This is a genomic window from Streptomyces sp. NPDC085524 (assembly GCF_044541755.1).
Classification (GTDB): Bacteria; Actinomycetota; Actinomycetes; order Streptomycetales; family Streptomycetaceae; genus Streptomyces.
Genome location: NZ_JBITTH010000029.1, coordinates 1 through 57,671 on the forward strand (window position 1 = coordinate 1; position 57,671 = coordinate 57,671).

Annotated in this window: 44 protein-coding genes and 6 pseudogenes (1 of these 50 running past the window's edge); 21 read left to right on the plus strand and 29 right to left on the minus strand. The window is 68.0% G+C overall.

All coding sequences use genetic code 11. The features are described from left to right. Positions 1–201: 201 nt before the first annotated feature. The 3 genes and pseudogenes from ltrA to ACIGFK_RS33880 all read left to right on the plus strand — a co-directional run. Positions 202–1,185: pseudogene (gene ltrA, locus ACIGFK_RS33870) on the plus strand (group II intron reverse transcriptase/maturase); the annotation flags it as partial. 100 nt (positions 1,186–1,285) lie between these two features. Beyond that, positions 1,286–1,654, plus strand: coding sequence for a group II intron maturase-specific domain-containing protein (locus tag ACIGFK_RS33875; RefSeq protein ID WP_400055000.1), 369 nt, complete (start codon positions 1,286–1,288; stop codon positions 1,652–1,654). A gap of 115 nt (positions 1,655–1,769) precedes the next feature. Then, positions 1,770–1,904, plus strand: a pseudogene (locus ACIGFK_RS33880) (ATP-binding protein); the annotation flags it as partial. A gap of 457 nt (positions 1,905–2,361) precedes the next feature. Here the strand turns inward: ACIGFK_RS33880 and ACIGFK_RS33885 are convergent. The 4 genes from ACIGFK_RS33885 to ACIGFK_RS33900 form a co-directional block, all read right to left on the minus strand. Beyond that, positions 2,362–2,661 carry a hypothetical protein gene (locus ACIGFK_RS33885; RefSeq protein WP_400054882.1) on the minus strand — a complete coding sequence of 100 codons (300 nt, stop codon included), beginning with the start codon at positions 2,659–2,661 and terminating at the stop codon, positions 2,362–2,364. 332 nt (positions 2,662–2,993) lie between these two features. Then, the gene (locus ACIGFK_RS33890) at positions 2,994–3,173 is read right to left on the minus strand and encodes a hypothetical protein (RefSeq protein WP_400054884.1); all 180 of its coding nucleotides are present in this window, start codon (positions 3,171–3,173) and stop codon (positions 2,994–2,996) included. 376 nt (positions 3,174–3,549) lie between these two features. Then, complete coding sequence (locus ACIGFK_RS33895; protein ID WP_400054886.1) at positions 3,550–4,431, minus strand: carbon-nitrogen hydrolase family protein; 882 nt, start codon at positions 4,429–4,431, stop codon at positions 3,550–3,552. 8 nt (positions 4,432–4,439) lie between these two features. Then, positions 4,440–5,942 carry an APC family permease gene (locus ACIGFK_RS33900; RefSeq protein ID WP_400054887.1) on the minus strand — a complete coding sequence of 501 codons (1,503 nt, stop codon included), beginning with the start codon at positions 5,940–5,942 and terminating at the stop codon, positions 4,440–4,442. 121 nt (positions 5,943–6,063) lie between these two features. Between ACIGFK_RS33900 and ACIGFK_RS33905 the strand changes: the two genes are divergently transcribed. Continuing rightward, positions 6,064–6,672 (plus strand): TetR/AcrR family transcriptional regulator, encoded by a 609-nt coding sequence (locus ACIGFK_RS33905; protein ID WP_400054889.1) that lies wholly within the window; start codon positions 6,064–6,066, stop codon positions 6,670–6,672. 336 nt (positions 6,673–7,008) lie between these two features. Here the strand turns inward: ACIGFK_RS33905 and ACIGFK_RS33910 are convergent, their stop codons facing one another. From ACIGFK_RS33910 to ACIGFK_RS33920, 3 genes and pseudogenes are all read right to left on the minus strand, one after another. Next, complete coding sequence (locus ACIGFK_RS33910) at positions 7,009–7,818, minus strand: terpene synthase family protein (RefSeq protein WP_400054891.1); 810 nt, start codon at positions 7,816–7,818, stop codon at positions 7,009–7,011. 17 nt (positions 7,819–7,835) lie between these two features. Then, positions 7,836–8,570, minus strand: a pseudogene (locus ACIGFK_RS33915) (SDR family oxidoreductase); the annotation flags it as partial. A gap of 605 nt (positions 8,571–9,175) precedes the next feature. Continuing rightward, positions 9,176–9,355: a hypothetical protein gene (locus ACIGFK_RS33920; protein WP_400054892.1), complete on the minus strand. Its 180-nt coding sequence runs from the start codon at positions 9,353–9,355 to the stop codon at positions 9,176–9,178. A gap of 186 nt (positions 9,356–9,541) precedes the next feature. Between ACIGFK_RS33920 and ACIGFK_RS33925 the strand changes: the two are divergent. The 4 genes and pseudogenes from ACIGFK_RS33925 to ACIGFK_RS33940 all read left to right on the plus strand — a co-directional run. Next, positions 9,542–9,841, plus strand: a pseudogene (locus ACIGFK_RS33925) (integrase core domain-containing protein); the annotation flags it as partial. A 576-nt stretch (positions 9,842–10,417) separates the two neighbouring features. Beyond that, the gene (locus ACIGFK_RS33930) at positions 10,418–10,720 is read left to right on the plus strand and encodes a CU044_2847 family protein (RefSeq protein ID WP_400054894.1); all 303 of its coding nucleotides are present in this window, start codon (positions 10,418–10,420) and stop codon (positions 10,718–10,720) included. 4 nt (positions 10,721–10,724) lie between these two features. After that, the gene (locus tag ACIGFK_RS33935; protein ID WP_400054895.1) at positions 10,725–14,900 is read left to right on the plus strand and encodes a trypsin-like peptidase domain-containing protein; all 4,176 of its coding nucleotides are present in this window, start codon (positions 10,725–10,727) and stop codon (positions 14,898–14,900) included. Between the two features lie 823 nt (positions 14,901–15,723). Next, a complete protein-coding gene (locus ACIGFK_RS33940; RefSeq protein WP_400054896.1) occupies positions 15,724–16,038 on the plus strand; it encodes a hypothetical protein in 315 nt (104 codons plus the stop codon). 465 nt (positions 16,039–16,503) lie between these two features. Here the strand turns inward: ACIGFK_RS33940 and ACIGFK_RS33945 are convergent, their stop codons facing one another. The 3 genes from ACIGFK_RS33945 to ACIGFK_RS33955 form a co-directional block, all read right to left on the minus strand. After that, positions 16,504–18,063 (minus strand): ISL3 family transposase, encoded by a 1,560-nt coding sequence (locus ACIGFK_RS33945; protein ID WP_400054898.1) that lies wholly within the window; start codon positions 18,061–18,063, stop codon positions 16,504–16,506. A 191-nt stretch (positions 18,064–18,254) separates the two neighbouring features. After that, entirely contained in the window at positions 18,255–18,680 is a 426-nt protein-coding gene (locus ACIGFK_RS33950) for an IS5 family transposase (protein WP_400054899.1), read from the minus strand. Positions 18,681–18,749: 69 nt separating this feature from the next. Then, entirely contained in the window at positions 18,750–19,313 is a 564-nt protein-coding gene (locus tag ACIGFK_RS33955) for a carboxymuconolactone decarboxylase family protein (protein WP_386468372.1), read from the minus strand. 115 nt (positions 19,314–19,428) lie between these two features. Here ACIGFK_RS33955 and ACIGFK_RS33960 point away from each other — a divergent pair, with 115 nt between their 5' ends. Beyond that, complete coding sequence (locus tag ACIGFK_RS33960) at positions 19,429–19,704, plus strand: winged helix-turn-helix transcriptional regulator (protein ID WP_386468370.1); 276 nt, start codon at positions 19,429–19,431, stop codon at positions 19,702–19,704. 635 nt (positions 19,705–20,339) lie between these two features. Here ACIGFK_RS33960 and ACIGFK_RS33965 read toward each other — a convergent pair. After that, on the minus strand, positions 20,340–20,864 hold the full coding sequence (locus tag ACIGFK_RS33965; protein ID WP_400054902.1) for a DUF4352 domain-containing protein: 525 nt from the start codon (positions 20,862–20,864) through the stop codon (positions 20,340–20,342). A gap of 279 nt (positions 20,865–21,143) precedes the next feature. Continuing rightward, positions 21,144–21,947 carry a TetR/AcrR family transcriptional regulator gene (locus tag ACIGFK_RS33970; protein WP_400054904.1) on the minus strand — a complete coding sequence of 268 codons (804 nt, stop codon included), beginning with the start codon at positions 21,945–21,947 and terminating at the stop codon, positions 21,144–21,146. 89 nt (positions 21,948–22,036) lie between these two features. Here ACIGFK_RS33970 and ACIGFK_RS33975 point away from each other — a divergent pair, with 89 nt between their 5' ends. Further along, positions 22,037–22,426 carry a VOC family protein gene (locus ACIGFK_RS33975; RefSeq protein ID WP_400054905.1) on the plus strand — a complete coding sequence of 130 codons (390 nt, stop codon included), beginning with the start codon at positions 22,037–22,039 and terminating at the stop codon, positions 22,424–22,426. Between the two features lie 165 nt (positions 22,427–22,591). Here the strand turns inward: ACIGFK_RS33975 and ACIGFK_RS33980 are convergent, their stop codons facing one another. After that, complete coding sequence (locus tag ACIGFK_RS33980; RefSeq protein WP_400054907.1) at positions 22,592–23,827, minus strand: IS30 family transposase; 1,236 nt, start codon at positions 23,825–23,827, stop codon at positions 22,592–22,594. Positions 23,828–24,981: 1,154 nt separating this feature from the next. Here ACIGFK_RS33980 and ACIGFK_RS33985 point away from each other — a divergent pair. The 3 genes from ACIGFK_RS33985 to ACIGFK_RS33995 are packed head-to-tail and all read left to right on the plus strand — an operon-like array spanning position 24,982 to position 30,427. Continuing rightward, the gene (locus tag ACIGFK_RS33985; RefSeq protein WP_400054909.1) at positions 24,982–27,114 is read left to right on the plus strand and encodes a hypothetical protein; all 2,133 of its coding nucleotides are present in this window, start codon (positions 24,982–24,984) and stop codon (positions 27,112–27,114) included. Next, positions 27,111–29,600, plus strand: a complete 2,490-nt coding sequence (locus ACIGFK_RS33990; RefSeq protein ID WP_400054910.1) for a WD40 repeat domain-containing protein — start codon at positions 27,111–27,113, stop codon at positions 29,598–29,600. The genes ACIGFK_RS33985 and ACIGFK_RS33990 overlap by 4 nt, the downstream gene beginning before the upstream one ends. Further along, the gene (locus tag ACIGFK_RS33995) at positions 29,597–30,427 is read left to right on the plus strand and encodes a hypothetical protein (RefSeq protein WP_400054912.1); all 831 of its coding nucleotides are present in this window, start codon (positions 29,597–29,599) and stop codon (positions 30,425–30,427) included. Before ACIGFK_RS33990 ends, ACIGFK_RS33995 begins: the two co-directional genes overlap by 4 nt. Before the next feature lie 243 nt (positions 30,428–30,670). On the opposite strand, the gene ACIGFK_RS34000 is transcribed toward ACIGFK_RS33995, so the two are convergent. Further along, positions 30,671–31,222, minus strand: coding sequence for a YciI family protein (locus ACIGFK_RS34000; protein ID WP_376656837.1), 552 nt, complete (start codon positions 31,220–31,222; stop codon positions 30,671–30,673). Positions 31,223–31,408: 186 nt separating this feature from the next. Next, complete coding sequence (locus ACIGFK_RS34005; RefSeq protein ID WP_386468689.1) at positions 31,409–31,726, minus strand: hypothetical protein; 318 nt, start codon at positions 31,724–31,726, stop codon at positions 31,409–31,411. A gap of 178 nt (positions 31,727–31,904) precedes the next feature. Between ACIGFK_RS34005 and ACIGFK_RS34010 the strand changes: the two genes are divergently transcribed. From ACIGFK_RS34010 to ACIGFK_RS34020, 3 genes are all read left to right on the plus strand, one after another. After that, positions 31,905–33,137, plus strand: coding sequence for an IS701 family transposase (locus ACIGFK_RS34010; protein ID WP_400055002.1), 1,233 nt, complete (start codon positions 31,905–31,907; stop codon positions 33,135–33,137). A 434-nt stretch (positions 33,138–33,571) separates the two neighbouring features. Continuing rightward, positions 33,572–33,958: a hypothetical protein gene (locus tag ACIGFK_RS34015; RefSeq protein WP_400054914.1), complete on the plus strand. Its 387-nt coding sequence runs from the start codon at positions 33,572–33,574 to the stop codon at positions 33,956–33,958. Between the two features lie 254 nt (positions 33,959–34,212). Continuing rightward, positions 34,213–34,866 carry a hypothetical protein gene (locus ACIGFK_RS34020; RefSeq protein ID WP_400054916.1) on the plus strand — a complete coding sequence of 218 codons (654 nt, stop codon included), beginning with the start codon at positions 34,213–34,215 and terminating at the stop codon, positions 34,864–34,866. 46 nt (positions 34,867–34,912) lie between these two features. Here the strand turns inward: ACIGFK_RS34020 and ACIGFK_RS34025 are convergent. Further along, a pseudogene (locus tag ACIGFK_RS34025) lies at positions 34,913–35,076 on the minus strand (ATP-dependent helicase C-terminal domain-containing protein); the annotation flags it as partial. Between the two features lie 201 nt (positions 35,077–35,277). Between ACIGFK_RS34025 and ACIGFK_RS34030 the strand changes: the two are divergent. After that, entirely contained in the window at positions 35,278–36,663 is a 1,386-nt protein-coding gene (locus tag ACIGFK_RS34030; protein WP_400054917.1) for a Fic family protein, read from the plus strand. 19 nt (positions 36,664–36,682) lie between these two features. Here ACIGFK_RS34030 and ACIGFK_RS34035 read toward each other — a convergent pair. The 4 genes and pseudogenes from ACIGFK_RS34035 to ACIGFK_RS34050 all read right to left on the minus strand — a co-directional run. Beyond that, a pseudogene (locus tag ACIGFK_RS34035) lies at positions 36,683–36,916 on the minus strand (hypothetical protein); the annotation flags it as partial. A 56-nt stretch (positions 36,917–36,972) separates the two neighbouring features. Then, complete coding sequence (locus tag ACIGFK_RS34040; protein WP_376656879.1) at positions 36,973–37,437, minus strand: DUF2199 domain-containing protein; 465 nt, start codon at positions 37,435–37,437, stop codon at positions 36,973–36,975. Between the two features lie 195 nt (positions 37,438–37,632). Next, a complete protein-coding gene (locus tag ACIGFK_RS34045; RefSeq protein WP_400054918.1) occupies positions 37,633–38,163 on the minus strand; it encodes a hypothetical protein in 531 nt (176 codons plus the stop codon). A 244-nt stretch (positions 38,164–38,407) separates the two neighbouring features. Beyond that, a complete protein-coding gene (locus ACIGFK_RS34050) occupies positions 38,408–39,913 on the minus strand; it encodes a S1 RNA-binding domain-containing protein (RefSeq protein ID WP_400054920.1) in 1,506 nt (501 codons plus the stop codon). Between the two features lie 243 nt (positions 39,914–40,156). On the opposite strand from ACIGFK_RS34050, the gene ACIGFK_RS34055 reads away from it, so the two are divergent. Together ACIGFK_RS34055 and ACIGFK_RS34060 are read left to right on the plus strand one after the other, a co-directional pair. Then, positions 40,157–40,396, plus strand: a complete 240-nt coding sequence (locus tag ACIGFK_RS34055) for a hypothetical protein (protein WP_400054921.1) — start codon at positions 40,157–40,159, stop codon at positions 40,394–40,396. Next, on the plus strand, positions 40,393–40,749 hold the full coding sequence (locus ACIGFK_RS34060) for a hypothetical protein (protein ID WP_400054923.1): 357 nt from the start codon (positions 40,393–40,395) through the stop codon (positions 40,747–40,749). The genes ACIGFK_RS34055 and ACIGFK_RS34060 overlap by 4 nt, the downstream gene beginning before the upstream one ends. Positions 40,750–40,852: 103 nt before the next feature. Here ACIGFK_RS34060 and ACIGFK_RS34065 read toward each other — a convergent pair whose 3' ends face one another. The 3 genes from ACIGFK_RS34065 to ACIGFK_RS34075 form a co-directional block, all read right to left on the minus strand. Next, positions 40,853–41,230, minus strand: a complete 378-nt coding sequence (locus tag ACIGFK_RS34065; protein WP_400054925.1) for a hypothetical protein — start codon at positions 41,228–41,230, stop codon at positions 40,853–40,855. Between the two features lie 114 nt (positions 41,231–41,344). Beyond that, entirely contained in the window at positions 41,345–42,454 is a 1,110-nt protein-coding gene (locus ACIGFK_RS34070; RefSeq protein ID WP_400054927.1) for a hypothetical protein, read from the minus strand. A gap of 1 nt (position 42,455) precedes the next feature. Beyond that, positions 42,456–42,860, minus strand: coding sequence for a hypothetical protein (locus ACIGFK_RS34075; RefSeq protein WP_400054929.1), 405 nt, complete (start codon positions 42,858–42,860; stop codon positions 42,456–42,458). 623 nt (positions 42,861–43,483) lie between these two features. Between ACIGFK_RS34075 and ACIGFK_RS34080 the strand changes: the two genes are divergently transcribed. Beyond that, on the plus strand, positions 43,484–44,104 hold the full coding sequence (locus ACIGFK_RS34080; protein WP_400054931.1) for a HEAT repeat domain-containing protein: 621 nt from the start codon (positions 43,484–43,486) through the stop codon (positions 44,102–44,104). 142 nt (positions 44,105–44,246) lie between these two features. Here the strand turns inward: ACIGFK_RS34080 and ACIGFK_RS34085 are convergent, their stop codons facing one another. Both ACIGFK_RS34085 and ACIGFK_RS34090 read right to left on the minus strand, forming a co-directional pair. Then, entirely contained in the window at positions 44,247–44,972 is a 726-nt protein-coding gene (locus tag ACIGFK_RS34085) for a dienelactone hydrolase family protein (protein WP_400054932.1), read from the minus strand. 90 nt (positions 44,973–45,062) lie between these two features. After that, positions 45,063–45,578 carry a hypothetical protein gene (locus ACIGFK_RS34090; protein ID WP_400054934.1) on the minus strand — a complete coding sequence of 172 codons (516 nt, stop codon included), beginning with the start codon at positions 45,576–45,578 and terminating at the stop codon, positions 45,063–45,065. 570 nt (positions 45,579–46,148) lie between these two features. On the opposite strand from ACIGFK_RS34090, the gene ACIGFK_RS34095 reads away from it, so the two are divergent. Further along, positions 46,149–47,210 (plus strand): integrase, encoded by a 1,062-nt coding sequence (locus ACIGFK_RS34095; RefSeq protein ID WP_400054936.1) that lies wholly within the window; start codon positions 46,149–46,151, stop codon positions 47,208–47,210. Positions 47,211–48,900: 1,690 nt separating this feature from the next. Here ACIGFK_RS34095 and ACIGFK_RS34100 read toward each other — a convergent pair. From ACIGFK_RS34100 to ACIGFK_RS34115, 4 genes are all read right to left on the minus strand, one after another. Further along, entirely contained in the window at positions 48,901–49,395 is a 495-nt protein-coding gene (locus tag ACIGFK_RS34100; protein ID WP_400054938.1) for a hypothetical protein, read from the minus strand. Positions 49,396–49,845: 450 nt separating this feature from the next. Then, positions 49,846–50,076: a hypothetical protein gene (locus tag ACIGFK_RS34105; protein ID WP_400054940.1), complete on the minus strand. Its 231-nt coding sequence runs from the start codon at positions 50,074–50,076 to the stop codon at positions 49,846–49,848. A 125-nt stretch (positions 50,077–50,201) separates the two neighbouring features. After that, positions 50,202–50,684 (minus strand): hypothetical protein, encoded by a 483-nt coding sequence (locus tag ACIGFK_RS34110; protein ID WP_400054942.1) that lies wholly within the window; start codon positions 50,682–50,684, stop codon positions 50,202–50,204. Positions 50,685–50,854: 170 nt separating this feature from the next. Further along, positions 50,855–57,671, minus strand: partial view of a polymorphic toxin-type HINT domain-containing protein gene (locus ACIGFK_RS34115; RefSeq protein WP_400054944.1) — the 3' portion only. Its footprint extends 791 nt past the window's final position; the window shows 6,817 of its 7,608 coding nt (coding positions 792–7,608); its start codon lies beyond the right edge, outside the window — the gene reads right to left on this strand; it ends in the stop codon at positions 50,855–50,857.

Here is a 57,671-nt window from a genome sequence, read left to right on the forward strand (position 1 = left end):
CATCCACATGGCCACACTCCGACGCCACTACCCATGACGGAGCGTCACCGGCGCACGGTGGCACACCCCAGCTTCACGAAAATCTTGCCAGGGCCACCCAGAGGAGTACGCCGACAAAGGGCGACAGCGTGATAGCAGCAGGACTGCTGTCGGGGAGGAACGTTGTTGAACAACGACGCACCGCCGCTTTGGCCGGGCAGTATGACGGCCGAGCGACGGGTACTCGATCACCAAATCAAGCTGCACCGATGGGCAAGGAACGAGCCGGACCGCCGGTTCAATGATGTATTCAACTTGATCTGCGACCGGGCCACGCTGGTAGTGGCCTGGGAGCGGGTGTCTGGCAACCGGGGTGCCAGGACAGCAGGTGTGGACGCGGTCACCCGCTTTCACATCGAGGAACGTCGTGGAGTGATTCCGTTCCTGGAGGAGCTTCGCTCCTCCCTCAAGGACGGGTCCTTCACTGCGCTGCCGGTCAAGCAGGCGGTGATTCCCAAGAAGAACGGCAAGGTCCGTTACCTGGGTATCCCGACTCTGCGGGACCGCGTCGCACAGATGGCGCTCAAGCTGGTCCTGGAGCCGATCTTCGAGGCCGATTTCTACCCGTCGAGCTACAGGTATCGGCCCGGTCGTCGGGCTCAGGATGCCATCGCCGAGATCCACCGCTTCACCCGCAAGCCGTCGACCTACGACTGGGTCGTCGAGGGCGACATCAAAGCTTGCTTCGACAACGTCGACCATCATGTCCTGATGGACCTGGTGGCCGAGCGCATCAAAGACCGCAAGGTCCTGCGGCTGGTCAGCGCGTTTCTGCGGGCCGGAGTCGTCGAGCTGCACGGTGGATTCGCGGAGACCCTCACGGGCACTCCGCAAGGAGGAGTCGCCTCTCCGCTACTGGCCAACGTCTATCTCTCCGTTCTGGACCGGTATTTCTCGCGGATCTGGAACACCGAGATGAACCCCGGAGCACGTCGGCAAGCCCGACGGCGCAAAGGGCTGCCGAACTACCGTCTGGTGCGATACGCCGACGACTTCGTCGTGCTCGTGCACGGCACCAAGTCCGAGGCCGAGACACTCAAGGCGGAGATCGGTGAGCTGCTGGCCCGCAAGCTGAAGATGACTCTCTCGGTCGAGAAGACCCACATCACCCACATCGACGACGGCTTCGTCTTCCTGGGCTTCCACATCCAGCGAAGGCCCTTCGGCGACGGCCGTCGCGTCGTGCTCACCATCCCGTCCAAGCCCGCCCACGGGGCGAAGCACGACCTCGCTCTCGTTGGAGGAGGTGTTGCGGACGGTCAATCCGGTCCTTCGGGGCTGGGCTGCCTATTTCCGCTACGGCGCATCCAAGAGAACGTTCTCCTACCTCGGCTGGTACGCGTGGTGGAGGTTGCTTCTCTGGATTCGCCACAAGCATCCCCACCTGACCTGGAAACAGCTGCGGCGCCGCTATTACGGGACCGACCGCATCACCGAGGGCGGGATCGTCCTCTACAACCCGGCGAAGATGAAGGTCCAGCGCTACCAGTTCCGCGGAGCGCAGATCAGCACGCCATACAACATCGACGAGGTCGATCCCGACGGAGCACGCTTCCGCCGGACGAACCACGACGATGTGGCCTTCGTCGGTCAGGTCAGCGAATACCTCGCCTGACACATCGGATCACGTGGAGAGCCGGATGCTCGGCCAACGGGCACGTCCGGTTCGGCGGGCGGGGACGGGGAAACCGACACCGGAAACGGTGCACGGCGTCCCGTCCCCGACCCAACACATGGAACTCGACCGCCGCGGCGCCGAACTCCTCTTCCAGGTTCTGACCGAGCGGGAGGAAAAGAACAGCGTGGCGATCGCCTCGAACGAATCCTTCTCCAAAGCGCACACGTTCCGGCGAACCTGTGCCAGCAGCGCCGAAACTTCACGGGTTCCGGCAGGAACGCGGATGCTGCATGATCGAACGATGCTGGTCGAACTGGTGAAGGTCGCAAAGTTTCCCTGGAGCCCCTGGCTGGCCCAGGTCCGGACGCCGTTCGGCGGGACAGCAGTCCGCTGGTGCGGTGACCAAGCCGCGAAGCCTGGCACGTACCACGTTGAGTGGACGATCGATGAGGACATCGCCTGGGGGCGGAACGCGAAACCGGCTGTCGACGTCGGACCAGGAGTCCGACCTGGCGGGCACTGCGTTGTCCTGCGCGGTCGGCTGGCCCTCACGGTGGACGGCGCCGCCGTGCTGGACTTCGATGGCTCGCAGATTCTGCTGGACCTTGCCGATCCGCTGCCCGAAGGTGTTGCCGGCACGTGGGTCGAGCTCTTCATAGAGCGCGAGAAGATCGCTCTCTATCCGTACGAACTCTGACCAGAGATCAGTCGTTGGCCGCCGCCCACTCTGCCAAGCGGGTCTCATCAATGCGGTCGGACAGATAGATCATGGTGGCCTCGGGGTCCATGCCGAAGGCGGCGGCGACGAGCTTGGGGTCCATAGTGTTGACCAGGTCGAGCAGTCGAGTGCAGCGGATCATGCGCGGTGGGAAGTCGGAAGCGTCGAGGACGTGACTGACATAGGCGGTGGACGCCGGCCCCCGGCCGGACTTCGTCCGGCGGGTGACCACCACATGCGGGTTCTCCGTCTTCTGTTCTTCGCGGTGGGCCAGGCAGCGTTCCACTGCCGCCCAAGACGGCGGATCCAAAGGAACCGGATGCGGACGGTCGCCGAGCCGAGCGGTTCGGGCGCGTCGAGGTCAACGCCCTGGATCATTTTGACCTCGCGGCTTGAGGCGCCGTGCAACAGGGCGAGCATGCCCAGCAGAGCCTCGTGCGGGTGGACGGCTGGATCCGTTGTCCAGCGGCGGAACAGCAGACGTTGCTGGTCAAGCGTCAGCGTCGTGCCGGTGAAGCCACTCGGTCCTCGGGCGGTCAGACCACGGGCGGGATCGACGAGGACGATCTTCCGCGATCGCGCGAAGCGGAAGAACTGTCCGAGCACGACCAGCCGACGCTATCGGGCCTTGGGCGAGCTGGCTAGGAAAGCTTCGAGATCGTGCACGTCGGTCAGTGCCAAGTCCTCAGTGCCGCGCTCGCCGGCGAGAAACAGAGCGAGGTCACGCACGATGGCCAGTGCGGCTTCGATGGTGCTGTCGGTGCGGGGGCAGCGTTCCGGCACGCCGGGATCGCTCACGCGAGCGGATCATGAAGTCGGAGAAGGCCTCCACCGAAGGTAGCAGGGAGCCGGGGACCGCGAGGACCCGGCGTTGTCGGCGGCCGGCTGCGAGCCACTCGGCCTGGTCGGTGGCCATGGCCAGACCGCGACTGGTGAAGAAGGTTTCCAGGGCACGGGCGAGCGAGCCCATCGAACGACCCGGGCGGCGAGAGCGTTCGAGTACAGACTGGGGGAGGTTGAGCTGGCCGTCCCGAAGAAGCCGCCCGAGGGAAGTGATCATCGTGCTCACTTGGTTGCGGTGGTCCACCCTCGGACGGCGGCTGGTGGGTGTGCCCGGCGGCCGGATGGCCGCCGGGTGTGGTGACGGCGGGGGCTCTTGTCCGGACTGGGATGGCTACGCGGTCTTGCCCTTGAGCCAGTCCGGTGTGTGAAAGGTTGCTCCGCCGTACATCGGGAGTTCTACCGATTCTCCGTATCGGGCGAGTTGGCTCCAGGGTCGGTTGATTCCGGCGGAGCCGTAGCGGCGCACTCTGGTGACGGTGTCGAGGTCGAGTACGTCGACGAGGATCTCCTCGCCGGGGCCGGCCTGCTGGCGGACGATGCCTTCGGGGTCGACGACGGCGCTGGTGCCGACTCCGGCGGGGTCGGCGGCGTTGACGTTGATGACGTAGACCTGGTTGGTCCAGGCGTTGGCGCGAGCGCAGATGAGTTCCATTTCCCGGTCGCGGGTGGGGGTCAGGGTGGGCTGGATGATGATTTCCGCTCCCATCCAGGCGAGCTGGCGGACGGTTTCCGGGAAGGAGCCGTCGTAGCAGATGGCCAGGCCCGCCCGACCGGCGCCGGGGATGTCGAAGACGGTGAACTCGTCTCCGGGGGTGGTCTTTTCGTACGGCTGCCAGGGGAAGACCTTGCGGTAGCGGGCGACGATTTCACCCTCTGGTGAGACGGCGAGTGCGGTGTTGTAGAGGTGACCGTCCTCGGCGCGCTCGTAGAGGCTTCCCGGGACAAGCCACAGTCCGGTCTCCGTGGCGAGGGAGCAGATCCGGTCGGTGAGCGGGCCGGGAATCGTAACGGCGGCGTGTTCCATCCAGCCGTCGGGGGCCGGGCCCAGCAGCGGCCCCTCCGCGGCGAGCAGCAGCTCAGGGACGACGACGAGTTGGACGTGGGGGAAGTGGTCGCGTGTGGCGCGGACTTGGCTGGCGAAGCGCTGCCAGCTCGCTTCCAGGTCGTGGGGGACGGGCGTGGTCTGTAGGGCGGCGACGGCGAGTGTGCGCATGGGGGTTGTCAGTCCTTGGTGATGGTGAGCCCGGCGACCGAGGTGCGGCCGTCGCAGAAGAAGTGGTGGAAACGGGTGCGGACGATGAGCAGGGCCAGGGCGCCGGTGGCGATGGAGCCTGCACCGAGGAGGAAGACCCCGCCGACGCCGTGGAAGGAGGTGCTGCCGTAGGCCGGGTCGTACATGTCGTGAGCGCTGCGGGTGAAGGCCGCCAGCATCAGCAAGCCGCCCAGCAGGGGGAGCAGGCCCCGCAGGAGCAGGTCGCGCGGGGAGTCGAGGAGCCGTCGGCGGAAGTACCAGACGCAGGCCAGCGCGGTGGTGCCGTAGTAGCAGGCGATGAGGAGTCCGACGCAGAGTATGGCGTCGCCGAGGAAGTCGCCGGAGACGAGGGCGAGCACGACGAGCAGGCAGGCCGCCGCCGCTCCGAAGAAGAGGGTTCCGAAGGCGGGTGTGCTGTGTCGGGGGTGGATGCGGGTGAAGGCCTGGGGCAGGGCTTTGTGGGCGGCCATGGACAGGGTGCTGCGTGAGCTGCCGACGAGGCAGGTGAGCAGGGCTGAAACGGCCGAGACGCAGACGGCGAGCTGCATCACCTTGGCGAGGGCGGCGCCGAGGACCGGCGGGGCGAGGGTGGTCAGGATGTCGGAGGCGTTGTCGGGATTGCCCAGGCCGATGCCGTCGGTGCCGGTGCCGGCGAAGCTGATCGCCGCGAAGGCGGTGAAGAGGTAGGTCCCCAGGAGCACGACGGTCGATATGACGGCGGCCTGGCCGGAGACGCGGTCCCCGTCACGGGTCTCCTCGTTCGCGGTGATTAGCGCGTCCCAGCCCCAGTAGATGAACAGGCACAGCAGTACCGCCTCGGCGAACGAGCCGAAACCGCCGAAGGCGAGGGGGTTGAGCCAGGCCAGGGACGGGGTGGACGCCCCGTGGCGACCGAAGGCTGCCGCGCCGAAGCCGAGCAGGGCGAGCAGCTGAAGGCCGAGCAGCACGTACTGGACGGAGGCCGCGAGCTGCAGGCCCCGGTAGGCGACCGCCGTGACGGCGGCCAGCAGCAGGACGGCGCAGACCGTCACGGCCGTCCTGCTCTCCGCCAGGGAGTGCAGACCCAGCAGGTGCAGCAGGTAGCCGGCGCCGACCCGGGAGAGGGCCGTCATCGCGATGAGCGTGGCGCTCTGCACCACCCATCCTCCGGTGAGCCAGCCGGTCACCGGCCCGAAAGCACGCGTGGTCCACACGAAGGTGGTGCCGCAGTCGGGCATCGCCCGGTTGAGCTCGCGGAAGGCGAACGCGGTGAGAAGGATCGGCAGGAATCCCAGCAGCAGGGCGGCCGGGGCGAGGTCTCCGACAGTCAATGTCACGAAGCCGAGGGTGACGGCGATGCTGTATGCCGGGGCGACCGAGGACAGGCCGAGCGTGACGGCGGCGAGCAGGCCTACAGAGCCTGTGCGCAGCCCTTTGCCCACGGGCGCGGGCGGGGCCCCGGCTCTGGCCTCGGCGTCGGTCGGGTGGGTCATGGCGGCTCCTGGTTCCCGAAGTTTTGTTAAACGCAGATTTAAGAGATAGCACTCCGCGCGGTCAAGGGCCTGCGGGGTACTGTTAAATTTCAGTACAACTGATCCGAGGAGGGAGCTGGGCATGGCGGCCAGGAAGGGAAACGGCAAGGAGGCCCGTCGGGCCGAGCTGGGCAGGGCGGTGCAGCGCGCCTTGATGGTGCGCGGGCTGGAGGGCCTGCGTCTGCGCGACATCGCCGAGGAGGCCGGGGTCACACCCGCCGCGGTGCTCTACTACGGAGACCTGGACGCTTTGGTCCACGAGACCTACCAACAGGCCATCGAGCGCTACAGCCAGGAGCGCGAGCAGACCGCGAACCGCTTCGCCGACGCGCGCGACCAGCTCCGGGCCTGCATCGCAGGCGGCGTCGCCAGCGGACCCGACGACGTGCTGACCCGATTGCTCTTCGAGTACTGGCCGCGCTGCCTGCGTGACGCCAGGGCCGCCGCGCTCGACAGCGCGCTGACGGAACGCCAGATCGCGGTCTACTCAAGCATCCTGGTCCTCGGGCAGGCCCAAGGCCATTTCGTCCTCCAAGACCCTCCCCGCCTGCTCGCCGCCAACTTCGTCGCCATGGAGGACGGATACCAGATGGAAGTCCTCGCGGGCCGCCGCCCCCGCACCGAAGTGATCACCGCCCTGTGTGCCTATGCCCGCGCCGTCACGGGTCACGATCTGTCCGACCACCCCTGACAACGGCCCAGGGCATCATCGTCACCCCCGGCACCCACCCGATCCCATCCGGCGGTGGATCACCAATCCTCCTTCCGGGCACGCCATTGGTGGAGCTCCACTGAGCGCGTCTGCCCTGCCCCTGAGCAGAGGTGGGCATTTTCGACAAGCGCCGTCAGCCGAGCTGCCGCGCCCGGTCCCCGGCGTCAGCCTCGACGAGGTGCGGAGCACACAGCGGAGGCGCAGACGGGGCCGTCGGGAACCAGCACCGCATGCGCATCCCGGGAGCCGCCGCGGCACCTACGCCCGCGCCGATCACCATCACGACCGGCGAGCAGAACCGGTTCTGACCCCGTCTCAACGCATTGCGCGCCGGACCTCTGCCTCGGCGCCCGGCCCTGATGCGACAGGCTCCGTCGCCGTCGCCGGGCCGGTTGGTCCGGGGATGGGGGCGAAGCGGCTGGTGACGGCAAGCCAGTGCAGGGTCGCCGCCATGAACCTCTCCACCAGGTCCACGTACCGGCCCAACCGGTGGGCAGCGGGATGCTGGGCGCAGCGCCTGGGCGGTGCGGTGAACTCGGCGCGGCGCCGCTCCATCATCACGGTTGCCCGGGCGGCGGCCTCAGCGGGTGTGCAGGCATCACGCCGTGCGATCAGGGACAGCAGGCTGTCCTGGCTGGCGGCCTCGTCATGGGTATGGGAGGCGAGGTCGTTGGCCCAGCCGACTACGTCGGCCAAGGTCCAACGCAGCTCGCGTACCTGGTCGTCGACCTGCGGGTGCTCCACCAAGAGCGTGTGGCCGGTGCGTTCCAGGACGTTGAGCATGGGCAGCAGGGTGATGGTGCGGCGCCGCAGCCCGATGTAGTCGGTCAGGGACAGCCGGGCGCCGGAACGTCGCACCGCCATCTCCTCCTCGCACGCGTCGAGGAAATCGGTGTAGTCGTCAACGAACCGCCTGCGCCAACTCTCTGGCATCCCCGCGGCGGTCCGCTCCCACAACCCCGCCAGAACCGCCGCCGCCAGGCCCGCGTCGCCGGTAGCCACGGGCCGGGTCCTTCCGACGGACGTGAAGGCGTCGCGGAGTGGGGCGGTGAACCGTTCCAGCTCACCGGGGACCGCACCGATGTCGTGGTGGTCGAGGCGGTCGTCCACCCAGCAGATGAACACCGTCCAATACCACCGTCAACGGTGAGGGTCTGGCCGGTGATGAACGCGGCTTCGTCGGACGCGGGAAAGAGGACGGCGTGGGCGACGTCGGCACTCTCGCCCAGCCGGCCGAGCGGGATCGCCGCGACCATGCGCCGCAGGTACTCCTCCCCCAAGCCGGTGAGGCCTTCAGTTCGGATGTTGCCGGGCAGGACAGCGTTGACCGTAATGCCTGCGGGTGCCAGCTCCAGGGCGGCGCCCCGCAGGAGGCCGAGCTGCCCGGCTTTGCTGGCCCCGTAGTGGGTCCAGCCCGCGTACCCGGTGGTGGGGCCGGTGATGGAGGAGGTCAGCACGATGCGGCCGTGCCCGGCACGCTCCATCGCCGGCAGGAACGCCTTCACGGTCAGGACCGAGCCGCGCAGGTTAACCGCCAGCGCCTCGTCCACGTCCTGGGCCGTCATCTCGTGCAGGGGCTTCTCCGGGAAGATCCCCGCGTTCGCGCACACCACGTCGACATGCCCGTGGCGGCGTTGGGCCGCGGCGGCCAGCGCCTCGATCGCCTCCGGGTCCCGCAGATCCACACCCAGGCCGAGCACCCGGCCCCTGGTAGCGTCGGCGATCTCGTCGGCGACCTTACAGGCGACTGCCTCATTGCGGCTGGTGACCACCACGGCCGCCCCGCGTCGGGCGAACACCTCCGCGATACCCCGGCCGATCCCACGCGTCGCGCCGGTCACGACCACGGACCGCTCACGCCAGTCAGTGCCCATCATCCTTCATCCGTTCCTTCCCGCCGTGGCCGCAGCACCGTCCCACTGATCGTTCCCGGCCTCATCCCGGCAAGCCCACGGCGAGGTACCCGAAGACCGCGACAGCAACAGCTCCGACGCACTCCCCGACACCCCGAACAACGCCCAGGTGAGAACACCGTCACGGCCCCGACCACCGCGCATGGGACGCAACCCCCACGGCTTCAGCACTCATCCGACAAGCAGGGCAACGCGGTCGGCAGTCCCGGCAGGAGCCGCCCCTTGCGCTGAGGTCGCGGACACCATCAGGGTGCAACTGAACGTCCTCGAGTCCCCTCACTCCGCTCTGACGAAGAGAAAGCCGCCACCGACCCACAGCACCTGACTCATGCTGGTGGGGTCGGGGCCGCGGCGGGGAACACGCAGCCGGCCGTAGTCCCGATCTCCTTGTCGCAGCGGAACGCCGCGGATTTCCACGTCGCCCTGCCCGGGGTGGCCACAGCTGAGGTTGCGGTCACGGTGTGGGTGGCGGCGGTGGTGTTCCGCTTGGCCGTGAAGTCCCGGTAGGTGATCGTGCCTGTCGCCTCCCTGCCGACCTCCACCATCAGGGCCGGTACCTGCACCGCTGCCTAGCAGGTACCGCCGCACGCCGTGGACAGGGTGAGCCTGACGCCCTTGGCCAGCTTCTCCACGGTCTTCACCTTGAAGGTGACCTGCTGCGTGAATTCGGCCTTCGTCGCGGACAGGTCGTACTGCTCGGTCATGTCCAGGACGGCACGGCCGACGACCTTCTTCTTGTCCTGGATCACCAGGATTCCTTCGCTCTGCGCGCAGGAATGAAATCGGTCCAGGCGGTTCGGCCCAAGACGGCAGTCCGGCTTCGCCCGCACAGTGAACGTGGCGGTGGCAGCGGGCAGGGTGCCGGCCGGGACAGCGTGCGGCATCGTGAGGGCTGCCCCCAGAGCGCCCACAGCCAGGGACGAGAGCCCCAGAACATATTTCACTCCGATCACGGGGCGCAATACGGCTCTCGGGCCTTCGCAGGTCTCTGCGACCAGTTGAAGGCCGCCCGGTCGATGGGCGCGGTCGGGTCCAGCGCCGACAACGCGGCCTGCGAAAGCTTCCACGCTTCCCTCAAACGCGAGACCCTCCAGGGCGGCCGAGACTACGGCGACGCCGGCATCTGCCGCAGAACCGTTTTCGCCTGGCTGACCCGCTACAACACCCGCCGCCGGCACTCCGCCAACGGCCACCTCAGCCCCCAACGAATACGAACGCCGACACCACGCAGCTAAGCTCACACTCGCCGCGTGATAGACGAAGCGTGTCCACCACCACGGGGGAAGGCCCCAGGACAGGTTCCTTCACCGCGGCCACCCCAAGATCCACACCGACCGCAGGTCATCAGCCTGGTCAGCCGGTGCACACACGTGTCGCATACCGGTGAACGATTCAACACTTCTGTGGAAAACGACGCCGATCTTCACCAACAAACGACACCGATCTTCACCTCACCCAGCCGCACCACCAGCAACGATGCCCCTCACAGTGGAAGAACCTGTCGCCACCCACTGCAAATCACACGTCGCTCATCACGAGCGCAGGCCTCGCGTAGATTCAGTGAACCAAGCGCAGCATCAACCGCTCAGCTAATCTGCCACAGCCCCCGGTCAGGAGCGTGACGACTGGTCAGGTCATGTGACCGACGACATCTGAGCTGTCGCCGAATCTCGCGCCCTGTGCCAGGCAGCGGACCACACGCTCCGGTGTCATGCTGAGAGAGGGCGCGGAGGCTGCGAGACCGGGTGAACATGCCAGGAGGAGCCTTGACACAACTGGCTCGGATTCCGCTGGGAGGCGGGGGCTCCCTCTTGATCGAGGCTCCGGCTGCGCCGACCGGTCCGGTGAAGGCAGGCCGCGTCAGCGATGCCATTCATGACCTGCCAGCAACTCTCCAAGAGGCTCTGAGCCCGATCACTGAAGCGGCGCACGCCACACTCGACCAGCTCCGCAAGGCCAGCCCTGATGCGATCACGGTCGAGTTCGGTGTCGACCTCGCGGTCGAGGCCGGAGCCGTGATCACCAAGAGCAGTGCCAACTGTCATTTGAAGGTCACCATGACGTGGAAGAAGGACGCGCCCGGCCGCCCCGACGCAGCCAACCAGCCGGGGTGACCCCATGGACATCACCGGCACGCCCCCGGACGGAGACCACGGCGCCCAGGACTCTGACCAAGCGGGACTCTTCCTGGCCGTGGCCCAGATCCTCGGACCGGAAGACCAGGTGGCCGGTGCCGGCTTCCTCGTCGCCGAGGGCGTCCTGATGACGTGCGCGCACGTCGTACGCGCCGCCGGAGCCGGGCCCGGTGACAGTCTGCGGCTGGCCTTCCCGCGCCTGGACAGCGCACCCGAGGTCGAGGGCCTGGTCCTGACGGAAGCGTGGAGCGCCCCCGAGGACGAGGACGTGGCCGTCATACGCCTGAGCACTAGCGACGGCGTCACCGGGAGCGTCACGCCGTTGGCCCTGGGCTCTGCGGCAGGCTCCCGGGCCCACGGGGTGCAGTCCTACGGGTTCCCAACCCAAGCCCCCGTCGGCGGCCACTTCGGATACGGCAAAGCTGGCGGCATACTGCCCGCGACCAAGGGCCGAGGCGCTCACCTGCAGCTGACCGAAGCCAATGACCTCACCACCGGGTTCAGCGGCGGACCGGTCGTCGACGAGGTGACCGGCCTGGTCATCGGCATGCTCACCGAAATCGCCGCCCCCGACATGTTCGGCAAGGGACAAGGGATCGCGTACGCCACCCCCACCCAGGTACTGCGGGAGATCTGGCCAGAGCTTACCGAGCAGAACGTATACCCCTACCGGGGACTGGAGCCGTTCACCGCGGAACACGCCCAGTGGTTCGAGGGCCGCAAGGACGCCGTCCGGCAGGTCCTGGACAACCTCGCCGAGCAGCAGCGAGTGATACTGCTGCTCGGCCCCTCCGGCTCGGGCAAGTCGTCGCTGGTCCAGGCGGGCGTGCTGCCCTCGCTGGCAGCCTGCGAGCTGCCAGGCAGTGACCGCTGGCTGCCCATCGTCACCCGTCCACGGCAGGACCTGTTGGCCGAGCTCGAACGCGCCGGACTGCCCGGCGCCGACAGCCTCGGGATCGCCGAAGCCGTGACACGCAGGCTGGCAGCCGAACCCGGCCACCAGCGCGTCGTACTGGTCATCGACCAGTACGAGGAACTCCTCGCGGAAGGCTTCACCAGCCGGGAGCAGGAGCGCCGCCTGGCTGCCACCGATCAGATCACCGCCGCGATCACGTCACTCGCCGCACTCCACGTGATCATGATCATGCGCGACGACTTCTACCCCCAGCAGGCCGCCCTTGCCCCCGAACTGCTCGAAGCGGCGATGCCGGGCCTGCTCAACGTCCCGAGCACGCTCAGCCAGGACGACCTGCACGACATCATCACCCTGCCCGCCCTGAAAGCCGGCGCACACTTCGAACAGGGCCTGCCCGAACGCATCATCGGCGCCGTGCTGGCCAGCACACCCGACGGAACGACGACCCGCCGGGCGCCGGTCACCGTCCTTCCCATGCTCGAACTGACCCTCGACCAGCTGTGGCAGCGACGCCACGAGGGCTTCCTCACCCACGACGCCTACCGGCGCATCGGCGGCGTCACCGGCAGCCTGACCACCTGGTGCGACTCCGCACTCAACAAACTGCCGCCCGGCGGCCTGCCCGTCGCCCAGCGCATTCTCACCTCACTGGTCCGGTCCGAAGACCCCCGCCACAACATCCCCGCCATCCGCCAGCGGGTCCCCCTACAGGATCTGCGCGAACTGGCAGCCGACGTCAGCGACCGACCCGACAGCCGCACACGGATCGACGAGGTGCTAGCCGCCCTCACCCGCCACCGCATCATCACCACCCACACACCCCAGGTCTCCCTGGTCCACGACGCCCCTCCCGCACAGCCGGTAGCCGAGCTCATCCACGACGCACTCATCCGCGACTGGGGCACCCTGCGCAAGTGGGTCAGCGAAGACCACCAATTCAAGGAATGGCTCGACGACGCCCGCACACGGCACGACCGCTGGGCCGAGACGACGGACGCTGGAGACCTGCTCGCGGGAACAGCCCTCGTTCAGGGCGCCGACTTGGCACAACAACGCCGCCTGCCGGCCGACATCAAGGACTACCTCACCGCCAGCAAGGAACACCAGCTAGCTGGCATCCGGCGCAGCAGACGCCTCAACACAGTCCTGGCCGCCCTCCTCGTCCTTGCACTCATCGCCGCCGGTGGAGCCTTCTGGCAGTGGCGGGCAGTCGAAGCCGAGCGCGATGCAGCCTTGTCGCGACAGCTCGCCGCCCAGTCCAGCAACCTCATCAGCGTGAACCCCGAACTAGCCTCACTGCTGGCCGTCCAGGCATACCGCACCAGCCCCACACCCGAATCAGGCCAGATTATACAAAACGCCGCATCCCTCCCGCTACACAAGCGATTGTCTGGTCACACCGCCTCGGTGCTTTCGGTGGCGTTCAGTCCTGATGGCCGCACCCTCGCCACCGGCAGCGACGACAAGACCGTACGGCTGTGGGACCCGGCCACCGGCAAAACCCGCACCACCCTGACCGGACACACCGACGCGGTAAATGCGGTGACGTTCAGCCCCGACGGCAAAACCCTCGCCACCGCCAGCGACGACAAGACCGTACGGCTGTGGGACCCGGCCACCGGCAAAACCCGCACCACCCTGACCGGACACACCGACGCGGTGCTCGCGGTGGCCTTCAGCCCCGACGGCAAAACCCTCGCCACCGCCAGCACCGACAACACTGCACGGCTGTGGGACCCTGCCACCGGCAAAACCCTCAGAACCCTGACCGGACACACTGGCTGGGTGGAAGCGGTGGCGTTCAGCCCCGACGGCAAAACCCTCGCCACCGCCAGCGACGACGAGACCGTGCGACTGTGGAACGTGGCCACCGGCAAAACCCACACCACCCTGACCGGACACACTGGCTGGGTATTTGGGGTGGCGTTCAGTCCTGACGGCCGAATCCTCGCTACCAGCAGCGACGACAACACTGCGCGGCTGTGGGACCTGACCACCGGCAAAACCCGCAGAACCCTGACCGGACATAATAACGCGGTAAATGCGGTGACGTTCAGCCCCGACGGCAAAACCCTCGCCACCGGTAGCAAGGACCACACGGAAAAGCTGTGGGACGCGGCCACTGGCGTGCCCCGCACAACCCTAATCGGACACACCGACTTGATATATTCGTCAGCTTTCAGTCCTGACGGCCGCACCCTCGCCACCGCCAGCGACGACAAGACCGTGCGACTGTGGGACCTGACCACCGGTAAAACCCTAATCGGGCACACCGACTCGGTACTTTCGGCGGCATTCAGCCCCGACGGCAAAACCCTCGCCACCGCCAGCACCGACAACACTGCACGGCTGTGGGACCCTGCCACCGGCAAAACCCTCAGAACCCTGACCGGACACACCGACTCGGTAGAAGCGGTGGCGTTCAGCCCCGACGGCAAAACCCTCGCCACCGCCAGCGACGACAAGACCGTGCGACTGTGGAACGTGGCCACCGGCAAAACCCGCACCACCCTGACCGGACACACCGACGCGGTGCTCGCGGTGGCCTTCAGCCCCGACGGCAAAACCCTCGCCACCGCCAGCACCGACAACACTGCACGGCTGTGGGACCCTGCCACCGGCAAAACCCTCAGAACCCTGACCGGACACACCGACGCGGTAAATGCGGTGGCGTTCAGCCCCGACGGCAAAACCCTCGCCACCGCCAGCGGCGACAAGACCGTACGGCTGTGGAACGTGGCCACCGGCAAAACCCGCACCACCCTGACCGGACACACCGACGCGGTGCTCGCGGTGGCCTTCAGCCCCGACGGCAAAACCCTCGCCACCGCCAGTTTCGACTACACTGCACGGCTGTGGGACCCTGCCACCGGCAAAACCCTCAGAACCCTGACCGGACACACGAACTCGGTGAATGCGGTGGCGTTCAGTCCCGACGGCAAGACCCTCGCCACCGCCAGTTTCACCAACACTGCACGGCTGTGGAACGTGACCACCGGCAAAACCCTCAGAACCCTGACCGGACACACGAACTCGGTGAATGCGGTGGCGTTCAGACCCGACGGCAAAACCCTCGCCACCGCCAGCACCGACAAGACAGCGCGGCTGTGGGATGTCGTCCTACCCAAAACCTCCGCCGCGATCCACAAGATCTGCCGCGCCGTCAACCGCGACCTCACCCCCCAGGAACGCACCACATACCTGCCAGGACAATCATCGAGCCCCGTATGCCCAACGAGCTGAACCGCTTGCACGACCGCCCTGCTCGCCGTACGCGGACGACCTTGAGGTGCCGGAACGCGAACGCCAGTCCGGTGCCGGGCGGCTGCCGCGGTCCTTCTCGTACAGACGGGCCGCGCTCGCCAGCGTGGTGCGCGCGGACGCGGAGTCGCCGAGCATGGCGAGCGCCCGCGCCTCTCGGGTGGCGAGGATGGACATGAGTGATGGCGGCGCCCATGGCACTGCGAGGGCGGCGGCCCGCCGCGCGTGGTCTGGCGGCATCCGCGCCACTGACCTTCCCAGCATCGGGGCCGGATCGGAGCGCACATAGGCTCTCGATCACAAAGAGGGTGGGGGTGCCTCGACCGCGAGGGGGAGCGCGGAGACCGCCACCTCCATCGGCAGCACCTGCGGCACCACGGCTGGCCGCGGCGTACGCGGTCGTGGCGGGCAGGTTCAAGGCGAAGGCTGCGGCGACCGCGACCGCGGCGCGCATCATGATCATCATGTGGCTGGTTGTACCGGCCCCAGCCCCGTCAGCGACAGGGCCCGAGCAGCCGGTTCACCCAGGCGGGGTGTCAGGTTCACCGCCGAAACGGCACTGCACGGCACGCGCCGGAGATGCCGCCCGGCAGTGGTCGGGGCAAGCCTCATCCGTAGGCGCCGGGCATGTGGCCCGTCGGGGGTACTGGCGTGCGCCGGAGCGCCGGGCAGGGCCGCCATTCACTCACTCGGGTGAATCGGGGTGCTGTGGGGGGGGGAGAGAAGTGCGCGGTGGGCTCGTCTGCGGGGCGAGGGCGCGATCACGCCGACCGCGTCCCGCCAAGTAGATGGAGAACCACTGAACATGCCGTCCTTGGAGTGGATCGGGTACGTCCCGACCGCCGTGAGCGCGGTGCACGCTCTGGTCGCTGTGGTGAACCTGTGCCGGCGCGGTACTGCCGGCCGCCCGGGCACCAGCCGTGAAGCGATCGTCGAGCCCGTGGTGCCGAAGCAGTGCGGTGGCGCACCGCTGGAGGTTGCGGTGGTGCGGGTGGAGCTGGCCGTGGGCACGGAGATCGTCGTGCGGATCGAGGTGGCGGGGGTGGCCGACGCCCCCGCAGCCATCGGTGCCGGCACCGGTTCCGGTCCGGCGGCCGGCGGGGAGCCGGGCCCGTGGTAGGTGGCGGTGCGGAGGAGGAGTTCGCGCCGGGGCCTGACGCGGAAGAGGAGTGCGCGCCCTGCGCGGAAGCGGGCACGGTGGCGGAGCCAGATGTGGACTTGCAGAGCAAGGGGCTGAGCGATGTGGAGATCGCGGGCGCGCTCGGCATAGCGGCCCCGCAGCTGCACAAACTGCGTTCGAAGGCAATCGCGTATCTAAGGCGCAAGCTCACTGGGCATTTTCGGGATGGGCATCGGAAGAAGAGCTGCGAAAGGAAGGACAGGTGACGGATGTGAGCACGAACGACCACCGCGGCGGGGCGGGCCGCCCGGATCCGGTGGTGCCGGCCGGGCTCGCCCAACTGCTGGCCCAGCTAGGCAGTGTCTGATGGCTCTTGGCCCGAATGGTGTCGGCGTACGGACTTCTCTGGCCCTGGCAAGATTTTCGTGAAGTCGGGGTGTGCCACCGTGCGCCGGTGACGCTCTGTTATCTGTAGTGGCGTCGGAGTATGGCCATGTGGATGACGCGGTGGCGGAGCAGTGGGACTCCGGCGCGGCCGGCCATGATCCGTTTCTGGAGTTTGAGGTCGGTGATGCGGCCTTCGTTGACGCCGGAGCTGAACGGGGTGGTGATGCCCTGCACGACGGCGCTCTGGTCCTCCCGGATGGCGTTGGCCAGGCCGGCGAGGGGCGGGAGGCGTGAGTGTGTGAGGTGTTCGAGCCAGGCCGGTAGCGGGTCTGCGTCGCGGGTGTCGAGCATGGAGGCGAACTGGCGGACCAGATCGTGGGTGAGGTCCAGTTCCGGGCAGTTCTTGAACAGCCGACGTAGTCCCTCGGAGGCGTGCCGGGTGCGTAGTGAGGGTGTGGCGGTGATCCACCGGGCGACTTGGCGGGGTGAGGGCGGTCGTTCGCGCGGCGTGTCGATCGGCAGGCCGCGCCTCAGCGGTGCGACGGCCATCTTGATCCGCTGGTAGTGGCCGCGGTAGCCCTTGGTGAGGAGCTCCTGGTGCAGCACCGTGGCATTGTGCTCGCCTTCTTCCCAGCGTTGTTTCAGGTAGTCCAGGTAGGGGTCGAGGCTGGTTGGGCGGCGGGGCCGGGTCGTTCGTACGCATTCCTGCCAGGTGGCTGCCCGGGCGTACTTGCTCACGGTGCGCCGGTTCAGGCCCAGTTCGCGGGCTACGGCGTTGATCGATCGGCCGGTGTCGGTCACCGCGTGCACCGACTCGAACAGCTGCTTCGCGTGGCGCCGCGCCAGGGTATCGGCCGGGTCGGACGGTCCCACAGGCTCGGCCTGTGACGGTGTCGCTTCAGGCTCGGGCACCGCGGCGTGAAGACAGCCGCGGTGGGCGGCGGCGATGTCCCCGACCCGCTTCGACAGCCCCTGCCACAGGTGAAAGCGGTCGCTGACCTGCACCGCCTCCGGGGCACCCTCGGTGATGCCCTGGCGGTAGACCAGCGAACCGTCCCGACAGACGACCTCGACGCCGGGGTGCGTCCGCAGCCAGGCCGTCACCTGCTCCGCGTCGCGTCCCTCCCACAGTTCGATCGGCAACCGGGTCTCGGCATCCACCAGCAGGGTGCCGTAGACGTCCGCATACAGTGCGAAGTCGTCCACGCCCAGGACCCGCGGGGTTGCGGCTGGCGGAAGCGGCAGGCGCATCAGGTGGAACAGGACGCTCGTCCGCGACAGCGGCACCTTCAGGATCTGCAGGAGCCGGGCGCCGCCGCGGCCGGCGAGGAGCACGCCGGTCATCTCCACCAGATGCTGCAGCAGCGGGCTGCGCCGCCGGTAGCGTTTGGTCAGTCCGTCGACCTGCTCGGCAAATGTTCGCCGGCCGCAGCGCGGGCTGTCGCAGAACAGCCGCCGCACGGAAAGTTCGATCAGCACCGGACGCCCACCGACAGCGACGTCGGCCAGGGTGCGGGAGTAGCGACTGTGCACCCGCACGGAACCGCGGCCAGAGTCCGGACAGGTCACCGTCGCCTCACGCGTGGAGGCTGCAACGCGGACCACGCCGCCATCCACCCACACCCGCTCCACCCGCACCACATCAAGGTGCGGAGACACAATCCGTACGAGGTCATCACACTCGACGACAGTCCCGCCACGAGTGACGGAGCGTCACCGGCGCACGGTGGCACACCCCGACTTCACGAAAATCTTGCCAGGGCCACGTTCGTGTACGCCGACAGACAGGGGCTTTTGGCCCTGCTCGACGGCGAGATGGATTTTGCTGGTTAGGCCACCTCGGGACCGTCCGAGGCCGTGGTCGGCCGGCTCGAGGAAGACACCGCCGGGCGGCTCCTTCTGGAGATCCCCCTTTTCGCCGCCCCGGCGGCGTGCTGGTGGGCTCGGCAAACGGTGGAGTCGACGTTGACCTCCCAGGTGATCAGGCCCTTCGCGTCGGCCTCGGCCTGGAGCCGGGTGAGAATCCGGGCCCAGGTGCCGTCCCGCTGCCAGCGCCGGAACAGGTCGTAGACCCGGTCCCACGGACCGTAGCGATCAGGCACGTCCCGCCACGGAGCACCGGTCCGGGTCCGCCACCGTATGCCGTCTATCAACTGCCGCCGCGTCCACACCCGCGGCCGACCCGGCTTGATGCCCTGCGGCAGCAACGGCTCAAGCCGGGCCCACTGGCCATTCGTCAGATCTCCACGTCCCACGACACGTGATCATGAACGAACAAGATCCACTTTCGCAACAGAACCTAGCGCGCGAAAGCCAGCAACGGATTACAGCGCGGCGATGGGCTTGGTGCCGGGCTCAAGGGGCAGACGGAGCGCCCTGACGGCGAACGAGATGGCGTGGTACCAGCCGCAGACCAAGACCAGCTCGAGCGCGGCGTCTTCATCGGCGACGGCGACCAGGTTCGCCCAGGTGTCGTCGGAGAGATCGAAGGTCGCGTGGAGCTCGTCGACGGCTTCAAGCACCGCACGGTCAGTTGCGTCCCAGCAGCGGTCCGCCGGCCCTCCGGCCGCGAGGGACGCGAGCTGCGCGGCGTCGAGTCCCGCCTTCTCGGCGAAGCCCGCGACGTGCACGGCCCACTCGTAGTCGGCGCCACAGAGCGCGGTCGTCCGGTCGATGACCAGCTCGCGCTGGCGGAGAGTGAGAGCGGAACGCTGAGAAAAGTAGTAGCTTCCCCAGCCCGCGATGGAGCGGGCGAGCTCGGGCCGGCGCGCCCACACCCGGAACAGCTGGATAGGCGAATGCCCGAGGAGCTCGAGGGCCGCGCCGGCTTCCTCGTCGTACGGCGGCGAGAGAGGTTCGATTCGCGAGCGCTTCGATTTTAGAGGCATGACGGCACGCTAACATTGACGCTTCGGAAAGAGAAGCGAATAAGGGAAGTGCATGGTGCGACCAACACCCCTTCCGGGCCGACGGGTCCGCGGCTCACAGACGGGGCGCCCGATCATGGCGCTGCTCGACCTCCTGGGTCGGCGTTGGGTGCTGCGAGTCCTGTGGGAGCTACGGGACGACTCGACGCCGACGTTCCGGCAGCTCCAGCAGCGATGCGACGGCGTCTCCTCAAGCGTCCTGGCAGACCGGCTTCGTGAGCTTGGACAGGCCGACCTCGTCGAGCACGCCGGCGAAGGTTACCTGCTCACCGGACAGGGCAGGACCCTTCTCGAACGTCTCGCCCAGCTCGATGCGTGGGCCGCTGACTGGCGGCCCAAGGTCGAGGACTGACGACCATCCCTGATCTCGGCCGGGAACCCCGGCCAAGTGCCTTCCGGCTACGGCTGGTCCAGAGCGGAGCCCCCCGCTGCAGCGCCGGTACAAGCCCCGCGGGCCGGGCAGACGGGCCAGGTGGGTCAATCAGGCTCCTGCGAGACGGGGACGGCGCCCCAAACGCCTGCAGCACCGGCCCGACACCCTCGACGGCTTCACAGCCGGCACCGGCCCGACCCTCGACACCCCAACACCACCCTGACGCGCCGAAGTCAGTGAGGAACTGCCCCCCGGACCTATTGGCCGACTACGCGACCGTGCTCGGCATCTGTGCCGAGGGCCTCGCCGCCGATCTGCGCCTCGACCAGCCGTTGAAGTTTCATTCCCCGCTGCCCCCCTGAGGGGCCATCCGTTCCCGGTGTCGGTTGAGCACTCGCGCCTTCCCGGTCCCGACACCGTGCCGAACGCACGCACGCACAGCCAGACCAGGGTCTGGAGCGGGTCCGTCATGGCGGTCCCCTCCATCGGGGCCCGCCGTCCGGGGCATCGACCACGCGCCCTTGCGGAAGGGAGCCGGCCGGACGGCGGGGACGCTGCGGTTAGGGGATGGTCCACTCTCCGGCCTGAGAGGCGAATCCGGAGTTCATCGTGAACTACACCTTGGTGATCTTGGAATCCTTCGGAACCTCATAGGTGATCCAGCCAAGGACCTTGGAGCCGGGCGACACCTTCGCCGAGCTGGTCATCGCGGGTCCGGCCGTGATCTCGCCGAACGTCGAGTGGAACTGCTGGCCCTGGTCGTCGGCCACCTGGGTGCCGTTGCTGGGGCTGTCGCTGTATACGGCGGTTCCGGTGTTGACGAGCTCGAATTGAGCCGCGACCCACCGCTTCCCCGCATCGGGCTTCATGAAATCCTCTGCGGCTTCTGCCGGGTCGACCCACTTCTTGATGGTGACGGCGAGCTGTTCGCCGTCACCGTTGCCCTTGAGGGTGACGGTGTCGCCGACGGTGGCCGCCTTGCTGGGCGCAGAGGGAGCAGGTGCGGAGCTGCTGGTGCCCGTGGTCGGCGTGCTGACCTTGGTGTCGGGCTTGGTGGTGACTGCCTCGGTGGGGCCGCATCCGGTGAGGGCGAAGGCGGTGAGGGCGGTGAGGGCGGTGATGGTGGTGGGGGTGTGCACTGGACCCCCCAGATTGCTGTGTGTTGACACCGCATCATGAGGAGGCTGCCTCGAGAGCCGGGCGCTTGCCGCTGATGCTCCGGCCGGTGAAGGATCTCGACCTCGGTCCGCACACCGCAGCCGGATCACGGGACCGCCAAACGGATTCGCAACCGGCGCCATCCCACCCTGGGTACAACGGCACGCGCCCGAACGCCGAAGCCCCCAGCGAGGGGTCTTCGCATGTCACGATTCGGACACCAGGCCACCGCAAACCAGCCCGTACCGGCGCAATCGGCGTCATGTCTGCGCTGAAGGCGACGTCTTCGCCTTGACCCCTGCGTCGAGCAGGGCGGCGAGGGAGTCGAGGACGCGCTCCAGGCCGAAGGCGTAGGCGTGGGCGGGATCGTAGGCACTGTTGTGCGCGGCGCCGGCGGCTGCGCCGACGCGGACGGCAGTGGGGTAGGCGTTCTCGTCGAGGACGCGGGCGAGGAGCGGGGCGTTCAGCTCCCACCACTGTTGCTCGTTCAGGGCGCTGTCCTGCTGGGCGGCGCGGGTAGCGGCAGCGGCGCGGGCTGATGCCTGTACGAAGGTGAGCAGGTGGGTCAGGCAGTCGTCCATCTCGACGTCGCTGAGGCCGAGGCCGTCGAGCCCGGACAGTTCGTGCTCGTACTTCGCCATCAGCCCCGGCCCCAGCGGAGGTCTGACGGTGGAGACGGCCGCGGCCCATGGGTGTCGTTCGAAGAGGGCTTTGTTCTCCTCGGCGATCGCGGTGACGCGTCGGCGCCAGGGCTGCCCGGTGGTGTCGGTGCGGGGCATGCGGGCGTATGCAGCATCGAGCATCAGGTCGAGGAGCTCGGCCTTGCCGGGGACGTAGGTGTACAGCGTCATCGGCACCACGCCCAATTCCTTGGCCACTCGGCGCATGGTCACCGCTTCCAGGTCCTCGGCGTCCGCGATGGCGGTGGCGGCCTCGACCACCGCGTCGATGCTCAGCCCCCGTCGTGGTCCTCGGCGGCTGCCGGATGAGGGCGGGGAGGAGTCGCGCCACAGGAGCCGCAGGGTGTGGGTTGGGTCGCCCGAGCTGGTTCGTTCTGCCGGCATGGGGATCATCCTTGCGCATCTCAACTCTGTACAATGTACATTGTACTCCGTACAGAGAAGACGCTCAGTGTGATACCAGGAGGATTTCGATGAAGATCACCTCTAGTGCCGTGTCGCTCAACGTCGACGACGTCCCCGCATCCAGCGCCTTCCTCGTCAAGCACTTCGGGTTCCGGGAGGAGATGGCCGCTGACGGTTTCGCGTCCCTGACGCGCGACGACGCCGGCATGAACGTCATCTTCTTGCGGCGAGGGCTTGAAAGCCTCCCGGCGGACCAGCGCGACGACCGCGCCGCCGGGCTCATCCTCGCCTTCGTCGTCGAGGACCTCGAAGGCGAGCTGGCGCGCCTGCGTGCCGAAGGTGTCGCGATCACCATGCCGCTGACCGACGAGGAATGGGGCGAGCGAGCCTTCCAGGTCCGCGACCCCAATGGCGTCATCGTCCAGCTGGTCGACTGGAACGCGCCCACCGGCAGCTGAGGCGTCGTCGACGCCGCCTCGAAGCCGTGGCTCCCGGCGCCGCCCAGGGTTACGGCTTCGGGTGGCGCTGCCGCTCGTACCGCTGTTGGCGCTCAGTGCTTGATCGTCAACGGCAGAGGGCCCTGGTGAAATGGGCGGATTGTAGGAGTCGTCGCAACACGGTGATCAACTGGCTGTGGCCAGGAGCTTAGCGAGGCGCTCGGCTGGGGTTTCCCAGTCGAGCGTTTTGCGTGGGCGGCTGTTGAGTTCGGCGGCGACGGCGTCCAGGTGTTCGCGGGTGTGGACGGACAGGTCGGTGCCTTTGGGGAAGTACTGCCGCAGCAGGCCGTTGGTGTTCTCGTTCGAGCCGCGCTGCCAGGGGCTGGCCGGGTCGCAGAAGTAGACCGGGACGTCGGTGGCGACGGTGAAGGCGTGGTGGGCACCCATTTCGGAGCCCTGGTCCCAGGTGAGTGAGCGCTTGAGGTGGGGCGGCAGGGTTTTGACGGTCTCCGTCAGGGCGTCACGGACGGCGGGCGCGCTGTGGTCGTCGGGCAGGTGGACGAGCATCAGGTAGCGGGTGGAGCGTTCGACCAGGGTGGCGATGGCCGAACGGTTCTCGCGTCCGACGATCAGATCGCCTTCCCAATGGCCGGGGACCGCCCGGTCGGTGGCCTCGGCGGGCCGTTCGCTGATCATCACCATGGGGTGAGAGAAGCGCGGTGTGCGGGCCGCCGCGCGTCGCTGCGGCTTACGCACGGCCCGTCCCGTGCGCAGGGCGCGGACCAGCTCGCGGCGCAACTCTCCGCGGCCCTGGACGTAGAGGGCCTGGTAGATCGTCTCGTGGACCACGTGCATCTCCGGCCGGTCGGGGAAGCGCCTGCGCAGTTCCTGCCCGATCTGCTCCGGGCTCCACCTGTCGGCCAGGCGGTGCTGTATGAAGTCCCGCAGCTCGGGGTTCCGGCCGATCTTCCCGGGCTTGGGGCGGGGCCGGCGGGCGTCCGCACGTGCCTGAGCGGCATGCGGGCGGTAGGCCCACTGCGAGGATTCCGCGCGCAGCCGCATACCGTTGCGTCGGATCTCCCGGCTGACGGTGGACGGGCTGCGGCCCAGTTCGGCGGCGATGGCACGGACCGCAGCCTTCTCGCGGAACCGGTCGGCTATGTGGATGCGCTCGGCCTCGCACAGATACCTGGACCGCACGGAAGGCGGTGCCACCGCTTGGATGGGTGGCACCGCCTTCCGGTTGCCGGACGCATGACGGCCGTTACGCCAGCGCTTGCCGGTACGCAGATTGATCCCGACGATGCTGCTGGCCTCTGCAAACGTCACTCCTTGATCCACAAGTCGGAAGTATTCCTCCCGCTTCTGGACCTGCGGAGCATGTCCCCCGCGCTTGCGCTGCTTGCCGTGATCGACGGCCATCGCGTCCCCTGAGCTGGGGTGTTGCAACGACCACTAGAACTCAAGAGTCCACCGGGGCCCTCTGTCGTTGTGCGTACCCGTGCGACGTTTCACCCGGTGAGGGTCGGCGGGCTTCGGAGGCGCAAGGGGTGGGTTCCGAAAGTTCCGACGCCTGTACGTCGGTATGTGGGCAGGTGACTCGTCGCCCTCGTTGTGGGCACCGTGGCCCGTGCCGCGGATTGGGATGCACGAAGCCCGGCGGCACCCCGTGACGACAGGGTTCTACCAGCGGTGGAATCGCTCCATGAGCAGCAAGCCCACGAGCATCAAGGCAACCGAGGCGACCCGTGACCGGCTTCGCCTCCTCGCGCAGGAGCGCGGTACGACGATCACCGAGCCCCTGGAGGAGCTCGCCCAGAGCCGGCCGACCCGGGCCGAGCAGGAGCAGCGGGCACTCGAGGCGGCGGCCGAGCTAGGGCTGGAGTACACCGACCAGCTCCAGCAGACCGGGCAGTCCGCCTGGGACAAGATCCGGGCCCACGGGGCGGCGCCGCCGCGTGAGCCTGACCGCAGTCTTCGACCACACCGCGCTCGTCGCACTCCACCAGGCCGACCCGTTCTTCACCGGCCTGTACATCGAATCCTCCCGGGGCACCGGCCGCGTCCTCATCCCCGGCCCTGTCCATCCTGGCCGCCGAACGCGCGGTACCGGGCGCCGGCACCCACGCCGCCCGCCTGCGCTTCGCCGAGACCGTCGCCTTCACCGCGGACCACGCCCTGGACGCGGCATCCTGGCCCGCCACCGACTGGCCGGTCACCCACCCCGCGGCCATCGCGTGGCAGGCCGCGAAATCGGGAGAGCCGGTCACCGTGCTCTCCCTGACCCCCGAGGCGTACGAGGGCACGGGCGTCTACCCGCTCAACCCGAGCTGACGAGCGCAAAGAGGAACACGGCCGACCCGGGCCGGCCGCAGTGCCGCGGCCGTCGTGCCGGGCGATCGGCGGCGATGCACCCTGTCGGGTCTTGTCCGGGCGGCCCCGGCAGAAGTGATCCGCAAGGCCGCGGCCAAGCGGACCCGATCGAGGAGGAAATCTCCGAATTCCCCTTCCGGCCATCACTCCGTCTCCTAGCCTGTTCTGCGGCGATCACGGGCGAGGCGGCAAAGGTGTGAAGCGTGGCTGGGGACGACTTACCGGGGAAGGCCGAGGACCTTGCCGTGGTCCTTTCGATGTCCAAGTTCCAACTTGCGCACACTGGCGAGGACAGTGAGGACGACGACCAGGAAGACCCACAGGAACGGTCGACCTGGGAAGAGCTCAAGTTCGCCGAGCACCTCGGTGGACTCGTTGCCGAGCGCTTGTCGGGAGTCCTGGCGGGTCCTCCGGACCATTTGCACAACCCGGACCACTCGGCGGTCGCCCGTCGCATGGAGCGGTTGCTGAGCGACATCACGGAGGGCGGGGATGCGATCGTCCACGTCCTCAGCCACGGCTTCATCCTGAGGGGAGCGAAGGACCTGTGTGTCGTGGCCACGGACTCACTGCCTTCGGACCACCGGCTCGTCGCTCAGTCAGTCTTCCGGATCCACGACTTCCTCACCAAGGTGGACATGGGCTTCGGGCGCATCCTGCTGCTGCTCGATGTCTGCCACAGCGGGGTGGGCATCGATTGGACCAGGGAGATCACTTTCCCGGACCGTCGTGCGTTCGTCATCGCGGCCTGCCCGTCCGACGAGCAGGCATGGGAAGGACGTTTCTCCCAGGCGGTCAGCGACGTCCTCAAAGGCCTGGCTCAGGGCCACAGTGAGATCCACCCGAGCGAGCGCTTCGTTCGTCTCACCTGGTTCAAGGACGCGGTGCACAAACGGGTGCAACAGCTGTCCACGGACGCGGGCCATCCGGTGCAGGAGGTCGTCTCCAGCGACCTGTACGGGCTCGCGACCGAGTTCCTGCCCAACCCGTGGTTCCGCGAGGACCTCTCAGCGGTCCTGAAGCTGAAGAACTACTGGGACCTGCAGGATTTCATCGTCGGCAGTGTGCATCCCTCGCTCGATGTGGATCACTACATGTCACGAGCGTCCGGGCGCGACACCGCGCAGCAGGCCCAGTCGACCTGCCACTTCAAGGGTCGTGAAGCGGAGCTGGAACGGATCCGCGCCTGGCTCGAGGAGGGCGCGGAGGAGGGTGCGACGCTCTGCGTCGTCACCGGGAGTCCCGGGGTGGGCAAGTCCGCGCTGCTGGGCGTCGTGGTCTGCTGTGCCCACCCGCAGCTGGTCAAGGGACTCAGGCCGGTCATGCAGAGCATCCCGCAGAAGCTCCGTCCCGATCCCCGGTCCCGAGTGGCCGCGGTGCACGCGCGGGGCATGGTTCTGAGCCAGGTCGTCGACACGGTCGCCGCCCAGCTCGACCTTCCGCTGCCGCCGGAAGGCTGGACCGCTCAGAAACTGGTCGATGCGGTCGCCGGGCTGGCGGAGGAACCTCTGATCGTGGTGGATGCCCTGGACGAAGCCATGGAGAGCGTCCAGATCAGTGTGGAGCTGCTGTTGCCGTTGGCGAACCGGGAGGACCGGGGCGGTGGCCGGCGGCGGGCATGCCAGCTCCTGGTGGGTGTACGTCCCTATTGGGACAAGCTTCCCCAGCTGGCGGAGGCTGCTGGTGACGCCCGCCAGTTGCTGGTCAATCTGGACGCCGTCGACCGGGCCGGGCTCAGGGAGGCCCTGAGCGATTACATCAACGAGATGCTCAGTGATACGGACACCTACCTCACCCGCGGGAAGGAGCGGCGCATGGTCGCCGAGGGCGCGGCCGAACACATCGAGCGCCACGCCGCAGGGGGAGAGTTCCTCAAGGCCCAGCTGTCCGTCCGGTACCTCGAGGCCGCGGCCCCGGTCACCAAGGCGGAGCTCGAGCGCGCGCTCAGCGGACTGCCCCTGACCTTCGCCGCCCTGATGGAGACACAGCTGAGCGAGGAGCGCACCCATCCGTGGGCACGCCCGGTCCTCGCGGCCCTGGCCTTCAGCGCGGGCAGCGGAATGCCCGCCGACCGGATCGCCGATGTCGCGCCCGAGTTCCATCCCCGGAAGGCGCACCCGACCCGTGCCGACGTCCGTTCGGCGCTGGACCACGTGGCGTTCTACCTCCGGCACGACGTCGACCCGACGCACGGGACGACGCTCTACCGGCTCTTCCACCAGGAGCTGGTGGACCATCTGCGGAGCCGCCCGCGCGGCGGACCCGGCCCGCTGGCCGGGTTGCTCGCCGACCAGTGCGAGGGAGGACCGGGTGCGGGCCCGGTGACGGCGTCATGACCGGGGACGAAGAGGCCGTCTTCCGGCGGCTGCTGTCCAGCCTGCCGCGCTACGGCACCGGCCGGCGCTGGGACCTCGCCGATCCCTACCTGCGGCGGCATGCCGCCGAGCACGCGGCCCGGGTGGGCGGCGACCTGCTCGGCGAACTCCTCTCCGACGGCGAGTACCTCGTGAACGCAGACCCGAGGTCCGTCACCTCGGCACTCTCCCCCTTCCGGGACGTGTACGGGGGCTTCATCCAGGAGCTGCTCGACGTGTACTGCGCCTCCGTCAGCTGGCATCAGCGGGTGGATCCAGGAGCGCGACGTCAGATCCTCGCCCTGGACGCCCTGCGCCTCGGCCACCGGGAGCTGGCGGCGAGCATGGAACGCCTGCCGGGCGGCCGCGTGCTTCCGTGGCACTGCGTGTGGTCGAGCGCCACCAACGTCTCCGCATCGGCCGGCGCCACCATGACCGGCCACGCCGAGGCCATCACCGCCCTGACCGTGACCGAGGTCGCCGGCCGTCTGGTGGCGGCAACGGGCAGCAAGGACCGCACGGTTCGGATCTGGGACCTCACCACCGGCCGGACCCGGCACGTGCTGCTCCACGGCTCGCCGGTCACCAGCCTCGTCTCCACCCTTCTCGACGGCCGGCCGGTCCTGGTGACCGGCGGCGAGCGGGTCACCCGGTGGGATCTGTCGACCGGCAGTCTGATGGGCTCGGTGTCCGTGGGATCCCCCGTCAGGCAGCTCGCCATCGACGACTCCGGTCTGATCGCCATGGCCACCGAGACCTTCCCGTACGTGGCCGACCTGCATGCGGAATCGGAACCTCCCCGGCCGGTGCGGGCCGCAGGACAGCGGGTGCGGTTCGTGGCCGCCTGCCGCGAAGGGAACAGCCGCTTCGCGCTCGCCGTTACCGAGGGCAGCTACGTCAGCGCCTTCGCCCTGCCCGGCGGCGGGCTCCGGTACCGGGACGTGCTGCGCCGCACTGGCGACGCGGCGGACCGGATCACCGCCCTCGCCACCCGTGACATCGCCGGCCAGACCGTGGCGGTCGTCGGCCACGCGAGCGGAGCCTGTACGGCCTTCCACGCACACAGCGGCCTGCTCGTCCACTCCCTGCTCCACCCGGCCGTCACCGAGGGCCGACCGGCCCGAGGGGTGCGCAACGAGGTCGACTCCATCGAGATCCACCCGTCAGCGCATGGCTGGCGGGCTGTCGCGGGCCACCGGGACGGCATGCTGCGCACCTGGGACCTCGACTCCGGCGGGCTGCTGCGCGAGGAACGCGCGCACGCCGGCGCCGTCACCGATCTCGTGACCACGACCGTGGACGGCCGCCTCGTGCTGCTGACCGCCTCGGAGGACGACACGGTCCGCTCCTGGGATGCGGAGACGGGCGCACTGCGGGACGTCCTCGCCGGCCACACCAGTGGGGTCACCCGCGTCGCGCCGGCCCTGTCCGGACTGTCCGGCACCCGTCCGGTGGCGGTGACCGTGTCGAAGGACCGGACCGTGCGCACCTGGGACCTGCGCAACCGCCGGACGGGTCGGCTTCCCGGCGAACATCCGAACTGGGTCCGCACCCTCGGCCTCCACCGCATCGACGGCCGGCTGTACGCCGTCACCTCCTGCCGCGACGCAGCCATCCGGGTGCTCGACGCGGACACCGGCGAGAACGTACGGGAGTTCACGGATCCGGACGGGCAGCCTCTCCAGGCCGCCGGCGTCCTCACGCACAGCGGGTTCACCTGGATCGCGGCGGGCGGCGAGGAGGGCCGGCTGCATCTGTGGGAGTACGGCGTGTCGGAGCCGAGGGAAAGCACGGACCCCGGCCCCAGCGCAATCACCACGCTGGCCATCCTCGCCCCGTACCCGTTCCGGTTCGAGGTGGTCGCAGGCAGGAACGACGGCGCGCTGGCCGTCTGGTATCCGGGCACTGGTGAGGAACCACGGCTGCTCGCCCCGCCCGGGCGTGGCAGGGACGCCGGAGTGTCCGCACTGGCCGTCGCAGAGACCTCAGACGGACCGGTGGTCTTCAGCGGAACGTACGACGGCACCTGCCGGACCATGCTCCTGCGCACCGGGCGCCTGTTGCACAGCCACCGCTTCGGGACACCCGTCAAGGCGGTGGCGATCGGATCGGTCGCCGGTGAGCCGGTCACCGCGGCAGGCGACGAAAGCGGCCGGATCACCCTGAACCGCTTGGCGGACGGCAGGGCGCTGCGCACCCTGCTGGGCCACACGGGCTCCGTGCGCTCACTCGCCTTCTCCCGGGTCGGTCACGTGGACGCCCTGGTCTCGGGCAGCGCCGACGGCACCGTCCGCATCTGGGAGACCTCGACCGGAGCCCAGCTCGACCGCATCGACCTCCCGGATTACGTCCAGACCGTCGCCCACGCCGACGGCGTCCTGGCCATCGGCTACGGGCGCGAGGTCTCCGTGTTCGCCCCGTCAAGCCGGCCGACCCAGCCGGAACACCGAGCAGAAGGAAGCCGATGACCCGTATTCTCGCCATCCACGGCGTCAACCAGTACGACCCGGCGCGCACCCCCGATGCGGCCGCCGCCCGCCTCGGCGCGGTCTGGCACAAGGCCCTCAACCGGGAGCTGCCCGTCCCCGTGGATGCCGTGGACATGCGCCTGGTGTACTACGCGGACCTGCTGCGTCCTACCGGTCCCGCCGCCCAAGGCGCCACCGACGACCTCGACCACCTCTCCCCCGAGGCCGCTGACGCCGCGCGCCGATGGGGTGAAGCGCACGGCCTCGACCTGAACAAGGCGCAGGGCCGGGTCCTGACGCCCGTCCGCTGGGTCGCGGACGCCGTCGCCCAGCGCAAGGGGCTGGACAGCAAACTCGTCCGCAGGTTCGTGGGCTCCTTCTTCCCCGAACTCGTCGCCTACCTGCACTCCCCCGCCCGCCAGACGGTGCAACGGCGGCTGGCGGACGCCATCGCCAAGGAGTCGCCCACGGTTCTGATCGCCCACTCGCTGGGCTCGGTCGTCGCCTACGACACGCTCTGGCAGCACGCCCACAAGGTCGACGTGCTGCTCACCATCGGGTCGCCGCTGGCCATGCCGGACATCGTCTTTCCGCACCTCCAGCACACGCCCAGGTCCGGCAAGGGAGTACGGCCGCACACGGTGGGGCATTGGATCAACATCGCCGACCCGGGGGACCTGGTCGCCATCCCTCAACCTCTCACCAAGCACTTCGACGACGTCGACTCGAACCTGTCGTCGGGGATCGGCGCCTTCAGCTTCCACCAGGCAGCCTCCTACCTCAAGTGCTCAGCCACGGCCAAGGCGCTCGCTCCGTTCCTCGGGTAGCGCCTTTCGGGCAGCGCCTCCGCGCGGACGGGGCGTGCCGGATCGTATGGGGGACGTAACGCAGCACGGCGCGGGTCATCGGCCCGGCTCCGCGTGCGGGTGGCGACGGCTGATAGCGGCCAGTTGGATTTCCCCGTCCGTGGCAACTTCAGCTCCCCATTGTGGCCACTTCAATTCCCCACTGGCAGCCACTTCTTCTACAGAGCGCGATGCCCCGGCGATGGCATCGGTGGGCGCCCGCGTTCATGACGGCCGCCCGCCGAACTCCCAGTTGTGCACCTCGATGTCGGCGTACAGGTCGTGTGTGAGGATGGCGCGTGCGGTGTCCGGGTCCGGGGCCCGGAGCAACGCAGCCGTGCCCAGCCAGAGAGTGCCATCGTCGGACAGCAGCGGTCCGTAGGCGATCAGCTCCCTTGGCTCGGGCGGCAGCGCGAGGTCGGCGGCCTCTCCTGTGCCGAGGCCGAGCACCAGGTATCGGTGGCCTCCGGTCCGGCCACCGGGGAAGTCCCACATGGTGCGCCCCAGGGCATTGCGCCACCGTCGCACGAGTACGTCCCGGTAGGCGCCGGCCTGGTAGTTCGGCTCGTCGAAGGCGAACTCGCGGGCGGCAGCGGGATCGGGCAGGTCGAGGATGTGCACGCTGCCGGTGAGGGTCTCGCCGTCGTCAGCGAAGGTCGGCCCTCGGGCGATCATCTCCTCCGCGAATCCGTCCATGTAGGACAAGTGCGCATCGTTCAGTTCGTAGCGGAGCGACAGGGAGCCGGTGCGGTCACGGTGGTAGCAGAGGAACTCCATGGCCGCAGTGTTCCCTGGAACAGGCGCCGACAGCGAGGGGGTTTCACTGCGATGACCACTCGGCGGACTCGCGCGAGTCGTCGAAGACTAGTACTCCAGCCGTAGATCGTGATCTTGTTGGTGGGATGCCAAGTCAGGTCGGGCTGGTTCCCGTCTCAAACGGTGAGACCTGGTGCGCTTGCCGTATCAGCTGGACTGGTCGGGGGAGGGGTAGCCGACGCTGTCCGTGTAGAAGCGGCCCTGTTCGCACAGGGCGTCGAGCTCGGCGTTCTCTTCCTCGCTCAGTTGCTCATCCAGCGCCACGCTGATGGCGTGTCGCGCGCGTGCCAATCGTCGAAGGACATCCCAGTCATCGATGAATTTGCCGACGGTGTACTCGTCAGCGGTTCCGGATGCCTGGCGGGATCTGAGCCGGTCGAGGGAAACCACGAACTCGTTGAGGTCCTGCAGGACTGCGACGGCCTCGTTGAGGGGTATGCGGATCTCTCGGGAGAACATGTCCATCGGCCGATTCAACTCCAGAACTGGTGCTCAGGCCCAGATCCTGATCTTGCTGGTCGGGGCTGGTCCGGGAACGGATGTGGCCACTGGTGATCATCGATGTGTGAAGACAGATGATCAGGCAGTGGCCGCGGGTCACAGCATAGATCTTGCCAGCTGGCAGGACATGTTCGAGGTGTTGATGAGCCGCATCGCGGGGCGGTTCGCCTGGGTGGAACCGCGGCGCCGGGCGAGGGCGCTGGTGCTCGGGTTGCTGTCGGACCTGCCACGCAAGAATTGCTGGACGCTCGCCGAGCACGCGGGTGACTCATCCCCGGATGGCCTGCAGCATCTGTTGTCGAGGGCCAGGTGGGATGCCGAGGCGGTCCGCGATGACGTCCGCGGATTCGTTGTCGAGCAGTTGCACCACGACGACGCGGTGCTGGTCGTCGATGAGACTGGCGACCTGAAGAAGGGCATCGCCACGGTGGGTGTGCAGCGCCAGTACACCGGCACTGCCGGACGCATCGAGAACAGCCAGGTCGCTGTCTACCTCGTCTACTCCACCCCTCGTGGGCATGCGGCGATCGACCGGGAACTGTATGTCCCGCGCTCCTGGTCCGAGGATGCGGCCCGCTGCAGACAGGCCGGGATGCCGGACGCCGTCGGCTTCGCCACGAAACCCGCGCTCGCTGCCCGCATGATCAGCCGTGCGCTGGACGCCGGCGTACCCGCGTCCTGGGTGGCTGGTGACGAGGTCTACGGAAGCAACCCGCACCTTCGGACCGCGCTGGAGGGGCGCGAGGTCGGCTATGTCCTCGCTGTCGCCTGCGACCATCAGATCACCACGCGCGCAGGCAAGTTCCGCGCTGACGCGCTGGTCAGGATGCTGCCGAAACGGGCTTGGCAGAAGCTCTCCCCCGGCACCGGAGCCAAGGGACACCGCATCTACGACTGGGCCCTGGCCGACATCGCCGACGACCGGCCCGGCCACCGCCATCTGCTCGTCCGCCGGAACCGGCGAACCGGTGAACTCGCCTTCTACCGGTGCTACTCGGCGGCCCGGGTGCCACTGTCCACCCTTGTGAAAGTTGCCGGGCGCAGGTGGACGGTCGAGGAAACCTTCCAATCCAGCAAGGGTCTCGCCGGACTGGACGAACACCAGGTCAGGCGGTGGACGTCCTGGCACCGCTGGGTCACGCTCGCGATGGTCGCGCACGCATTCCTCGCCGCGGCCACCGCCAACGAACGTGCTCAAGAACAAGCTCCGGACGGCCTGATCCCGCTGACCTGCAATGAGATCCAGCATCTGTTCATCACGCTCGTCGCCCAGACCGTCCACACCGTCATGCACAGACTCCGCTGGTCCGAGTGGCGACGACGCCATCAAGCCCGGGCACGGGCCTGCCACTACCAACAGCAGGTCACTCAATAACCACAAAGATCACGATCTACGACTGGAGTACTAGGTGATTTACCGGATTGCCGGTTCTGGCGGAAGTGCTTCATACCGTTGCCTCTCCCACTTAAAGTGGCAGGCCAGTAACCCTGCTCCCCGCGCACCCGGGGATGAACCCGTCTTCCAGTCGGTCACCCTGGCTCCCACTGGGACGCCCTGCGCGCCGACTTCCGCTTCCAAGGCCTCTGGAAGACGGCGTCGATCCGCGCCTGCGATGCGATCTCCGCATACGCGTCTTCACTGGCGACCCGCCTCCAGGGCGACCTCCCCACCGCCGACGCCCTCCTGAAGCTCTCCGACGCCGCCCTCACTTACAGCACCGCCGCGGCAGCCGAGCCCACTCCACCTCCAGCCCGGCAACCAGCCGCCCGTACGCCACCCGCGCCGACGCCGTCCGGGCAGCGCAGGAAGTGACGTCGTACTTCCAGGCGTGGACCGTCACCACCATGGGCCAGGACGTCGTCGGTTCCGGCCACCGCAGGGTCACGGCGTTCCGTGACGCCTGGCAGCAACTCCCGCCGCACAACAGCACCCCCGGCCGGGCGGCCGGCCCGTACGGCGACGTCGCCGAGCGCGCCAAGGCCCTCCAGGCCGCGGCCGCCAGATCAGGCCGCTTCGCTCCGGGCGACCTCCAGGTCCTGCAAGCCCTGGCGCGGGCGGCCGACACCCACGCCGCCCGCCTCTCGGTGACCATCCCCTCCGGGCAGGCCACGCAGCCCCGGACGATGGCCGTCCCATCCCCAGCGGTCGCGATCCCCGCCCCGCTTCCCGCCCGGGCGCCCCGCGCGTCTCTGTAGTTCACACCCGCCGTGCCGAGGCCACGACGCGACGGGCGCCAACCACCCACACCGGGCGCGGCGCGGGCTCAGATGTTGCCGAGGACCCAGACGCCCCGCATGACGACACCGACCGGCACGACCACAGCGACGGACCCGAGGGCGATTCCGGCCCGCGCCCGCCCGCCGGCTGTGGGCTACGGGCCGTCAGATGTCGTGCTCCATTGGTCGGATATGGTCGAGGCGCTCTTGCGGACCGGTCCTACGCTGGAGGCATGGCCACCGATCCCTTGCTGAGACAAGGCCCCGACTCGACGGATCTGGTCCTGCGCGTCGGCCCGGCCGGGCCGGTGTGGAACGTGCTGACCTCGGCGGGGCCGGCGCTGTTGACTCCGCTCGCTCTGGGCGTGCTGACCCTGCTCGTCGCGTTCGGTATGGCGATGGCCGGGGCGCGGGCGTCGACCGTGTTCGTGGTGGTGGGGGTGATCGCCGGGCTGGAGTACCTGATCGGCTGGCTGGCGCACGCCTCTTCCCGGGCCCGGGACATCCTGCGGGTGGAGTTCGCGCCGGCCGGGGAGCCCGCGTCCCTGCGGTTGGTCCGGGGCGCCGGGCCGGACGACTGGCTGCCCGTCAAGACCCTGCGCCAGGTGCGGCTGACGCACAAGGTGGTGGAGCCGTACCAGGGGGACTACAAGCCGGCCGTCTCCACGCTCGAGCTGGAACTCGTCCTGCTGGGCGTCCGGGAGCAGCTCGCGCTCCCGCTCGACGGCGACCCGCAGCCGCTCGCCGACGCGCTGAAGGCCCTGCTCGGCCCGGCTGGGGTCGTGGTGGCGCTGCGCACCGAGCGCAGCACGCGCGATCGGCCGACGCAGCACAACTCCGGCTGGACTTCCGGCGGTTCGGCCTCGGCCGGCTCGGGTGGCGGCTGACCCCGAAAGCTGTCCCTGGCGCTTCCCAGTTGGGCGTGTTGAGCCGCCGGGCCGGCTCGGCCGCAGCCGGGTCCTCCGGCCACGGGTGGCGGGGGTAGCGCCCGCGGAGCCCGCCCGCACGGCGCGGTGGCCCTCGTGCCAGAACGACGCGAGGTCGCCGGTGGCGGCGGCCGGGTGCCCAGCCGGGGAGAGCAGGTGGACGGTGGCGGGGCCCGCCCAGTTGGCCGCGGCACAGACGGTGTCGGCACGAGGAGTCGGTTCGGACGAAGAGGCTAGGGACCGAGTACGGCTGGTTCTCGAACTTCTCCGGGCTACGCGATTGAGCGGAGCAAACACAGGCCTGCCCGTCACGTTCCTGATCCGGGGAAAACGACTTGAACCTGCGCCGGGTGGGCGTGGCAGGCTTGCGCGGTGATCGTTGAGTTGGCACCTGGCCGCCTGAGCTGGGACGAGGTGGACCCCGCCCGTCATGCGTTCGACGGCGCGTCCGTAGCGCGGACCGTGCTCTCGCTCGGCCCGGCCCAGTGTGTCCCCATCCGCCCGGACGTCCCCTTCGGGGATCCCGCGATGAGCGCCTGGAGCAGTGGCGTGGCCAAGTCCTGGGCCGACGCCATGTCGTACGCCCTCGTCCAGCGCTACGGCCGCTGGACCGTCGGGTGGCGCTGGTCGCACGACGAGGGTGATTTCGACGGCGGACCGGTAGGGAACTGGTGCTGCCCGCGGGACTCGGTCACCACGGCTGAAGAGACACTGGCCCGTGTCGAGGCCGCTTTGTGCGAGTGGCGCGAGTGGCTGGAGGACCTCGCCGGCTGGTTCGAGGCGTACCCGCTGGACCTGACCGACATCGAAGACCAGCGGATCCTGTGGGAGCGCGCGGCGCGGAATCTGATCCTGCAGGTCGTCGACCGCACCGGGTGCGGCAGCGGCTGGCATGGCCACTGCCACCAGGTGCTTACCTGGTTCCTCAGCCGGTGGGGAGTCGCGCCCGATGTGGCGCGGGGGCTGGTGGACGCGGCGATCGGTGGACGTTTCCGCAGCTGGACCGGCCCCGATTCGGTGCTGGTCGACGACATCGCGGAGAAGCTGGCGCTCTCCTTGCATCCGGGCGTCGGCGGACCAGGATCGGACATACCGGCTCCGGACCATCTGCAGCGCTGGCTCGCGGTACGCGAGTCGGTGCCGTGGCAGGAGATCCCGGACAGCGGCGCGGACGGACCGGTGGTGCCCCTCCGCGACGGCGCGGCAGAGGACATCCGGGCCTTCGACGGCGCCATCGACTCCGCCCGGGCCGAGGGCCTGCTCACCGCCCTGGAGTCGCTCCGAGCCGACGCGGCACGCGGGGCGCGGCTCGACTTCGCAGTGCTCAGCAGCTGGCAGCAGCACCTTCTCGGCACTCCGCAGCCGCCGCGGTTCCGCAGCCTGCCCGCCTTCGCCAAGGGAAGCAGAGAGCGCTACGGCATCGGACCGGACACACGTGCCCGCTTCGACACATGCCTGGCCGAGAGCGCATCCGACGCCGGCCGACCTCTCGGCCTGACCGCCCGCGCCGCCCGCGTCTATCTCGACATCTGCTTCTTCCACCCCTTCGACGACGGCAACGCCCGCTCCGCCTTCCTCGCCCTCGTCTTCGTCCTCGCCCGCGAGGGCATCGCACTCGACGGAGTCGGCCTGCTGCGCCGCATCACCTTCCAGGCCGACAACCCCCAGGACCCGCTGAGCCTCGTCCGCTACATCAACATCCATCTCGAGGAGACCCGGCGCCGCGCCGCCGGATCGACCGGCTCGGCACCACGGTGAACGCCTCCGTCGGCGAATGGCGCCAACAGGTCTTGGCCCAGCGCCGGGCGGGCGCGGCGAGCGCCAGGGATTCCACCCAGTCGTCCGTACTCGCATGCAGGGGCGTCCAGCGGAGGGCATCGATCCCGAAGGCCCCGTCGGGACCGATCATGAATCCGTAGGCCATGGACACCCTGCAGTCCCCCGCCGGGAACGACCAGCCCCCTTCGGACGTCCACTCGGGGCAGCCGGCCTCCAGGATGCGCGGACCGCCCCTGCGGCTCAGCCGGCGGGCGCGACCGGGGTTTGGCGATTCCGGCTTGTCAGCCGTCACTGCTGCTCGCCGTCTCCAGGGTGGAGTACGGCCGCGGCGATCTCCCGTACGCGGTCCAGGGTGATCCCCGTGCGCTGTTCGACGGCGAGAGGGTGGTCTGTGGGTTCGAGCTCCACGAAGGGGCGCTCACCGACGGGGCGCGTGTGGACGTGCGTCTTCAGGTTGAGGGTCGTGGCCGGATAGACCGGCAGGTCGGTGGTGAGCCAGCCGAAGTACGGCTCCTCGGCCTCGCGGCCGGGGGTGTCCCACAGATCTGCGGCCCGGGAGAAGCTCTCACGGCTGAGCGAGACCCACACGCCCCAGGAGAACGTCTCGCCGCTGCCGATGACCGGTATCTCGATCATGCCTTTGACGAAGTAGTACTGCCCGTGGATGACGCACTGGTCCGAGGACAGCAGGCAGTCGTCGGCCTCGGCGAAGGCCGGATCCCACACGGCCGGGGCTTCGGCTGTGTAGTTCATCGGCACGTCGGAGTGGTGGGCCCCGCAACACGTGCAGGTGAATCCGTGATCACTGGTCATGGTGCCGGAGCCTAGCGACGGGCTACGCTCCCGCTTCTCCTGGGAGTGCGCCTCTCTCCTTGCGGGCGGGCTGCCGCGCTCCGCTGCAGTACATGTGACCGATTCCCGATGACCGTTGTCAAGCGTCGAGGGTGACTACGGGGTGGGTGATGTCGTGCCGATCGCGCGCCGGAACCTCGCCCACAACGAGGTCGGCAAGGTGGTGCCGGAGACTCCGTCGGGAGAGCCGGCATCCCGTGCGGTGGCGGTCTGTTCTACTGGATCTTCGCGAGGGTCTCCGCGGAATGTGACGGCCTCCTCGTCGATCCCGACCACTGCCAGGAGCGTGTCCAGGGCCATGCCGGCCTGCTCGTGCGGCTGGGTGAGCCAGACGTACGAGACGCCGAGCGGATTGCCGTCGTGCTTGCTGATCGCGAAACTGAACCCGTCCAGCCGGAACAGGACGACGTCGAGTTCGTCCAACCCGTCCCAGGACCGCTCTACATGCAGACGCAGCCGCTGGGCGACCGGCTGCACCGACAACGCCAGCACTCCGATCATCTGGAACAGCGGAGCGGAGTGTTCCCAGATGCTGTACTGATAGGCGGGGTTCTTGCCGGTGCCGTAGGGCGGCTGCGTGGCCGGCTGCCAGTCGGGCTCAGGCCCCGGGATCTCGACCTCTGTCACAGCAGCTCCTCCCCAGGGCCTTCAGCAAGCTGGTGATCAACCTACCTTCATGGGGCCGGCCGGCTTCAGGCGGCGCCGGGCAGTACGGCCAACGGCCGTCGCGGCCTCACCGCATCCGTGCCGCGCGGGGTGAGACTTCTGCACGACCGCTCGAACTGCCTGCCGAGCCCGCAGCTGCCGGGAAGTGACAAGTAGGTCTGCGTAATCAGGTGCACTCGGGGTCTGCGCCGGATTCCTCTCGCCGTCAGCCGCACGGCCGGCCTTCCCCAGCAGAGGTAAGAGCCTGGACATGTGACAGGGCGATACGACGGCGCGCGAGATCGACGTCGATGATCTTCACAGTGAGGGCGTCGCCGACCCCGACGACGTCTCCGGACGATCCATCCAGCTCGCTGGTGGGCACGAGCCCCTGGAGGCCGTCCTCGCGGTCCTCGATGCGGACGAAGACGCCGAACGGCTCGATCGCGGTGACCGGCCCGGTGACCACGTGGCCGATCCTCTGCGCTACCTGCGGCCACGGGTCTTCCTGCACTGCTCGGAGCGACAGCGGTACCCGTTCCCGGACCATGTCGACGTCGAGGACCTCGGCTGTGACCTCCTGGCCGACGCTGACGACCTCGGACGGGTGATCGAATGGGCGCCAGGACAACTCCGGGATGTTGATCATCGCGGTGAAGCCGCCGATGTCCACGAAGGTGACGCCGAAGCTGGCGATGACCGTCACTGTGCCGGTGACGATCTGGCCGCGCCGCAGGGTCTTCAGGAACGCCCAATTCCGGTCGCTGGGCGTCGGCTCGGTCTGCCAGCGAGCGCGCAGAACGCCGTCGCTGTCGGGCAGCACGGCGGTGAACAGCGGGAGATCTTCACCGGCGTACATGGATACGACGCCGACGGCACGCGCGCCGGCGAGCTGGGAGGTCAGCGCCTCGAACTGGGTCTCGTCGACCACCGTGCTCGTCATCTTCCCGTCCTCGTCCTCCCGGACGATCTCCACGAGGCCTTCGTCGGGCAGAGCGGCCACGGCCGTGTCCACGTCGGTGAGCAGGTCCGGCCGGATTGCCAGCCGTGCGCGTGGGGCCAGCTGGGAGCGAACCGTCTCGATGTTGTCGTGGGTCAGGCGGTGCCACCGGGAGCCGTTGCCGGCGAAGACCTCCTCCAGGAACACCGCGCGGTGGGTGCTGACGGTCCAGCGCACGCGGGCCCAGAACTCGGCGTCGGCAGGCCGCTGCACGTACGCGGGGTCGTCGGGGGCGAAGTCGTACGGCGATGCGTCCAGGCGTTCCGGGAACAGGCCGAGCCCGCGGGTGCGGGCCAGTGCGGTTTCGCAGGGCAGGTTGCTGCCGATGTAGAGGTACTGGTCCCAGCCGACGTGCACCGTGAACGCTCCTCCTGCCCCCAGTCGGCACCAGGCTCCGTTGTCGCGGAGCATGGCCCGGACGAGTTCCAGGCCGACGGCGATCGGCACCAGCGCGCCGTCGTGGAACCCGGCCTGGCCGGCCGGGAACAGGCCGGCCAGGCCGTAGCCGTCGATCGGTGGCTCCAGGCCGAAGTGGACGAAGCCTCCGATCTGTGGCTCGCGGATCTCCAGCTGGTCAATGCCTGCCGCCTCCGCGAAGGCGGCGATCGCCGCCAGGTAAGCCTCCTCGACCGGCCCGTGGTCACTGACCGCTTCCTCGGCACCGGTGTAGTGACCGCGCTCGTCACGGTGGGCGGGGTCGTACTTGGTGATCCGGTAGACGAACGGCGGCACGCTGCTCCCTGGGTGGTCCGAAAGGGATCCCAGCGTAGGTTCCACCGCCGAGTCCGAGGTCAGGATTTTCGGAGGAACAGCCCAGGTCGCCCCGGCTGGGCACCCTCTGCTCGCCAAATGGCATGCACACCCACGACCTGTCCAGTGGTCACTGGACAGGGTCGAGTGCACGGTCACAGTACGTCCGGACGGAGGACGGTCCGCGGCTCGCCAAGAAATTCGAACAGCTGCTCTAATAAATGGATGATGTCCATCCACTTCCCTGACGACCTGCTCGACCTCCAGGCCGCATGGCTGCGCACCTACGCCGACCTGGCCGACCTCCCCGCGCACGCCGGCACCACCGCACTCCGCCGCCGACTCATCGCCCTCTCCTGCAGCATTGCCGCCCACCCCTACTGGACCGTCCCCGGCCGGTCTCCGGCCGCCCGCGTCGAGCTCCGGCGCCGCGCCCGCACCCGTACCTGGGTGACAGCGGCGTGAGTGCCGAACCGGGCGGCCCGAGACCGGGCGGCCCGAGACCGGCCGCCAGGTTCCCGGAGGACCTGGTCGCCCTCCAGCAACGGTGGACACGGATCTTCAACTGGCTGGCGGGAGCCCCTGCGACCGGCGGCGGCCATGAACTGCGCATGGAGCTGCTCCGCCTCAGCCTCCGCCTGGACACCCACCCGCACTGGGCGACCGCGGAGGCCGGGTGGAGCCGGAAGGCGCGCAATGAACTCCAGCGCTACGCGAGCGCGGCACCGGGCGGGGAAGAGCAGCTGGTCTCGCTGTGCGTCGGCGGCCGCATCATCGCCGTGCCGGGCGAAGCCGCATCCCGGCGCGGAGACGGGTGACACCCCAGCACCCTTGCTCGCCCGCAGGCATCGCCGAACCACAGGATCTCGTCGGGGCACGGATCCACCGCCGCCAGTACCCCACCGCCTCCTCGCGAGCGCCCTACTGGCGCAACCCCGGACGACGCCCGAGTACGAGGTCGGTCGGGACATGCGCGCGGGGCAGGACCCGCTGCGGAGCCTGAGCCGGCGTCGCGGTGACCCACTTCTGCTCCTGGGCGATCGCCCGGTGCGCGGCCGCGTCCAGCATGGCCCGTGGCACGGGCGTGCCGGCGCTCCGGGCCGCGGCCAGCAAGGCACCCGCACCCTTCTGCTCGGCACCCATCACGGCCGAGTAGGCGTTGGTCAACGCCTCTACCTGGCGGGGGTGGATGGGGTAGAAGCGCTGCCCCTGGTCCAGGTTCGGGGGCTGGTGGTCGACCGAGTTCGTCACCAGCCCGGCCTCCGCCCGCCGGATGACCCACGGCGCGGCCGCCGCCATCTGCCAGCCGGTGGCGCAGAGCCGGTACGCCGACGCGGCCAGCGCCCCCGCTCCCCCGGCATCGGCGACGATGTCCGCGGCCGGCCTGGCCGCTCCCGGTGGCTGCTGGGGAGTTCACTGCGCGCCGAACAGCAGCTGCCCCAGGCGTACGGCACTCGTACGGGAGATCACCGCGGCGGGGTGGGGGTCGGGCGACGGCATCCGCACCGCCTTGCCCTGCCGGACCTGCGCATAGCCCGGCGGCGGAAGCCTGGGGTGTTCGCGTGGATCGACCGTGTCCGCGATGTGCGCCCAGGCGGCAGCGGCGTCCCTCCACGCCTTCGAGGGCTCCCTCAGCACCGCCGCAGCGCCCGTGAAGCCGTCGCGTGCCGCGCCGTCCGGCATTTCAGCAGCCACGTGCGTCAGCGTGCGCCCCGCGAGCAGCCTGCTCATCGCGTTCCAACGGGAGATCTGCTGGAGGTCCGAACCGCTCAGCCGCTGATCCGCGCGGTCGTGCAGGGCGCCGTACGCGGCGCGGGAGAGGCGCTCGCTGTCCTCGGCGAGGCGGGTGATGACGGCGCTGGTCGCGTCCGTCGCCGCGGCCTGGACCGGTTCGACGGGCAGGGCCGTCGGGAAGCCGGCCACGTCGTGGTCCGCGTCGCGGGCGGCTGCCCGGGCGTAGACGGAGGCGTGGTTGAGGGTGGTGCGGGCCTCGTCGAAGGCATCGGCCCCGCCGGGATGGCCGGCGCCCTGAGAGAGCCGGTGCGCCACCTGCCCCGCCGCCCGGGCTACCTCGGAGTACCGGTAGGCGAGGTAGTCGAACGCCTTCTGGTGCCGAAGGAGGTACGCGTACGGGGTCAACGGAACCCGGTCGGGACCCAGATGGCTGCCGATCGCGTCGCGCACGGCGCCCACCGCCCGCGCCGCGGCGGCGATCCGTTCACCGGCGGGTCCGCCCTCCCCCGCCCGCGGGGACAGGTACCGGCTCGCGGTGTCCAGCGACGCCCGGGCACGGTCCAGGCAGCCGTCCAGATTCTGCTCGGCCCGGGTCAGCGCCCGTTCCTCGGTCGTCGGAACCGGCGTGTACGCGCGCGGTCCGAGCCCCTTCTGCACCTGCGCCAATAACCCCTCGAGCTCCCCGGCCAGCGCCGCACGCTCATCGGCCGCGACCGACGCGAGCGGGGCCTGCGCCACCTCCTGGAGGCGGGCGACCGCGACATCGAACAGTTCGCCGAGTGTGGTCACCTCACTGCCCCCGGACCCGCGTCAGCGCCGCAGCCGCGCCCGACGCGAGTTCCCTGACCTGGGTCAGGGAACTCGCGGTCTCGTCATCCGCAGCAGCGGACAGCCGGGCCAGCGCGTCACCGACGTGCTCCAGGAGCCGTACGTACGGGACGAGCCCAGCCGCTCCCGGCCCAGGCGGCGGAGCCGCGACCGGCCTCCCGCTCTCCGGGAGGGGCAGCCGGTCCCTGCCCTCCGAACACTGCTGCGTGGCGACCATGGCCTGGAGCTCGTCACTGTCCTCGTCGAATGTGATGCGGTCACACAGGTCGGTGGCCATGTCGAACACATCCCAGGCCGCCGCTAGCACTGCGACGGCGTCCGGTGAATCCAGCTGCGCATTGAGCTCCATCAGGACCGACGTCGACATCGCCATCCCCTTCTTCGTGTCGGAACGGGGGTGATCGTCCCCCCTGGAAGGGGGCCGACGAGCGGACCTGTGGACAAGTCGAACCCTGTGGATGACCCACAGGCAGCGCCGCTGACCACGAGCCCGCTCGTCAGGGCGGACTTCGAGACGAAGCCGTGTCGTGGTGGTGGGGCGGGCGACCCCGATGGCACCGGGCCACCCCGATGGCGCCGGGGGGCCGGTCCGCGCCGGCGGCGGTCGCCGCTCGCGGCATAGGCGGGCGCCTCCACGGAGAACCTGGCTCTCAACACCGTCAAGCGCTACGACCGTGTCGCCGAGCCCGAGCGCCAACCAGACCGCCAGCACGACCAGCCGGGCCAGCAACCACTCGATCAGTGCTCCGATGCGGGGACAGGACGCCACCCTGGAACGGCTCCGCGTCGACCGACAGCTCGAAGAGGCTCTGATCCACGGGCCTGACCCACTGCATCTCGCCGAGGTCTGCGGGCTCGACGAGAAGACCGCGATGCGTTACGCCGACTCGGCCCGTCAGCTGCTTCTGGCCTCGCCCGGGGAGCCACTCGGCGGCACTGTCAGAGGAGCCGAATACGGTCCAGTGACGTCCATATCCAGTAGGAGAGACCGTGGCTCTCGACGCCGTTGAGGCGATCCGCCAGCTTCAAGACCGCAGTTCCGCCAAGCGCCGCTCAGCCGCGAAGCGACTTCGAAAACTGGGCGACTCATATGCCAGCCCTGCCCTGCTCGAAGCCCTGAAGAACGAGGTGGGAGATCCGCGGACCTGGGAAACCCAGTACCAGATGACGATGGCGCTCGGCACATGCGGCTCCCCCTCCGACCTTCCCTACCTGCGAGATCTCGTCCTTCAGCGCGAAACTCTCCATGCGGTTCACACTGCCGGTGGCGACGCCATCGTCCGGCTGAGCTACATGGAGCACTCACATACTGAGGCGATTCGATGGTGTCTGAGCACCGGCAACGAGACTCTTGTAGGCGGAGCGTTGCAGGCCGTGGCCATGCTCGGCCTTGCCCTGGATGAGCAAACCGTGACCGACATCCTCGACTTCATCGAGGCTAGGCCTCCACAGGATGGGATTTACTTCTGGCCCACTATTGCCGCGGCCGGCTGGACAGGGCAGCGAGTGCACGGTTTCCTCACCTCCTGCCTCTCCAGCCCCCGATCCGATGTCGCCGAAGCCGCCACGAACTCCCTTGCCGGGAACTACGGCACTCACCGACCCTTGTAGGCCGACCCGCACCCCGGGTTCGAGCCCCCCCCCGGCGCGGAGCTGGGCGACGGCGGCGTGTACTTGGTGGGCGCAGGCGGCCCCGATCCGCACCCGCGACGGCGGCCGGCCGTTGCGCTCGGTGTGCCAGGAGCCGATCGGATCAATCCGTGACGGGCAGACACTCGGCGAGCAGGGCGACGATGTCACGCCAGGCTCGCTGTGCGTGCCGCGGGTGGTGGCCGACGCCGGGAGGCGTGGTGTGGTCGACCGGTGGGTGGTGGAATCCGTGAAGGGCTCCTCCGTAGACCACGAGGCGCCAGTCGACGCCCGCGGCCTGCATCTCAGCAGTGAACGCCTCCCGCTGCGCGGGCGGCATGATCGGGTCTTCCGACCCGACCCCGGCCCATACCGGGCAGCGGATGCGTGCCGCCTCACCCGGTCGGCCCGTGGTCATCGCGTTGACTGTCCCGATCGCGCGCAGGTCGACGCCGTCGCGACCGAGTTCCAGTGCGACCGCGCCCCCGGTGCCGTAGCCGATGGCGGCGGTCCGGTCGGGGTCGGCCCGTGGTTCGGCACGCAACACGTCGAGCGCGGCATGACCGATTCCCCGCATGCGGTCGGGATCGGCGAGCAGCGGCATGCAACGGGCCAGCATTTCCTCCGGGTCTTCCAGATAGCGTCCGCCGTGGAGGTCGAAGGCCAGCGCCACGTACCCCAGCTCGGCCAGATCCTCGGCCCGTCGACGCTCGACATCGCTGAGCCCCATCCCCTCGGGGCCGATCAGGACTGCGGGCCGGCGCTCGACACCGGCCGGGAGCGCGAGGTGTCCGACCATCGTCAGGCTGTCGGCCGGGTATTCGACCGTACGGGTTGTGACCGTCGTCATGCGACTGGACGGTAATGACCGTTTCGCCGGCTCGGGCTGGTGTTCACCGATGGCAGACAGCAGTCTGTCTCGCGCGTCGGTCCGTGTGCATCAGGTGGGGATGTCCTTGGGTTCACCGGGAACGCAGGGGTGGGCTGCGGCGACCCGGCGGGCTTCGGCCGTGACCTCAGCATCGATCTGAGCTACTGCCTCGTCGCCGCCGTGTTCGAGGAAGGCGTACTCGTCATCGAGTTCGGCGAGCCGTGCTGTCAGGGGCAGCTCATGCCCATAGCGCTGGTTGATCCGGAAGGTGAGCTCCCAGGGTTTCAGCTCGCCGGCCAGCATGCGTCGTGCGAGCGCTCGCGCGGCGGCTTCTTGGCCGGCCTCGCTGGAGACTGGATGGAAGGTGAGGCCGAGTTCGTCAAGTGCTGGGGGAATCAAGTCGTGGACGTCGTAGTCCGCCTCGGCGCGGGTGCAGGCGGCGAGGATGCGAAGACCGGGGGCATCGAGTCCCGCGACGAGCGCATCACAGGCGGCCTTGACGACATCGCTCGCACTGATCTCCCCCACACTCCAGAGAGCGGCATGGTCCTGTAGAGCGATTGCAGCTGCTTCGGTCGACGTCACTCGCCCATGATTGCCTACAGGGTGCGTCCCGGTCGCACAGGTTTCATCAAAGTTGCTGTTCAGCGGCCTGGTGCAGCCACCACCGACGGCTAGGCTAACCCGGCCCGTCCCCGCCGAAGCCGACACACGAGAGCGGCGACACCAGTGGCAGCCTGGATGACAGCGCCGACCAGCTGTCCATCGTCCGGGCCGTTCAGCAGCCAGATCAACGGCGTGGACACGATTCCAGCCACCGCGATCACGATCACCGCGGCCTTCACAGCGCCCGACAGGCTTCGCCCACCTCTCCCCTCTCCGCGGCGTACCCCACTGGTAGCAGGAATGCGCGGTTCCATCCGGACTGTGCTCGCAGTTCGACGTTCACCAGCTCCCACCCTGTGGCCTCAGTTCAGTCACACAGGCGGGGTTCGATCCCGAACGCTCTCTCCGCCTCGTGCTGACGGGTCTGCCACGAAGCAGCCGGATCCGAGGCGAGGGCGACGAGAGCGAGCCCTCCGAATCCATGGAACCCGGATAAGCTCCCCATGTCCGGAGTCCAGCAACCAGCGTGACGGGCATTCAGGGGGAACCATGACGAACACGGATCTATCACCCACTCCCAGCACCACCCCGCCCGCCCCCGCACCGTCGGCCCACCCCGAGACGTACGACGCCCCCACCCGGACCGCCCTCGAGCACATCGACCGCCACGCCGTCCGCGTCGTAGCCGACCACCGCCCCGAGCGCACCCGCACCGGATACGCCCAGGACTGGAAATGCTGGACCCGCTTCTGCACCGAAAGCGGCGTCCCGCTCCTCGCCCTCACCCCCGGCACCCTCACCGCATACGTCGAGTGGCTCTGGACCCAGCCCGGCTGGAAGGCCGGCACGCACCTCGCCCCGTCCACCATCGACCGACGCCTTTCCGGCACCGTCGTCTCCGCCCGCGAAGAACACGGCGTGAAACCCGAACCAGGCGTGGCCCGCCTCGCCCGCGCCCGACTCGCCCAGCTCGTCAAGCAGATGGAGAAGGACGGCGAACAGCGCGGCCGCGGCCCGGCTGCCCCGCTCCTTGTCGACCACCTCACCGCGATCAGCGCCGCCTGCCCCGACAACCTCATGGGCATTCGCGACCGCGCCCTGGTCCTCATGCACTTCGCCGTCGCCGGCCGCGAACACGAACTTGCCGCCACCCGCGTACGCGACTACACGGCAACCCCCGCCGGCATCCAGGCCGACCTGCGCGTCTCCAAGATCCGCCCCCGCACCGTCCCGGTCCCGTACGGCTCCCGCCCCTCCATCTGCCCGGTCCGCGCCTGGACCGCGTGGAAGGAAGCCGCAGGCCTCGACTCCGACCCGGACTCCCCCGCCTGGCGCCGCCTGCACTCCCGCTGGCACACCGTCATGAACGGCGGCCTGCAGCCCGAATCCGTCGGCGACGTCATCACGCGGGCCGGCGCCCGCGCCGGAATCGACATCCGCTTCACCGGCCATAGCCCCCGCCGCGGCCTGGCCACCTCGTCCCGCCTCAAGGGCCACGACCAGATCGCCATCGCCAGACAGGGCGGCTGGGCTCCTCACTCCAAGGTCCTCGCTGGCTACCTCGAGGTCGTCGATCAGTGGGAAGACAACGCCCTCATTGGAGTGCTGTAGGCGGCCAACCGCTTCAGGACGGACTTGCCCATGAGGACGGCTCCGGAGATTACCGATATTCCAGAGCCATGCAGTCCTGACGTTGCCGCTGTGTCAAAGACGCAGAGCCCTCATCGACATCACTGTCGATGAGGGCTCTGCGTGCGTACGTTCTTCAGGGATTTGCATCCTCAGCCACCGCCGGGCCGTGAGGGCTGGCGCGGTCAGGGCGCCGAAAAGGCGCTGCGAGGAGCGGCCGGCTGAAAATCATGCACTATCTGGGCCGAATGGGGCATAGGTTTGATAGTCGTCCGCCGGCAGCTGACCGTCCACGAACCTCAGATTTGCTCTGGCTTGCAGGTAAGGCTTACTCCAGACTGAAAGCCCGAAGTATGGCGTACATTCCGTCGGATCCGCTTCGCGGACTCGACGGAACCCCTGGTAAATATATCTGGTCCTATCGGCCAAGCTCATCGGAGTAACCCATAGAAGCGGTGAGATCCCATCGGCCTGAAGCGGCCGCTCGCCCAGGATGCAGCTTCCACCGACAGCGATCGCCCCGATATGAGCCACGCCTTGGTCGATCAGGACAGCACCTTCAAGGTCTCGATCCGCGGGTGGATTTTCGCCGACCCAGTCCATGAGGCCGGCGAGGAATGACCTAGTGCCAAGATTGGGGACATGTGGATCCGTCTCCTCGGGCGGCATCACATCGATAACCCTGCCGCAGGCGTATCTACCATCCGCAAGAGGGACGGGCCAGAATTGCCCCGCCTTCAGGCGTCTGTTCGATTTCGGTAGAAACGGGTACTTCATTCCATCTCCTAAGTGGCATGGTCCAAATCAGGCGTTAGTCGACACACTGGCGGTAGTGCGGGAGAAGACTCTCACTCCCGCACAACCTCTGCCGTGGCCCCCTCAAAGGCCTGTTCGATGGACCGACGACTGTCGATCTCGACCTCAACAGCCCGGCCGTGTCGGTGGACATCTCCGCCCTGCGCGCCCGGGGCACGGACACCCTCTCCGCAGGCAGAGGGCAGGGCCGGCGGGGCAGTCGGCGGTCCTTCCGGTCCAGGCTCGGGTGAGCTGGCCGAGGTTGTCGTAGGTGAAGCACTGGCGATCCACCAGCGGCGGCGACTGCTGTGTGGCGCCGGGCCGGATGTCGGGCTGGGTGTCGGGTTGCCGACGGTGTCGTAGGTGTAGGTGAGGGAGGACGAGAGGTTGGACTGGGAGAGCGGATCGCGGGTTTCGCGGTGGCTCTTGGCCTTGGTGACCCGGCCGGTGTGGGTGTCAGTGGAACTGGTGGTCCACACGCGTGGCTTTGTTGGTGAGTTGGTTCTCACCCACGCAGCCCGGTGCTGGCGTACACCAGAGCGGGCACCGAATGCCGTCTGTCGGTCCCGGCGCCTGCATACGCGCCGAGTCATGACGAAGCCCCGGACCATGCGGTCCGGGGCCAACAGCCAGCCGCGCCGGGCTAACTTGGGTTCAGCAGCTGTGGGCGCTGAGGTGTTTGGTCCTCCACCCTTCGTCCGCCTTGACCCCTGTCCCGGAGTTCAGGCAGAGGCTCATGCCGGTACAGCATGGGCTCCGGATGCGGCACGCTCCGATCGCGATGCACCGCAACTTGCGAGGGTCTTGATCCGCTGACAGTGCGTCAACAGCCGTCACCCATGCAGAACCCCTGCCAGGACGCGACTGGTCCAACCCACTATCTCAGAGCCGCCCCAATGATCTTGATCTGCTGATCAATGGCCGCAACACACGGACTGCTATTCCGTTCATCCTCCAAGGTGACGCGGCCTGTGAGCTGCGACATCAGAACGGACTCGTAGCAAGATGAGAGAATCTCCATCGCGTCATCGGCGGATGCCGAGCGAGGGGGAGCCTCAAAAAGTCGCACTAGTGCCATAAAGAAAGGCCCCACAGCTGGCCTGAGTGCCACGTTCGGTAGCTCGTCGCATTTCGCAAGAAAATTCTGGGCAAATTCGTAATCCAAATGCCAATCTGCCGGTCGATCGTGGCGAAAGTGCAGGGTGGATTCAATCAGGGCGGCACGACTGGGAGGGAAGAACTCGTCGAGCGGCAGGCCGAGCAACGGAATCATCGCCTCGATGGCGTCAAATGCGATGTTTGCCAGTTCTGCAGACTCCAAGCGCTCAAGGCTTTGCGTATAGGAATCCATCTTTTGGTCCCAGAGTTCCATCTCTTCCCTACCCTCAGCGCCACGGATGCGGCCACACGTTAAGACCGCACCCGCTAGTTTACCTACATGAACCCGAATGGATTCTTTCCGGGGTTATCGCTTTCGTTCCCATAGCTGAACCCCGGGATAATCGCTTGCCCTTCCCCTGCAATTCTGGCGTTCAGGTCCGCAGGCAGGGCGGGATGAGGCAATTATGCCGTCGCCTGCGTCCTCTGCTTCATCTATTGCGTTGAAGAGAATCTGTTCGGCGTCGCTGTGTACTTGTGGCGTTAGATCAGTTTCATATACTCGCCTGTAGCCAAGTTTTTGGCGAGGGCCCGCAGCTTCATATTCGTTCCGTTATTTGCCACGGAGTAGACAAGCTCGCCGCCAAGCTGACCTGTCGCCACCGTTGTGCCTTTGTCTGCTCGTGTTCCGACGCCGAATGTATCGTGAAGCGCCTTGGCATCATCAAGTAGCTGTTGAGGAGAGACTGTGGCGCTCACGTGCGTTGAGAGCGTCCAGCATTCCGGTGGAGACGACGATGCGGCCGTGCTCGCCGGGCAGGTCGTACGCCTCGGCCGCGCAGTCGTGGACCACCTCACGGTTACCGGGGAGGCAACTGGCCTCGAGCGAGGCTGCGGCCAGGGCCCGTCTGCGCTGGCTGCCTGCTGCAGCGTCGTCCGTTGACGTTGCCGTCACCGTTGCCGTCAAACCTGAAGATGCCCCTTTCCTCAGTACATCGAGGAAAGGGGCATCTTCGTTCTATAGGTGGAGTTCAGTATTCAAAGCTAGATCATCTGTAATCAGGTCCGGCCATGGATTACCTATAGATTGTCGAGTTTATGCTTGACTACCTGACCGCTGACGATGTTTTCCAATGCCTCGAGGTTACCTGCCTTAGCTGTTAGACCCTCAAGCCATGCGTCTGTAGAGATCCAGTCTAGAGGAAGTCTGGCCTTTGGCCATCTGGCAGCAAGATCCTCGGCGAGTGCGATGCCAGCTTCAACCAGGTCACCTCTGTCAGCTACCGCAGCAATGAGGATGCTATCCTCCATCTCCAGTACGGCTGGAGGAAGTCCTTTCTCCTGGCGAGTCGAGCAGGCCGAGTGATATTCCCTCACGATCTCGTCTAGCGAAGGCGGCTCATTGAGGGAGAGTCGGCACTGTGCGTTCAGGGCGCTGACCGCATCCTGGAACTCATTTTCGTGACGAGTGAAGAGCACAGTTTCCGGCTGCCCCGAGGAGCGCTCCAGGCGGTGCCCCAAGGTTAGGGAGATCACTGGAAATTCCCGGGTCAGCGCATGCACGTGTGTGGTCGGAGTGTACCCGTCTCCAGAGGTCGAGCGGTCAAGGCAAATGCCCTGTAGGACCGGCCCAATCCGCCGCAGTAGATGCATCGGACGCCAGGCGTTGAACTCGGGGAACGCTGAGACCCAGTCCGACGTTACACGCCGTGCCGTTGCGGGGCCCGACTTTGTCACGGATTCACCTCGATCGTGAGCCACGCTCCCGGAACGTGGTTGGCGTTCAGATTGGCCTGTCGCTGACGGATTCCCCGTCCTGGATTCAAAAGGAACTTGTAGTCATAGATGATCCCCGCTGCCGGATCATAGACGTCTGGGCGGGCACTTCCTGCAGTCCCATGTGGCACGACAGCCCCATTCAGATAGCTCTGCTCCGTAACCAGGCCACGTGACCCGTAGATCCCTTGGTAGCGGGTCAGCAGTTTATCGGCGTACGCATGCTTCCTGGTGCCAGGGACTGCGCCACTTCCACCGATCTTAGCCTCAGCTCGCGTTGCGATGGCCTGTATGAGCTGCAGGTTGGACGGGTTAGTGGAACCGTTGCATGTACAAGGCTGACCATTAGGGGCTACTCCCCCACCGCAGTTGTGAACCAGGACCGGCATCGTGCCAGCCAGCACATAGTACGTGTGGAGGTCAGCGACGGTCAGGTTGTAGGTCTCGTTGACGGCCCTGTACGTACGGGTCTGAACGACGGCGGCGGCTTTTCCTTCGTTGGTGCGAAGGGTTGTTCCTGCCTTGAGGTCGCCAGCGTCCTTCCATATGCGGTCTGATTCGGACCAGAAGGGGTGGTGCTCTGTTGTGGTGATTATCTTGATGCCGTCGTCTGTCTGGATGCTGACGTCGGCGTAGTTTTTGTCGTCCTTGGTGTAGATGGTGGCTGTGACGTTCTTGCTTGCTGTTTCGCCAGTCTCGGGGTCGGTGGCGAGGACTTCGTCATCGGTGGTCAGCTCTTCGATGGGCTTGCTAGTGCCATCGGCCATGAGGACGAGGGTGCCGGGAGTGAAACTGTTACATGGCTTGAGCTTGGAGATTATTTTACCGGCTCCGGCAGCTACCACCGGGAGCGCGGCGGCTCCTGCGGCCTGTGTGGCGGCGCCCCAAACGAAGGCTTCTGCTTCGGCTTTGAGGATTCCTGTAGTGCTGTGGTCAGCGTCCTCGTCCATCCAGTTAGCTGCTGCTGCACCGGCAGCCGCAGCTACACCTGCGCAGCCAGCCATTATCGCGAATCCGGCGCCTCCTGTGGCGACACCTGTTGCGATAGCGGTTCCCCCGCAGGCCACTCCTGCTGCGACCTCAACGGTGAACGAGACGATTGCTACCTTGTTTTCGTTCCAGAAGTCCTTGGTGGCCTTCCAGCCCTTTTTCAGGTTGCACTTGGAGAAGAAACTGCAGTTCTTTCCCTTGTTCTTTGAGTTCCCGTCATTTCCCTTCGCTGAGGGCGGCGTGTAGCTGTCGTCGAGCTGCCGGTCGTCACTGCCGCCGCCGGAGCCGCCGGTGACGTCATGGTCAATTTCGTCGAGGCTTCCTCCATTTGCAGTGCAGTTCCCGTGGTAGGCGCAGTTGTCGTCCTTGAGGCCGGTCGGGTCTGATCCCGAGATGGGGTTCGCGTGGGCGTAGGTGTACCCGTTCATCTGGAGTGGGTCGGTGATGTCGATGATGGGGTCGACGGAGATGAACCGGCCGGTTGAAGGGTCGTATTCGCGGGCCCCGATGTGGGTGAGGCCGGTGGTGTTGTCGTCGGTGCCGACGCCGAGGAAGGTGTGGCTGCCGGGCCAGTCGGAGGGCTGGGCGCCGCGGGGGTTTCCGTACGGGTCGGACCTGCGCCTGGTGACCGGCTGCCTGTCTGTTTGTTCGACGCTGGTGGTGGCGGTGTTGTGGTGGTCGGTGAGGAGCTGGGACAGGCTGTGGCCGGTGGTTTTGCCGTTGGTGCGGCGGACGGTGGTGGGGGCGCCAGGGCTGCTGTAGTAGCGGACGGCGTCGATGGCCTGGCCAGCCTTGTTGACGGTGACCTCGGTTTCGCCCAGGTAGAGGGTGCGGGCGCTGCCGGTTTCCTCGATGACGCGGTTGCCTGAGGCGTCGTAGAGATAGGAGGTGGTGTTGCCGAAGCTCCACTGCTGGGCGGCAGAGCCGCTGACGCAGGTGTAGATGTGGAGGTCGTTTCCTTCGGCGGGATTGTCGTTGGGGACGGTGAGGCAGGCGTTCGCCTTGGCGTTGTACAGGGTCTTGTCTGCCCCCCGGTATTCGAACTTCTGGTCGTCCGAGTCGTTGCAGGTGACGAGGTAGGCCCTGCCGTTCTTGGCAGTGAGGCATTTGCCGAGGGCCTGGACGGTGTTGCCGGTCAGACGCCACTGCTGAGGCTTGGTCTCGCTGCAGGTCAGCAGCTGGACGGGGGTGTCGTCGGCGGTCTGCCCGTCCTGGACGTCGAGGCACTTGTCGGCGAGGCCGGTGACGGCGACGGCACCGATACCAGGGCTGGTGGCGGACTGGAGTGTGTTGCGGCGGTCCCAGGACAGGGTCTGGGTGTCGCCGCCGATGGTGCGGGTCTTGGTGTTGCCGGCCTGGTCGTATCCGTAGGTGGACAGGGAGTCGACCGTTGAGCCGGGGGTTCTGGTGGTCTTGGTGACCTTGGTCAGGGCGTGGGGCTGCTTCTTCAGCGACGGCTGGGGGCCGCCCATGTCCACGCCGTAGGCGTAGCTGGTTACGTCGTCGTAGGCGCTGTTGGTGAGGTCGTGTTCGGTGAGCTTGGTGCGGTTACCGATCGAGTCGAACTCGTAGTCCTGCCAGTAGGCATCACCCGTTATGCCGGAACCCACCTCGGAGAGGGCAGGGCCGGCGGGGCTGGTGGGGCAGCCGGCGGTCTTTCCGGTCCAGGCTCGGGTGAGCTGGCCGAGGTTGTCGTAGGTGAAGCACTGGCGGTCCACCAGCGGCGGCGACTGCTGCGTGGCGCCGGGGCGGGTGTCGGGCTGGGTGTCGGTGATGGACGTCGGGTTGCCGGCGGAGTCGTAGGTGTAGGTGAGGGAGGACAGGAGGTTGGACTGGGAGACCGGATCGCGGGTTTCGCGGTGGCTCTCGGCCTTGGTGACCCGGCCGGTATGGGGGTCGGTGGTGTTGGTGGTCCACACCCGGTTGGGCGCGTTGCCGGTGGCGGTGCGCAGGACTTCACCGAAGGGGCTGTAGATGGTGTCGGCGGTGTACCAGGACAGCCCCGACATGGTCTGCACCAGGCCGTCGCTGTTGTAGCGGGTGATCAGCTTCTCGGCGGCGAGACCGCCGGCGGTTGCCGGGAGGGTCGTGGACTGGACCTTGCCGGTGGGCGTGTAGGTGGTGCTGTACGTGTAGGTGCCGGCCAGGCCCTTGGTGGTCTGCTTGGTGGGCAGGTCCGGGACGGTGATCTTCGACCCGGTGGGCCGGTACTCGCTGTCGTAGCCGGTGACCTCGCTCGTGTACGAGCCTTCGCCCCAGTTCCGGGTGGCGGAGACGGGCAGGCCCTTGGCACCGGGCAGGGTGTCGTAGGCCCAGGAGGCGACGATCGCCCCGGTGTCAGGGTTGTCGTCACGCAGTTCGGTCTTGCGGCCCAGCGCGTCGTACTTCGTGAACTGGGCGCGGCCGTAGGCGTTGGCCGTCGAGAGCTGCTGGTCGAGGTTGTTGTAGGTGAACGTCGACGTGCCCATGTCCGGGTCCGTGGATGAGGTCATCCGGCCCCGAGCGTCGTAGACGTAGGTCCAGTTGTTCTTCGCCGCGTCAGTGACCTGGGAGAGCTGGCCACGTTCGTCGTAGCTGTAGGCCGTCTTGACGGCCGCAGGATTCGGATCCTTGGCCGGGTCCACATCCGCAGCGGCCGTTGAGGTGTAGTGCTCGACCGCTGTTGTACGGCCCAGAGCATCCGTGGACGTCTTGACCGCGCGGCTGCCGGGCAGCGGGGTCGCCCCAGTGGGCGACATGGCGCTGCGCGTCAGGGTCCAGTCGCCGCCGTACTGGGTGATCGTGGACTGCTTCGGGTTGCCCCTCTCCACCGCCGTCGTGCGTACGGCGCGGCCGAGGCCGTCGTAGGCGGTCTGGGTGGAGTTATGCACCTCGGTCATCGACAGGGGAACGAAGAGCTCGGTGCTCAGGCCGCCTTCAGCGAGGTAACCATTATTGGTCTGGGCGACGGTCCCGTTCGCGGAGTAGAGGGTGTCGGTGACGATGCGGACGCCACCCGCGCCCTCGGTCTGCGTCTGGCGCGGGCGCAGCAGCCCGTCGTAGATCGCGATCGACTTGCTGTAGGTGCCATCGTCCTTCAGTGCACGGCTGATGACGGCTGGCGTCTTCTTCTCCTCGATCTGGTATTCGAAGGTGTAGGCGGGCTTGTCGGAGGGCTTCTGCGACGGGGTGCGGACCTCTGTGGTGCGGCCGAGCTCGTCGTAGGCGGTGGTGACCTTCCGCCCGTTTGAGTCAGTCGTCTCCAGGACGCTGCCGCGGGCGGGATCCACCCGGGTGCTCGCCGTGTGCCCGAGAGCGTTGGTCGCAGTGATCGTGAACGGGGGGCCGGACGGGGGGCTGAATGCGGTGGCAGACGAGTTGCCGAGCGCGTCGTACTTCTTGACCGTCCGGCCGAGCGCGTCGAATTCGCTGCGCCCAGAGGTGGTCCAGCCGGTGCCCGCGGCGTCGAGGCTGTCGGCCTGATAGGGCAGGCCCTTGGTGGGGGCGGTACCGAAGGCGTTGACGGCGTCGAAGGACGTGCGGGTCGCACTCAGGAGGGTTCCAGCCGCGATCCCGGCGTCCGTGCAGTCCCCGGTAGTCTCCCGCTCCTCTGCCTTGAGGCCGATCAGGTAGCTGGTCGTGTTGTGGACGTAGGTGGGCTTCCTGCAGGACTGCTTGACCGTGGTCCAGCCGGTGCCGTTGTTCTCCCGGAAAGCGGTCTGCGCGGTCTTGAGCAGGCCGTACGTCCCCTCGAGCACGTTGGTCGTACGCACCATGCGGGACTTGCCACCGCTGACAGCCTGGATCGCGTCCGTGTGCTCGATGCCGTTGCGGTAGGCCTCGACCTGACGGGTGGCGTCGTCGATTCGGGGGCGCTGGGCGGTCTTCAGGCTTGAGGGCCAGGTCAGGGTCCTGCTGTCGACGCTTCCGCCGGCCTTGGTGTAGGAGATGCTCTCCGCGGCCTGGCCCTGGTACTGCGGCAGGTCCTCGCCGAGCTCCTCCGCCCCGGTGGAGTCCTTGACAGTGACCCTGGCGGCGGGGGTGGACAGGCCGCGGAAGAAGCGGGTGCGGCTCTGCGACTGCTCGGTCGCGGTGGGCGTGCCCGTGTTCTCCGTCTTGCCGGTGGTGGTCAGAACGCTGCCGTAGCCGCGCCACTCGCTGTAGGTGCGCAGCTCTGGTCTGCCGAGCTCGTCGTCCGCCTGCGCCCAGGCAGCGCCGCCTTCATAGCTGTAGCTGGTGGTGACGTCAGGCCGCTGTGCTACGCGGTCCTTCTCTTCCACCTTCGTCACGACGTACTTGTTGAACACCTCAGTCGGTGTCTTCTCGGGGGCTGCGTCCGGATCTGCGGACCAGCGGACAGGGAAACAGCGGCTTGTGTTCTTCGCCGGATCGGGGACGGTCGTGCCCAGAGCGCAGGGGGCGGAGTAGGTGACGTGGATGTCACCGCCGGTCTCGGTGAGGATCGTCTCCACCCGGAGCCGGTCGAAGTCCGGAGTCGGATCGGGCTTGCCGGTTACCGGGTCGTTGGCTTTGGCGACACGATTGGGCATGTCGACTGCGTTGGCCTTGAAGGAAACCGGGGGCAGTTGCTTGCCGTTGGTGCTGTCCTCGGGGCCGTAGGCGGTGCGGGTGATGGACTCCAGCCACAGCGGGGGGCTGGTGTCGGTGCGGTGCGTGGGCAGTGACTGCTTCAGCGTCCACTGGTCGACCTTGGTGAGGCCCGTGGACCCCTCCTTGCGCTGACCGTAGGTGCTGACGGAGTCCAGGCGCATGCGCGACCAGAACGTCGGCGAGGCGACGTAGCAGTTCGCCGCGTCCATCTTGCAGTTCAGGGCACTGGGGGTGTCCCACCACCCGAGTGCGCTCTTGGACCCGAACTGGGAGTCGTCACAGTTGGTGTCCTTGTCAGGGAAGCACCGTTGCGCTGTGCTGAACCCGACCCGGCCGGCGGGGGCGCCGGCGAGGTTGTCGGCGCGCAGGCCGTAGAGGATACGGATCGGGTAGCCGCCGCGGATGTATCCGACCTTGGCGCGGTCCTTCTCCCCGTACTTCTCGTTCTTGGCGTAGCGGTTCTCTTCCTTCTTCCAGTCGATGACCATGGCGTTGCCGTGGATGTCCTCGACGTAGTCGAGGTTCCAGCGCCAGGCCTGGGTGCAGGAGGAGTTCGCGTAGGCGGCCTGGTAGCAGGGCTCGCCGGGGTGGTTGCCGAAGACCGGGACGGTGAACACCGAGTCGGTGACGGTCAGCGGTGTGTCGTCGCCGTGGGTGCCGACGCTGTGGCGGCCGTAGTGGTAGCGCGTGCCGTCACGGGTGGTGACGACCCAGTACTCGCCGTCCTTCGCCCCGTTGCCGGCGCCGGTCTTGAGTTCGATCCGTGACCCGTCGTCGGAGGCGGGCACCCACTTTCCGCTGGCGGCGTCGTGGACGAGTTCGGTCGTCGAGCCGCCCGTGGAGAGCATGACGCTGTCACCGGACCAGCACAGGTCGCCCTTCTTCTTGTCGGTGGTGTTGTCGTTGTTCGGCTTGCCCGCGGCCGTGGCTTTCACATCGTCCGAGCAGGTGCGGTAGCGCCGCTCGATGAAGCCCGGGTTGTAGTCCCAACCGTCACCGACCCAGGAAGCCTGGCCGTTGGTCACCGACGTCTTGCCGTCCACCATCTGGGACGAGTACGAGAACGCGATCGACGGGGTGGGACCGGCCGGAGCTGGAGGCACCGTCAGCGGATACGTCCAGGAGAACCCGCCTCCGCTGCCGCCGGCCGTCCACTTGCCGGACGGGGACAGCGAGGTGGCCTTGTACGTGCCG

Bases quoted from the DNA above. Each gene is read 5' to 3' on its own strand.
- ACIGFK_RS33895 (WP_400054886.1), bottom strand. From the start codon at position 4,431: ATGCGCACACTCGCCGTCGCCGCCCTACAGACCACGCCCGTCCCCCAC.
- ACIGFK_RS33900 (WP_400054887.1), bottom strand. From the start codon at position 5,942: ATGACCCACCCGACCGACGCCGAGGCCAGAGCCGGGGCCCCGCCCGCG.
- ACIGFK_RS33905 (WP_400054889.1), top strand. From the start codon at position 6,064: ATGGCGGCCAGGAAGGGAAACGGCAAGGAGGCCCGTCGGGCCGAGCTG.
- ACIGFK_RS33935 (WP_400054895.1), top strand. From the start codon at position 10,725: ATGGACATCACCGGCACGCCCCCGGACGGAGACCACGGCGCCCAGGAC.
- ACIGFK_RS33940 (WP_400054896.1), top strand. From the start codon at position 15,724: ATGCCGTCCTTGGAGTGGATCGGGTACGTCCCGACCGCCGTGAGCGCG.
- ACIGFK_RS33955 (WP_386468372.1), bottom strand. From the start codon at position 19,313: ATGCCTCTAAAATCGAAGCGCTCGCGAATCGAACCTCTCTCGCCGCCG.
- ACIGFK_RS33960 (WP_386468370.1), top strand. From the start codon at position 19,429: ATGGCGCTGCTCGACCTCCTGGGTCGGCGTTGGGTGCTGCGAGTCCTG.
- ACIGFK_RS33970 (WP_400054904.1), bottom strand. From the start codon at position 21,947: ATGCCGGCAGAACGAACCAGCTCGGGCGACCCAACCCACACCCTGCGG.
- ACIGFK_RS33975 (WP_400054905.1), top strand. From the start codon at position 22,037: ATGAAGATCACCTCTAGTGCCGTGTCGCTCAACGTCGACGACGTCCCC.
- ACIGFK_RS33980 (WP_400054907.1), bottom strand. From the start codon at position 23,827: ATGGCCGTCGATCACGGCAAGCAGCGCAAGCGCGGGGGACATGCTCCG.
- ACIGFK_RS33990 (WP_400054910.1), top strand. From the start codon at position 27,111: ATGACCGGGGACGAAGAGGCCGTCTTCCGGCGGCTGCTGTCCAGCCTG.
- ACIGFK_RS33995 (WP_400054912.1), top strand. From the start codon at position 29,597: ATGACCCGTATTCTCGCCATCCACGGCGTCAACCAGTACGACCCGGCG.
- ACIGFK_RS34000 (WP_376656837.1), bottom strand. From the start codon at position 31,222: ATGGAGTTCCTCTGCTACCACCGTGACCGCACCGGCTCCCTGTCGCTC.
- ACIGFK_RS34005 (WP_386468689.1), bottom strand. From the start codon at position 31,726: ATGGACATGTTCTCCCGAGAGATCCGCATACCCCTCAACGAGGCCGTC.
- ACIGFK_RS34010 (WP_400055002.1), top strand. From the start codon at position 31,905: ATGAGCCGCATCGCGGGGCGGTTCGCCTGGGTGGAACCGCGGCGCCGG.
- ACIGFK_RS34020 (WP_400054916.1), top strand. From the start codon at position 34,213: ATGGCCACCGATCCCTTGCTGAGACAAGGCCCCGACTCGACGGATCTG.
- ACIGFK_RS34040 (WP_376656879.1), bottom strand. From the start codon at position 37,437: ATGAACTACACAGCCGAAGCCCCGGCCGTGTGGGATCCGGCCTTCGCC.
- ACIGFK_RS34055 (WP_400054921.1), top strand. From the start codon at position 40,157: ATGATGTCCATCCACTTCCCTGACGACCTGCTCGACCTCCAGGCCGCA.
- ACIGFK_RS34065 (WP_400054925.1), bottom strand. From the start codon at position 41,230: ATGGCGGCGGCCGCGCCGTGGGTCATCCGGCGGGCGGAGGCCGGGCTG.
- ACIGFK_RS34075 (WP_400054929.1), bottom strand. From the start codon at position 42,860: ATGTCGACGTCGGTCCTGATGGAGCTCAATGCGCAGCTGGATTCACCG.
- ACIGFK_RS34085 (WP_400054932.1), bottom strand. From the start codon at position 44,972: ATGACGACGGTCACAACCCGTACGGTCGAATACCCGGCCGACAGCCTG.
- ACIGFK_RS34095 (WP_400054936.1), top strand. From the start codon at position 46,149: ATGACGAACACGGATCTATCACCCACTCCCAGCACCACCCCGCCCGCC.
- ACIGFK_RS34100 (WP_400054938.1), bottom strand. From the start codon at position 49,395: ATGGAACTCTGGGACCAAAAGATGGATTCCTATACGCAAAGCCTTGAG.